Genomic DNA, 56,438 nt, shown 5'->3' with positions numbered 1-56,438 from the left:
CTCGCGGTGATGGCGGTGCCGGGGGTGGCCCTGCTGATCCCCAAGTTCCTGGTGCTGAACACCTTCGGGCTGTTCGACACCTACACCGGGATGATCGTTCCGTTGCTGGTGGACGCGGCGGGCATCTTCATCATGAAGCAGTTCTTCGAGTCGGTCCCCCGGGAGGTGGAGGAGGCCGCGCGGGTGGACGGGGCCGGAGTGTTCCGGACGTTCTGGTCGGTGGTGCTGCCCATGGCCCGCCCCGCGCTGATCACCTTGACCATCCTGTCGTTCCAGGGCTCGTGGAACGAGTTCACGCACTTCCTGGTGGCCACCCAGTCCGGGCAGTACGAGACGCTGACGACCGGGCTCGCGCGGTTCGTCTCGGGCGGACTGGGCGGCGGCACGCAGTATCCGCTGAAGCTGGCGGCGGCCCTGCTGGCGACGCTGCCGGTGGCGGCGCTGTTCTTCTGCTTCCAGCGCTACTTCGTACAGGGGGCCAACGCGGGGGCGGTCAAGGAGTAGGGCCAGCCCGCCGACCGTCCCCCCGACCGTCCCCCCGGCCGTCCGCGCGAACGGCCGGGGGGACGGTCGGTTCGGCTATGGCGCGTCTTGACTCTTGCCGACTGAAAAAGTTCGGAAGACACTCCGGAATGTTTCACCACTGTCGCCGGAAGTCCCGGAAGTCCCGGAAGTCCCGGAAGTCCCGGGAGTCCCGGAAGTCGAGAGGTGGCGGCATCGTGGTCCCCCCACCAAGGAAGGCGATCATGACAAGGTTACGACGCCTGGTCACCGGCTCCATCGCTCTGGTGTCCCTGCTCTTCGCGCTGGTCACCACCACCGGCACCGCCCAGGCCGCGCCCGCCGAGCGCGCCGCCGGGGTGCGGATCATGCCGCTCGGCGACTCGATCACCGACGGTTACAACGTACCGGGCGGCTACCGCGTCGACCTGTGGCAGAAGTTCGTGGCGGGCGGCCGCGCCGTCGACTTCGTCGGCTCCCAGTCCAACGGGCCGAGCAGTCTCGGCGACCGCGACCACGAGGGCCACTCCGGGTGGACGATCGGCCAGATCGACAACAACGTCGTGAACTGGCTCCGCACCTACACCCCGCGCACCGTGCTCCTGCACATCGGCACCAACGACATGTACGGGAGCGACCCCGCCGGAGCACCGGCCCGGCTCTCCACCCTGCTCGACCACATCACCGCCACGTCCCCCGACACGGAGGTCTTCGTGGCCACGATCATCCCCATATCCTTCGCCGACTCGACCGTCCGTACCTTCAACGCGGCGATCCCCGGCATCGTCCGTAGCAAGGTGAACGCCGGCAAGCGCGTCCATCTGGTCGACATGTACCGGGCGCTCACCACCGCCGACCTGGCGGACGGAGTGCACCCGAACGCGGGCGGCTACAGCAAGATGGCCAACGTCTGGTACAGCGCGCTCCTCTCGGTGCCCGGCAGCATGGGCGCCAGGGGCCCGGCCGGGGCGGACGGCGCCCTGGTCACCCAGGGAGCCGGTACACCGACACATGGGAGCGCGATTCGGCGGTGAACTCGGCGCCCCGCCAGTCCGCGTGCCGGGACTCCAGCTCGAACCCGGCCAACTGGGCCATCAGATCCAGCTCCGCCGGCCAGATGTAGCGGTGCGGACTGCGGAACACCCGGGCGTCCCTGCCCTCGCCGAACCGGAAGTGGTGCGAGACGACCCGCTGGCGCAGCACGTCATAGGTGTCCAGGCCGATGTAGCCGGCCTCGGACCGCCAGACCACCGCCTGCTGGCCGGGCGGAAGCTTCCGCACCTCCGGGACCCACAGCTCGATGACGAACCGGCCACCCGGGCCGAGGTGGCGGGCGGCGTTGCGGAAGCACGCCACCTGCTCGGCCTGGGTGAGCAGGTTGGAGATCGTGTTGTAGACGAGATAGACGAGCCGGAACGGGCCCGGGGCCTCGGCGGTCGCCATGTCGCCGAGGACGACCGGGATCGTCGCCTCATCCGCCTTCGTCCGCAGCCGGTCGAGCATCGGCCGCGACGACTCGATGCCGGTGACCGGCACGCCGCGCCCCGCGAGCGGGACGGCCACCCGGCCGGTTCCGATGGCGAACTCCAACGCCCGCCCGCCGTCGGCGAGTGCGGCGAGGCGGTCGACCGTGGGCTCCAGCACCTCCGGCGCGAACATGCCGGTGCCGGGCGTGTCATACCCCTGGGCGGCCTCCGCGTCCCAGATCTCGTCCTGTCGCATGCGGGCCACGATTCCGCGCGCGACCGTCGGCGTCCACCGAATTTGCCACCGCATGTGCCCCGCCCCTCCTGGCCGGTCACGGAGGCGGCGATGAGTTTTCCCCGCCCGGGGAGTCCCATCACCGTCAACCACCGCACAGGAGGAACACATGGCTCAGCTTCTGAGAGTCCAGAACTTCAACGTCTCGAGCGACGGCATCGGCGCCGGGGAGGACCAGAGCCTCGAAAATCCCTTCGGCCATGTCGATCCCGGGCGGCTGTTCGCCTGGGCCGGCGCCACGGCGAGCTGGCCCATGCGCACCGACCCCGGCGGCAGCCGGGGGCTCGACGACTACTTCACCCGGGACTTCGCGCACAACATCGGCGCCGAGATCATGGGCCGCAACAAGTTCGGGCCCCAGCGCGGCCCCTGGCAGGACCACCAGTGGCGCGGCTGGTGGGGCGACGAGCCCCCCTTCCACACCCCGGTGTTCGTCCTGACCCACCACGAGCGGCCTTCGTTCACGCTCTCCGACACCACGTTCCACTTCGTGTCCGGCGACCCGGCCACCGTCCTGGAACAGGCGCGGAAGGCGGCGGGGGGCAAGGACGTCCGCCTCGGCGGCGGGGTCAGCACCATTCGGGAGTTCCTCGACGCCGACCTCGTCGACACCCTGCACGTGGCGGTCTCGCCGGTGAAGCTCGGGACCGGCCTCAGGCTCTGGGAGTCCCCCGATGAGCTGCTCGACCGCTTCCACCTCGACGTCGTGCCCAGCCCGAGCGGTGTGACGCACCACCTGTTCTGGCGGAAGTGACGCCGAGGCGCGCTGCCGCCGGGTCCCCCCGGCGGCATCCCGCGACCGCCCGGACCCCGGCCGGCCCGTCACCCCGGCCGGCCCGTCACTCCGTCCGGGGGCCTTCGGCCTCTCGGGCGGCGTCCGCGAGCAGTTCCAGGGCCAGCCGCCGCAGCTCCGGGCCGGTCTTCTCCGGGCTGCCGGTGTCGAAGGGCGGGTCGGGGTCGTACTCCACGGCGAGCTGCATCGCCTGGGCGACCCGCTCGTTCGACAGCCGGGCGGCGAGGTGCAGCCCCATGTCGATGCCCGCGGAGACCCCGGCCACGGTGATGATCTTCCCGGCCTCGACGAACCGCCCGGGGGCGCAGAGCGCGCCGGCGTCCGCCAGATGGGGCCGGGAGGCCCAGTAGGTGGTGGCGGGCAGGCCGCGCAGCAGCCCGGCGGCGCCCAGGATCAACGAGCCCGTACACACCGAGGTTTCCGTGTCCGCTCTACGACGTCGAGGAGGCGGTCCAGACCGTCCCGCGCGCCTCGTACTCCAGCATGTTCTCCACACCGGTGGCGGCGTCCGCCCCCAGCTCACGGGCGACCAGCCACAGGCCCAGCTCCAGCCCCGAGGTGATGCCTCCGGCGGTGACGAGGTCCCCGTCGTCGACCACGCGGGCGTTTTTGACGACGCCGCCCCGCGCTTCGAGTTCCGCCTTCGCGCCGTGGTGGGTGGTGCAGGGGCGGCCCTTGGTCAGCCCGGCCGCGGCCAGCAGCAGCGACCCGGTGCACAGCGAACTGATCGTCAGCCCGGCACGGGGCGCGGCGGCGAGCGCCCGTGGCAGGACGCCGCTGTCGATCTCCGCCCAGACGCCGGGCCCGTCGCGGCGGGTGTATCCGCCACCGGGCACCACGATCACATCCGCATCGCCGGGAGCCCAGCGGTGCTTCACCTCGAACCCCGTCCCGTACGCCCCGCGGATCAGCCGGGGGCGTCCGGTGGTGACGAACCGCACCCGCACCCCCTGCGGGCTGTGCATGGCCGAGGCCGAGAACACCTCGTACGGAGCGACGCAGTTCAACTCCTCGACGCCGTCGAACATCACGATGTCGACGCGCAGGGGGCCGGACCGCCGTGGCGCGGCGGTGGCGCTCCCGGTGTTCAGCGACGTGGCCGTCAGCGTGCCGGCCGCCAGGGTCGCGGCGCCGGCGGCTGTGGTCCGGCGAAGGAAGTGTCTGCGTTCCAAAGGTGGCCTCCTGGGTCCGCCCGGCCTCTGTCCCCGGGGTCCGGGGCCGTGCCGCCGCGCGGGTGCGCGGGTGCTGCGCGGCCGGCCCGGTTCAGTAGTCGGACGGAGGGCGGAGGGAGTTCCGGGAGGAGTGGAAAGAGCTGTCAGGCCGGGTACGCGTGGGTCTGGGCCGCCTTGACCGTGGCCCAGACCGTGGCTCCGGGGTGGAGGCCGAGTTCGGCGGCGGCGACCGTGGTCAGATCGGCGGCCAGGGGCAGCTCGCCGGTGAGGTCGGCGCGGATCCGGTCGCCGTGGGTCTCCAGGCCGGCCACCTCGCAGCGCCAGAGGTTGCGGGCGCTGGAGCCGGTCGGGCGGTCCCGGTGCAGGGTCACGGCGCTCGGCGGGAACGCGACGAACACCGGGCCGGTGAGGTCCTCGACGGTCGTGATCCCGGCCCCGCCGTCGACATGGACCGTGTGTCCCAGGGCCTGCCCCCGGTAGAGGTTGAGGCCGACCAGGTGGGCGATGTAGTCGGTGCGCGGGTGGCGGGCGATGTCGGAGGGCGCGCCTTCCTGGACGATGCGGCCGTCCTCGACGACGACGAGGCGGTCGGCCAGGACCATGGCGTCCAGCGGATCGTGGGTGACCAGCACGGCGACCGCTTCGAAGTCGGCCAGGTGGCGCCGGAGCTGGGCGCGGACATCGAGGCGGGTGCGGGCGTCGAGGGCGGCGAGCGGCTCGTCGAGGAGCAGCAGCCGGGGGTGGGTGGCCAGGGCGCGGGCGAGGGCGACGCGCTGGGCCTGGCCGCCGGAGAGGCGGCGGGGCTTGACGGAGGCGTGTCCGGCCAGGCCCATGCGGTCCAGCCAGCCGGCGGCCTGGGCGCGCGCCTCCGCCTTGGACGCGCCGTGACAGCGCGGTCCGAACGCCACGTTGTCGAGCGCGGTGAGGTGGGGGAAGAGCAGATAGTCCTGGAAGACCACGCCGACCGGGCGGGACTCGGGCGGCGTACGGTCCAGCTCGGCGCCGTCCAGCCGCAGATGGCCGTCGGCGAGCGGGAGGAGTCCGGCGAGGGCGCGCAGGGCGGTGGTCTTGCCGGCGCCGTTCGGGCCCAGGAGGGCGACCACGTCCCCGGGCGCGGCCGTCAGCGCCACGTCGAGGCGGAAGGCGCCGCGCTCGACCACCAGCCGGGCGTCCAGCCCCTCGCCGGCCGGGCCGGGGGAGCCGGCGGCCTGCCGCGCGGACTTGTGGGTGTCGGTCACGAGGCGGCCATCCAGCGGTCCCGCAGCCCCGCCAGGACCGCGATCGACATGGCCAGCAGGACCAGGCTGAGCGCGATCGCCGCCTCCGGGTCGTTCTGGAGGGCGAGATACACGGCCAGCGGCATGGTCTGCGTACGGCTGGGGAAGTTGCCGGCGAAGGTGATCGTCGCGCCGAACTCGCCGAGCGCCCGCGCCCAGGCCAGCACGGCGCCCGCCGCGATGCCCGGGGCGATGAGCGGCAGGGTGACCCGGCGGAACGCGGTGAAGCGGGAGGCGCCGAGCGTGGTGGCCGCCTCCTCGTAGCGGGGGTCGGCGGCCCGTAGCGTGCCCTCCACGCTGATGACCAGGAACGGCATCGCCACGAACGCCTCCGCGACCACGACCCCGGCGGTGGTGAACGGCAGGGTGATCCCGAACCAGTCGTCCAGCCAGTGCCCCACCACGCCGTTGCGGCCGAGCGCCATGAGCAGGGCCACCCCGCCCACCACCGGGGGCAGCACGAGCGGCAGCGTCACCAGGGCGCGCACGAGGCCGCGCCCGGGGAACTCCACCCGCGCCAGCAGCCAGGCCAGCGGCACCCCGATCACCAGGCTCACCGCGGTCGCCGCCGTGGCGCAGACCAGGGACAGCTGGAGCGCCTGCCACACCTCGGCGCTGGTCAGCAGGTCGGGCATGCTCCGCCAGGGGGCCCTGACCAGCAGCGCGAGCAGCGGAAGGGTCAGGAACGCCAGGCCGATCAGCGCGGGCAGCAGAAGGGGCGGCGGGGCGCCCCCGCGGGCGCGGCGGCGCCGCCGGCCGCCCGTGCGGGGGCCGGCCGCGGCGCCGGTCTCGTCGAGCGGGGTCACGGCTCGAGGAACCCGGCCCCGCCCAGGACCTTCTGGCCCTCGGCGGACCGCACCAGCGCGATGAACGCCTTGGCGACCTCGGCGTTCCGCGCGTTCTTGAGCAGGGCGATCGGATAGTCGTTGATGGCCTTGGCCGACTCGGGGAACTCCACGCCCTCCACCTTGTCCCCGGCCGCCCTCACATCGGTCTTGTAGACGACCGCGGCGTCGGCCTCCTTCAGCACCACCTTGGTGAGGGCCGACTTCACGTCCTGTTCGTAGGAGACGGGGGTCAGCTTCAGGCCGCCGGCGTCCAGCGCCTTCTGCGCGGCGGCACCGCACGGCACCGTCCGGTCGCACAGCACGACCTTCAGGCCGGACCTGGTGAGGTCCTTCAGGGAGGAGACCTTGTCGGGGTTGCCCGGCAGGGTGGCGATCTCCAGCTGGTTGCGCACGAAGGTGGCCGGGGTGCCGACCGCGTCGCCCTTGTCCGTCACGATCTTCATGGTCTTGGGGCTGGCGGCGGCGAACACATCGGCCGGGGCGCCGCCGGTGATGCTCGCCGCGAGGCTGTCGCTGCCGCCGAAGCTGAACGTGACCTTCGTGTCCGGGTGCTCCTTCTCGAACCGCTCGCCGAGCGTCGTGAAGCTCTCCTTCAGCGAGGCGGCGGCGAACACCGTCACCTCGCCGGACAGCTCGTCCGAGGCGGCGGAGCCCCGGGTGGAGGAGTCCTTCGAGGAGTCGTCCGAGTCGGACGACGAGCAGGCGCTCACGGCCAGCAGGACGGCGGCACCCGCGCCGGTCATCCGGAGCATCCGGCGGGTCCGGCGTGCTGAACGGGTCATCAGATCCACTCCCTCAAGGTCCTACGGACTCGGCTACGGCTTCTCGACGACCACGTTGGTCGACTTGATCACGGCAACCGCCGGAACCCCGGGCTCCAGCGCCAGCTCATCGGCCGACTCGCGGCTGACCATCGCCACCACCCGGAACGGCCCGGCCTGGATCTCGACCTGCGCCGACACGTCCCCGAGGACCACGTCCGTGACGATCCCGGAGAACCGGTTGCGGGCCGAGGAGCCGGTGGACTCCCGCTCGGCCCGGTGCGTCTGCCGGGCGTACGCCGCGAGGGCCGGCCCCGGGATGATCCGGCGTCCCAGCTCGTCGCGCTCGGCGATCAGCTTCTCGCTGTCGACCAGACGCCTGACGGTGTCGACGCTGACACCGAGCAGGGCGGCCGCGTCCCCGATCCGGTAGGTGTGCATGCGCCGATCATACGTCCGCAGTTGCGAGGGGGAGGCCCCCGGCTGCGTTGCGTGAGCCCAAACCATCTCGCTGTCGGCCTGGCAGGTGCGTTTCGGGGGTCGGATGCGGCGACGTTAGGGACCGGCGCCACCGGGTACCGGTGACGCCCCGCGCCCCGGGCGGCGCCGGGGTCGTTGGAGGCAGACATGGACGCTTCGGTGGACCGGATAGCGCAGCCCTGGGGCGGCCGCACCCCATACGACCGGCACGGGGAATGGCCCACCCGGGTCGACACCTTCCTGGCGGAGGGGGTCGAGCCGGAGGCGGTGCGGCGGTGGGTGCAAACCGCGTCCCTCCTGCACTCCGACGGGGACGCGATGGACATCGCGGTGGCGGACCCGGCCTCGAAACAACCGCTGTTCAAGACGGCCGCGGCCGCGCTCCGCCGGGTGGAGCGCGGCGACGGCCACAGCGCACCGGCGCCCACCACCACCGCGTCCGCCCCCGCCCGCGCCGACGCCGCCCCGGCCACCGCCGGGGGCCCCACGGCGCTCGCCACCCAGCGGGCCGACGCCTCGCGGGACCACAGCTCCCCGGACCACCGCTTCCCGGAGCACCGTGCCCGGGACCGACACGCCCCGGGCCACCACTCCCGGAACCATCACTCCGGGGGCGAGCGCGGGGAGGGTGCCCGATGAACGGCATGAACGGCATCCAGCTCGTCCTCCGCGCCCTCCACCACGGCGAGAGCCACCTGGCCGGGGAACTCACCACCGCGGCCGAGCGCCACCGCGCCGACCACGAGGTCCACCACGTCGCCACCGACCTCGCCCAGTGGTCCCGCGAACACCTCAGGCGCCTCGCCGACACCGGCCGCGACCACGGCCTGAGCCTCGCCGGCCCCCCGCGGGACACCGCCCGGATCCCGGCCCCGGCCCCGGGCCCGCTGTCGGCGATCGAGGAGAAAGCGGCCGAGACGCTCGGCCACCAGCCAGAGCCCGGCCTGCTGCTCCTGCGCGACCTGCGGGATCTCCACCTCGGCGCCGCGCGGAACTCCCTCCACTGGGAGATGCTCGCGCAGGCCGCGCAGGCCGCCAGGGACGGCGACCTCCTCGCCCTGGCCTCCGCATGTCACCCTCGGGCACTGCGGCAGATGCGCTGGACCAACACCCTGATCAAAACCCTCTCGCCACAGATCCTGACCAGCGTCGGCCGGGTCCGCGCCCGGGAAGGTGGGCTGCCGGCTGAGTGAGCTTCCGCCGCCCCCCCCGCGCCGTACGAGGCCCTGGGGGCTTCGACGAGCACCAGCCGGGTACCCGGGGCGCCGGAACGACGAAAAGACCTCCTTGCCGCGCGGCGCGGGGAGCAGCGCACACCACCGGACGCGGCAGGTCACGTCGCAGGAGGTGGGCCCGATGGCAGCCACGCCCCGTGTGGTCACGGTTACCTCCCCCAAGCGCGCGGCGGCTGTACCGGCCGGACTCGCCGCCGGCACCGCGGCACGGCGGAGCCGGAGGGCCGACCGGTGACACGGCCCCCGGCCACGGTGCCGGCGGTGTCCCGGAGGTGGGCGGCCGGAAGACGCCTCTTCCTGACCTCGGCGGCGCTGCTGGCCGCCATGGGCGCGATCGGCCAGGGCGCCGGCTGGATCATGCTGACCACCACGCTCGGCCCCACGGCGTACGTGCTGCTGGCCCACCCGGAGAGCGAGGCGGCCCGGCTGCGCAACTCCTCGCTGGGCCACGCGGCGGCGACCGCCTGCGGCCTGGCGTGCCTGGCCGTCTTCGGCCTCTGGCAGCACCCCTCCGTGGTCGAGCAGAAGCACGACACCTGGCCGCAGATCGGCGCTCAGGCGCTCGCCGTGGGCCTGACCCTGCTCCTGCTCGAGCTGCTCGAGGCCCAGCACCCGCCCGCGGCCGCCACAGCACTGCTGATCACCTCGGGCATCGCCCGCCCGGGACCGCCCCTGTACGGCATGCTCACCGGACTCGCCCTGCTGATCGCGGGCGCCGCGCTGATCGCATGGGTCGGCCGGCGGCCGGACACGGCCGCCGGCCCGGAGGAAGGAGGAGGATGAACCACCCAGCCCCCACCGCGCACGCGTCCCCGCCGTGGACCCTCCGCGAGTACGCCTTCCTCGGAGACGGGGAACGCGGCGCCCTGGTGGGACCGCGTGGCGAGACGGTGTGGCTGTGCGCGCCCCGCTGGGACAGCGACGCGGTGTTCTCCTCCCTGATCGGCGGCCCGGGGGAGTACGTCCTCGGCCCCGAGGACGACTGGAATGTCTGGGGCGGCTACTACGAGGAAGGCACCCTCATCCACGTCGGCCGCTGGATCACCGGTGACGGCGTCATCGAGTGCCGCGAGGCGCTCGCCGTGCCCGCCGACCGGGGCCGGCTGCTCCTGCTGCGCCGCATCCGGGCGGTGCACGGTGACGCCCGCGTACGGCTGCGGCTCGACGTCCGCCCCGGCTTCGGCGCCCACCCGATGACCGGACTGCGCCAGGAGCGCGGCACCTGGTCGGCCCACGGCGGCGGGCTGCACCTGCGCCTCACCGGCGCCGCCGACGCCACGCCCGGCCGGTCGGGCCTGCTGGAGGCGCGCCTCACGGTGACCTCCGGCGAAACGCGCGACCTCGTCCTGGAAATCGGCGCCCGGGCGGAGACCGGCGAACTGGACCCGGACCGGCTGTGGAAGGCCACCGAACGCCACTGGGCCGATGTCGTACCGGACTGCTCCGCGCTGGCCGCCCCGCGCGACGCCCGCCACGCCTACACCATCCTGCACGGGCTGACCAGCAGCTCCGGCGCCATGGTGGCCGCCGCCACCACCTCGCTCCCGGAGCGGGCCGAGGGCGAACGCAACTACGACTACCGGTTCGCGTGGATCCGGGACCAGTGCTACGCCGGTCTCGCGGTGGCGGCGCACGGCGCCCATCCCCTCCTGGACGCGGCCGTCCGCTTCGTGACCGAACACCTCCTGGCGGACGGGTGCCGCCTGCGCCCCGCCTACACCGTCACCGGGGACACGGTGGCGGACGAGCGCTCTCTGCCCCTCCAGGGCTATCCGGGCGGCACCGACCGGGTGGGCAACCGCGCCGGCCGGCAGTTCCAGCTCGACGCCTTCGGCGAGATCCTGCAGCTGTACGCGGCCGCCGCCCGGCTCGACCGGCTCGACGCGGACGCGCGCCGCGCCCTCGATGTGGCCGTGGACGCCGTCGAGCGCAACTGGCTGCGCCCGGAGGCGGGGCTGTGGGAGCTGGAGAACCGCTGGTGGGCCCACTCACGGCTCTGTGCGGTGGCCGGTCTGCGCGCCGCGGCCCGCGCGGTGCGGGGCCGGGCCGGGCACGACTGGGAGGGCCTCGCCGACACGATCCTGCGCGAGACCCGCCGTCGCTGCCTGAGCCCGCGGGGCCACTGGTCGCGGGCCGAGGACGACGAGGGTCCGGACGCCGCGCTGCTGCTGCCTCTCGCCCGCGGCTGCCTCCCCCCGGACGACCCCAGTGGCCTGCGCACGCGCCGGTTCGTCGAGGAGCGGCTGTCCGAGGACGGCTATCTCTACCGCTTCGACCACGGCGACCGGCCCCTGGGGGAGGCCGAGGGAGCCTTTCTGCTGTGCGGCTTCATGATGGCCCTCGCCGCCCGCTACCAGGGGGACACCGTCGGCGCCTTCCGCTGGTTCGAACGCACCAGGGCCGCCTGTGGCCCGCCGGGGCTGTTCGCCGAGGAGTACGACGTCCGGCAGCGTCAGCTGAGGGGCAATCTGCCCCAGGCGTTCGTCCACGCGCAGCTCCTCGAGACGTCCGTACGGCTGGCCGGCGACGGCTGAGCCGATGCCGAAGAAGGAGCCGTGGCACAGGGCCGCCACCACCCGGCCGAATCTCCTCCGGAATTTCGGGTCTAGACAGGACTGGACATGTACGACTAGCTTCCAGTCATGCCTAAACAGGTCCTCAAGCATCAGCGCATCGCCCGCGTTCTGGCCCGTGAGATCCACAGCGGCGTCCTGGAGCCGGGCAGCAAGCTGCCCGGCGAACACGCGCTCACCCGGCGCTTCGAGGTCAGCCGCACCACGGTCCGCCAAGCGCTGGACGAGCTCAGCAGACAAGGGCTGATCTCCACCCACGCGGGCGTCGGCTCCTTCGTCGCCTTCGACGGCAGCTTGCTGGACAACAGCCTGGGCTGGACCAGGGCCCTGGCCGACCAGGGCGCCCGGATCACCACGGAGGTGCTCCGCCTCGAAGCGGTGCGCGATGCCCGGCTGGCGGAGGAACTCGAACTGGACAGCGCCGAGTTCATGGCGCTCGACCGGTTGCGCGTGCTGCCGGAGGGCACCCCCGTCTCGCTGGAGCGCAGCAGGGTGCCGCTGGTCCCGGCGCTGGCCGATGTCCCGGTCGGCGGGCTCCTCGACGGCTCGCTGACCAAGACGCTGGCCGCGGCCGGGCTGCGGGCCACCCACGGCGACGAGTGGGCGTCCGTGCGGCCGCTGGCCGCCGAGGAGGCGACCCTGCTCCGCCGCCCGGAGGGAGAGGCCTGGCTCAGCACCCGCCGGGTCGGCCGCGGCGCGGACGGCCGGGTCGTCGAGCAGGTGACCAGCCTGCTGGACCCCGCCCGCTTCCAACTGCACCTCGGCTTCGGCGAGCCGCCCCAGTGAGCCCGTCCAGTGAGCCCGTCCAGCGCCCGACCTACCCCCCACACCGACAGGAAGCCCGGATGAACCACCAGCACGACCGCGCGCTCGGCGCCCTGTACGGCCTGGCCATGGGGGACGCCCTGGGCATGCCCACCCAGATCATGTCCCGGCGGGCGATCACCGCCCGGTTCGGCACCGTCACCGACTTCGAACCCGGCCCGCCGGACAACCCGGTGAGCGCCGGAATGCCCGCCGGCTCGGTCACGGACGACACCGATCAGGCCCTCATCGTCGGCCGGCTGCTGATCGAGTCCGGCGGGCGCGTCGACCCGCTGCGGCTCGCGGACGAACTCCTGGAGTGGGAGCGTGCCATGAAGGCCAAGGGCTCCTTCGACCTGCTCGGCCCCTCCACCAAGGCCGCCCTGGAGGCCGTGTCCCGCGGCGTACCGCCCCAGGAGGCGGGCAGGTCCGGGTCCACCAACGGCGCGGCCATGCGCATCACCCCGGTCGGAGTGGCCTTCCCCGCCACCCCGCTGGAGCCCTTCGTCGACCGGGTGGCGGCGGCCTGCCAGGTCACCCACGACACCGGCATCGGCATCGCCTCGGCGGCCGCCGTGGCCGCCGCCGTGAGCCGGGGCATCGACGGCGGCGACCTGGAGGACGCCTTCGCCGCGGCCGTCACGGCGGCCGAGGCCGGCGCCGAGCGCGGCCACTGGGTCGCCGGCGCCGACATCGCCGCCCGCATCGGCTGGGCCGTGGACCTGGTCCGCGGCCTGCCGGAGGACCAGGCCCTGGACCGCCTCTGCGACCTGGTCGGCACCAGCGTCGCCAGCCAGGAGTCCGTCCCCGCCGCCTTCGCCGTCCTGGCCCTCGCCGAGGGCGCCCCCTGGCGGGCCTGTCTGCTGGCGGCCAACCTCGGCGGCGACTGCGACACCATCGGGGCCATCGCGGGCGCCGTCGCCGGGGCCGTCAGCGGGGCCTCGGGGCTGCCCGCCGAGGCCCTCGCCACCCTGCGCTCGGTCAACGGCCTCGACCTGGAACCGCTGGCCACCGCCCTGCTCGCGCTGCGCGCCGACGCGGCCCGATGACCCCACGCCCGGCCGGCCACCCGCACCGGAGCGCCCCCCGTAAAGAAAGACAGGTACCACCATGGCGGCTTCAGAGAACGACCGCGTGGGCTCCGTGGAGACCCGTGGCATCGAGCCGGTCCCGGACACCGAGCGCCACGGCCACGCCGGGCAGATGTTCTGGACCTGGTTCGCCGCGAACATCAGCATCCTCGGCCTGCCGCTGGGCGCGGCCCTGGTCAGCTTCCGCGGCCTGAACATCTGGCAGGCGGCCGTCGTGGCCGTGCTCGGGTCCTTCGGCTCCTTCGCCCTGGTGGGCGCGCTCAGCATCGCCGGCAAGCGGGGCGGGGCGCCCGCCCTCACGCTGTCCCGGGCGGTGTTCGGGGTCCGCGGCAACGCGGGCCCCACGCTGGTCACCTGGATGAGCCGGCTCGGCTGGGAGACCATCAACACCACCACGGCCGCCTTCGCCCTGCTGGCGTTGCTCGACGTCGCCTTCGGCATCCGGCGCAACACCGTGCTCACCGTGGTCTGTCTGCTGGTCTTCATCGGCTGCACCCTGCTGATCAGCGGCCTCGGACACGCCACCATCATGTGGATCAACAGGTGGGCCAGCTATGTCTTCGGCCTGCTCAACGTGGTCGTCATCGGCTTCCTCGCGGCCACCGTGGACTGGGGCAAGGTGTTCCACGCCCCGCTCGGATCGGTGAGCGCGATGGTCGTGGGCGTCGGCATGATCGCCGCCGGCACCGGGATCGGCTGGGCCAACACCGGCGCCGACTACGCCCGTTACCTGCCCCGGCGGATCCCCGGCGGGCGGCTCGTGGCCGCCTCCGCGTTCGGCGCCGGCATTCCGCTCGTCGTGCTGATCTCGCTGGGCTCCCTGCTCGCCGCGGGTGAGCCGGAGCTGGCCTCCGCCTCCGACCCGGTCTCGGCCATCAACGCGATGCTGCCCAGCTGGATGTCCATCCCGTACCTCATCGCCGCCTTCGGCGGGCTGCTGCTCTCCAACCACCTGTCCGTCTACTCGGCCGGACTCACCATGATCACCCTGGGCATACGGGTCCGGCGCACCCTCGCCGTCGGCCTGGACGTCGTCGTCACCTTCGCGGGCGGCATCTACTTCATCCTCATCGCCAAGGACTTCTACGGCCCGTTCATCACCTTCCTCACCCTGCTCGCCGTGCCGATCAACGCCTGGGTGGGTGTCTTCGCCGTCGATCTCCTCACCCGCCGGTCGTACGACGGCGCGGCCCTGATGGACGTCGGGCGCTCCAGCCGCTACTGGTTCCGGGGCGGTGTCGCCTGGTCCGCGATGACCGCCTGGGCGGTGGCCATCGTGGTGGGCCTGCTGTTCACCGAGGCGAGCACCGGCCCGGCCGACGTGTGGTTCTCCGGGCCGCTCGCGCACAGCTGGATCGGCGCCAACGGGCTGGGCTGGGTGGTGACGCTGACCCTCGCGGCCGCCGTCTACGCGATTCTGCGCAGGGTGGACGGCAGCGTCCGCCAGGAGGCCGCCGACCAGCGGCCCCAGCAGCAGGTCCGGCCCGCCCCGGCCACCCGGGAGATCTCATGAGCGAGCCCACGGACGGCCGGCTGGTCCTGGCCGGCAACGCCATCGTCGACCTGGTGATGCGCGTGCCCGCCCTGCCCGAACGCGGCGGCGACACCGTCTCCCGGGACACCGCCTTCACCACGGGCGGCGGATTCAACGTCCTCACCGCCGCCCGCCGCCTGGGCCTGCCGGCCCTGTACGCGGGCGCCCACGGCACCGGGCCGTTCGGCGACCGGGTGCGGGCGGACCTCGCCCGGGAGGGCATCGGACTGGTGCTGGATCAGATCCCCGGGGTGGACACCGGATTCTGCGTCGCCCTCGTCGACGACGGCGGCGAGCGCACCTTCGCCACCAGCCTCGGCGCGGAGGCCCGGCTCACAGAGGCCGACGCCACCGCCGTGCTCGCCGCGCTGCGCCCCGGCGACATGGTGCAGATCTCCGGATACGGGCTCGCCTACCCGGTCAACGGCCCGGTCCTGGCCTCGCTCGTCGCCCGGCTGCCGGAGCACACCCGGGTCTTCCTCGACCCGGGCCCCCTGGTCGACCAGATAGCCGAGGAGGTCCTGGCCCCCGTCCTGGCGCGCTGCGACTGGGTGAGCTGCAACCAGCGCGAGGCGAGGCTGCTGACCGGTCTGCCCGACGCCCACGAGGCCGCGGCAGCGCTCGCCACCCGGCTCGGCCCCCGCACCGGGGTGATCCTGCGGGCCGACGCGGCCGGCTGTCGGCTGGTCCCGCCCGGCGGTGAGCCCCTGCACCTCCCCGGCCGCCGCGTGACCGCCGTGGACAGCAACGGCGCGGGCGACGCCCACGCGGGAGCCTTCCTGGCCCTCCTCGGCCACGGGCTCGACCCGGTCACCGCCGCCGAGGGCGCCAACGCCGCGGCCGCCTTCGCGGTCACCCGCCCCGGCCCCGCCACCGGGCCGACCCTCGAGGAGCTGCTCGGCTTCCTGGACGGCGACCCGCTCGCCGCACGGCTGTCCTCGGCGCTCGGTCGGTAGCAGGCCGTCCGCAACCCCCGGAGCACGGGCCCCGGATAGCACGGGCCCCGGATACCGGTCAGGAATCGAGAAGCGCGCGCCACGGGGCGTCAATAGCCTGATCCCCATTGGCTCGTGGACATCCATGAAGGGAGTTCCCCATGTGTCACCCCTCCTGGGGGCAGGCGCTCGCCGAGGCGCAGCGCCGGCGGCAGCAAGGCGTGTCACCCCATCCGCCGAAGGCCGGTGAGCGGCGCGACGATCAGGTGGCAGAGGAACAGAAAGAACACGCCGGCCGGGGGGAGGCCACGCTCCCTCAGACCTGCGCCGCCCCCGCCCCGGCGTCCGTCTGAAGGGCGGCCCGCTCACCGCTCATCCGGTGCAGGCTCTCGTCCTGCACGGTGGCCGCCGGGTCACGGGTCACCCGGTACGGGGCGAGTTCCGCGCTGGGCCGGCCCTCGCTCAGCTCGCCCGCCACCAACCGTCCCAGCAGCGGGGCCAGATTGACGCCGCTGTGGGTCACCACGCTGTACAGCCCGGGGGCCGCCGGGCTGGTGCCGACCAGGGGCAGGCCGTCGGTGGGGACGGGACGGACTCCGATCCGTGCCCCGGCCAGCCGGGCCGAGCGCAGCGCGGGGATCAGGCGCTGCCCCTGGCGGTGCAGCCGCTCCTGGGGCGTGAGCCCGTCGCCCGGGGCGGGCTCGTGCGGCAGCAGCGCGTCGATGGGCCAGGAGATCGAGCAGACGCGGTCGCCCGGCGCGGGCCGCAGATCCACCTCGGGCGTGGTGAGGATCGCCTCCAGGCGGGCCTCGGGCACCGGGGTCGTCTCGCCGACCAGGCCCGGCACGCGCTCCATCGGGAGGCGTACGCCCGCGAAACCGGCGATCCGGTCCGCGTCCGGGCCCGCGCAGTTCACCACCCAGTCGGCCTCCCACCGGCGCGACCCGGTCCGCACGCCCCGCACCCGGCCGCCGTCGAGTGTCAGGGCGGTGGCCCGCAGGCCGTAGTGGATGTCCGCCCCGAGCAGGGCGGCCCGGTCGAGCAGCGAGCGCACGAACAGGGGAGCGTCGTACCAGGCGGTCGCCTCGTGGACGACGATCTCCTCCGCCGGGCAGGCGCTCGGGTCCACGGCGGGCGCCAGCTCGCGCAGCTCCGCCGGGTCCGCGAACCGGCACGGGTGGCCCCAGGAGCGCAGCCGGGTGGCCCGTTCCCGGAGCGACCGCTGTTCGGCCGCGGTGTTCGCCCACTGCACCGTGGGCGCGGCGTGGCGCCAGGAGTCGCCGCCCAGTTCCGCGGCCAGTTCGGCGTGGAGGGCGGCGCTGCGGCGGTTGAACTCGTAGTAGCTGACGGGGGTCTTGAGATGGGTGACGTCCATGGCGAAGGTCGCGCTGGACGTGCCCGCGGCCGGGCCGCCCGCTTCGATCACGGTGACGTCGGCGCCGGCCAGCGCCAGATGGTAGGCGACGGAAGCGCCGATCACACCGGCACCGAGGACGATGACACGGGACACGTGGGTTCCTTACGGGTCGATCAGAAAGAGGCGATCAGGCCGATCGGAAACGGCTGACCGGAAAGGGCAGGTCTCAGCGGACCTTGCGCACGAACGCCTGGGTGCGCTCGTGCCGGGGCGAGCCGATGACGGCCTCGGGCGGGCCGGACTCCACCACGACCCCGCCGTCCATGAAGGCCAGTGAGTCGCACACCTCGCGCGCGAAGCCCATCTCATGCGTGACGACGATCATGGTCATGCCGTCCCGGGCGAGGGCCCGCATCACATCGAGGACCTCGCCCACGAGTTCGGGATCGAGGGCGGAGGTGGGCTCGTCGAAGAGCATCAGCTCGGGTTCCATGGCCAGCGCCCGGGCGATGGCCACCCGCTGCTGCTGGCCCCCGGACAGCTGGGAGGGGTAGCTGTCGCACTTGTCCGCCAGGCCGACCCGGGTGAGGAGCCCCAGCGCCCGCCTCCTGGCCACCTCCTTGCGCTCCCCGGCGACCCGCACCGGCGCCTCCATGACGTTCTGGAGCGCCGTCATGTGGGGGAAGAGGTTGAACCGCTGGAAGACCATCCCGATGCCACGCCGCTGCTGCGCCACCGCCTTGTCGGAGAGCTCGTGGATCCTCCCGCCGCGCTCCTCGTACCCGACCAGCCTGTCGCGCACGTACAGCCGGCCCGCGTCCACCCGCTCCAGATGGTTGACACAGCGCAGGAAGGTGGACTTGCCCGACCCGGAGGGGCCGATCAGACAGAGCACCTCGCCCTGGGCCACCCGCAGATCGATGCCCCGCAACACCTCCACGTCCCCGAAGTTCTTGCGGACGCCCTCGGCCCTGACCACCGTCGCCGTCATGACGAACTCTCCTTCCGGAAGGCGCGTTCGAGATAGCGCTGGGCCAGTGTGAGCACGGTGGTGGCGACGAGATACCAGACGCAGGCCACCGTGAGCAGCGGGATCTGGGCGAAGTTGCGGGAGTAGATGCCCTGGACGGAGGTCAGCAGTTCGGGTACGGCGATGGCGAACACCAAAGAGGTGGTCTTGAGCATCGACACCGCCTGGTTGCCGGTGGGCGGGATGATCACCCGCATCGCCTGCGGCAGGACGATCCGCCGCATCGTCTGGCGTCGGGTCATCCCGAGGGCGTGTGCCGCCTCGGTCTGCCCGTCGTCCACCGAGGCGATGCCCGCCCGTACGATCTCGGCCATGTACGCGGCCTCGTGCAGCCCCAGGCCGAGCACGGCCGCCGTCATCTGGGTGATGAGCTGGTTGGTGTCGGCCTCGACGAAGGTCGGGCCCCAGGGGATGCCGAGCCCCACCGTGGGCACGACGGCGGACAGGAAGTACCAGAACAGCAGTTGGACCAGGAGCGGGGTGCCGCGGAAGACCCAGATGTAGAAGCCGCTGAGCGCCGCCAGCAGCGGATTGGACGACATCCGCAGGATCGCCAGGACGACGCCGCCCACCACCCCGATGGCCATCGCGAGCACCGTCAGCAGGGCGGTGGTGCGCAGCCCGTCGAGCACCGCGGGGGCGAAGAGGTACTCCGCCACCACGCCCCACTGCATGCGCGGATTGGTCGCCCAGCCCTGGACCAGGAACACCACCAGGAAGACGAGCACGGCGGAGGCGCACCACCGGCCGGGGTGACGCAGGGGCACGGCCTGGATCGGCACGCCCCGGTCGGCCGGCTGCTCCGGCCCCGCGCCGTCCTGTTTCCGCACCTCGGTGACGTACCGCGGGGAGTGTCCGCTCATGCGGCACCACCGTTGACCGTGGCGCGGTCGAGGGCCCCGGAGGACAGCTTCCAGGTCCCCAGGATCTTCCGGTAGCTGCCGTTGCGCATCAGCTCGCTCAGCGCGCCCTGGACGGCCTTGACCAGCGCGGTGTCCTGCTTGTCGACCAGGATTCCGTACGGCAGGTAGCGGTAGGGCTTGCCCACCTCCTTCAGCTTCCCGCCGGACTGCCCGGCGTGGTAGACGACGGTGGGGGTGCCGCCGACGAAGGCGTCGGCCCGCGAGGTGGACAGGGCCTGGATACAGCCGACCGTGTCGGGGAAGACCAGGGTCTTCACCGCCGGCTTGCCCGCCTTGCGGCAGGTGTCGGACTGGGCCTTGGCGTCGTCGACCTGGGCGGTGCCCTGCTCCACGGCCACGGACTTGCCGCACAGATCGCCGAGCGAGCCGATCTCCGTGGCGTCCTGCGCGTGCACCAGGACGGAGCTGCTGGTCTTGAAGTAGTCGACGAAGGTGATGTGCTCGCGCCGCTCCGGCTTGTCCAGCATGGCCTGGATGGCGAGGTCGTAGCGGTGGGCGTGGACGCCCGCGATCAGGCTGTCGAAGCTGGTCTGGGAGAACTCGACCTTGACACCCAGCACCTCGCCGATGGCCTTCATCAGGTCCGGCTCCATGCCGATGACCGTCTTGTTGTCGCTGTCGAGGAAGACCAGCGGCGGATAGTTGTTGCCCTGCGCGACGGCCAGCCTGCCGGACTTCTTGATCTTCGCGGGCAGCAGGTCGTGCAGCCGCTGGTCCACCTTCTGCTTCGGGGCGGCGGACTTCGACTCGCCGCCCGACGGGCCGCACGCCGTCGTGGTCACGAGCCCTGCCAGGACGAGAGACATCAGCGCACGTCGAACGGCCATGGGGACCCCTCTCCCATCGGGTTGGCTGGATTTGGTTCCCCACAATGTGCGGGACGCCCACCCTCGGCGCAAGGTCGTTCAGGATGAGCATTGGCGGCCCTGTTGTTCAGCTGAACTGATGCTCGGCGCTCCCGGTCGGGGGGCCGCCCGCCACGTCAGGCGGGCCGGCGGCGGGTCCGCCGGAAAAGCCGGGGGTGACGAGCCATGGTGTTCCTGGAGCCCCAGGCGTTAAGTTCGGGCGATGCTGACCCCGACGCAGCTCCTGGCCCTCCGTGAGGTGGTGGCCACCGGCTCCCTCCGGACGGCCGCCAGAAAGCTGGGTTTCACGCCATCGGCCGTGTCCCAGCAGATCTCGTCCATCGAGCGGGCCGTGGGCGTCAAGCTGTTCGAGCGCACGCCGCGCAGTGTGCGGCCCACCCCGGCGGGCATCCAGCTGGCGCGCCGCGCCACCCGGCTGCTCGCGGATCTGGAGGCGGCGGAGGACGAGATGCGCTCGTTCGCCTCGGCCCAGCGCGGCCGGCTCCACCTGGGCAGCTTCTGGTCGGCCGGTTTCAAGCTGGTCCCCGCGCTGCTCGCCGCCTTCCTGCGCGACCGCCCGGACGTGGACATCCGCTACCAGGAAGGCGATCCCCCGGTCACGGTGCCCGCCGTCCTCGACGGACGGCTGGACCTCGCCGTCGTCTTCGAATACGGCACGGTGCCGCACAGCAGCTGGCAGAGCGATCTGGATCTGACGCTGCTCCTGGAGGAGCCGCTGTATCTGCTGCTGCCCACCGGCCACCGGCTGGCGCACCGCAAGCGGGTGCAGATCAGCGAGCTGGCCGATGAGCGCTGGATCTGCTTCCTGGAGGACACGGACGCGGCCCGCTCGCTGTTCCGGATCTGCGCGGCCTCCGGCTTCCACCCGGATGTGCTCTTCCGCACCAACGACTACAACCTGCCGTTCGAACTCGTCCGCAAGGGCCTGGGCATCGCGATCGTCCCGGAGCTGGCCATGATCGAGTCCTCGGACGTCCATGTGATCCGGCTCGCCGACCCCTCCCATGTGCGAAGGGTCTCCGCGGTCCGCCGCGCCGCGGACCCGAACCCGCTGCTGGACCAGGCCATAGCCATGCTGCGCACGGCGGCCGACGGTGTCGATCAGCGGTGGCTCAGGGCGGAGCTTCCGGTGGCCCTCTGAGGCCCCGGCCCGACCCGGCGCGCCGGGGGGTTCGGCGTACCCGCCTCCGGGTGGGGCGACACCAGGCTCCGCAGCGTCCGGGAGGGCTCCAGACCCAGCTCGTCGAGCAGGACGCGACGGCATTGCTCGTACTGCAACATCGCCGCGCCCCTGTTGCCGGCGGCCAGATGCGCGTTCATCAGGACGCGATGAGCGCTTTCCCGCAGGGGTTCCGCGCGTACGGCGGCGAGCCCGGCGGCGACGGCCTCGCCGTGGCGGCCCATCGCCGTCAGCCGTTCGGTCATCGCCTCCAGGGCGTACAGCCGCAGTTCGTGGTACTGCTCCCGCTCGATCAGCACCCACTCGTTCTCCGACCACTCCGGTAACAGGTCGGCCGAGAGGTCGGCCCGCGTCTGCGCGGAGAGGATGTCGTCGCACGGGCATGACATGTCGAGCAACCGGTGCGCGCGCTGGGCCGCCGTGTGCAGGTCCACGTCGATGTGCTTGGAGATCGCCAGTTCCTGGGTGGACGCCTCGATGATGTGGTGGCCCGTTCTCGTCGCGCGCCACAGGGACGACCTGAGGTTGGCGTTGGCGCGGGAGGCCGTGACGTCCGGCCACAGCGTGCCGGCCACATAGGTCCGGGTCCGTGGCATGTCCTGGAGGGCCAGGAACGCGAGGAGGCGCTGGGCGCTGGAAGAGAGCGGAACGCGCTTGTGATCGACCGACAGCGCGAAGCCCTTCAGCAGTCTCAAGGTGATGACATGGCCTTCTGCGCTCATCGGCCCCCCGGGGCGATCGTGGCTTCAGCGACCCATCCCATGCCGGCGAAGCGATCGGGATGCCCGGGAGCCATGTTACGAGCAAGTCATGATCGTGTATCCGGCCTTTCGGATAAACGACGTTAAATGGCTGGGCATCACCGGAGCGTCGCGGGAACGTCACCCGTCCGGTTCGAGTATCTGATCGAGCCACGCCCGCACGGCACTGAGCACATCGTCGACCGCACTCACCGCGGTGGGGGGCGCCTGCCGCGGGCCGCCCGTCGGCACGATGCGTGCCCGGAAGCCGTCCGGCCCGTCACCTTCCACCCACACCCGGAGGATCAGCACGCCGGTCCGGTCTGAGGGGATCTCCATAAAGGGAAAATATGCCCTGCCCCGTGTCACCTCGGCGTTGTCGGCGCGTGTCCGGCTACGTCAACGCGGGCCGGCCCCGGAACGCGCCGGTGACGTTCGCGTGATGCGCCCATCGCGGTCCGGCCACGCCGGGCCCGGCATGCTCCCCGTGCCCGCTTTCGGGGCGCGGAGCCGGGGAGGAGGACGCGCATGGGTGACTTCGGCGTCATCGCCGACGTCTCGACGGTCGTCGTGGAGACCCTGACCCAGGCCCTGCGCGGGCTCAGCCAGGTGGAACCGCCGATCGCGGAGCTGAACGACCTCTCCGAGACGGTCCAGACACCGCCGCCGAAACTCACGGTGTTCCTCTACGAGATCGCCGAGGACCCGACCTCGCGCAACCGGCCGCCGGTGCGCTCCCAGCCGCCGGACCCACCGACCACCCGCAAGCCGCCGATGGCTCTGCTGCTGCGGTACCTGATCACCCCCTGGGGCGGAGACCAGGAGACCCAGCACCGGATGCTCGGACGGGCCATGCAGACCTTCTACGACGACGCGATCCTGGACGGCACGCGGCTGTCCGGCAGCCTGGCGGCGAGCACCGACTCGCTGCACCTGAGCCTGACCCCGCTCACCCTGGACCAGAAGTCCTGGGTCTGGTACGCGATCCAGAAGCCGTACCGGCTGTCGCTGAACTACGAGGTCCGCGTGGTCAACCTGGACTCCGCGGTCGAAACGGCGGTCCGCCCGGTGCACAGCCGGGTCATCGGCGGGACGGCGATGCCATGAGCCGCTTCCTGCCGCTGACCCGTTCGACGCTGCACAGTCCCGCCTGGTTCATCCCGTTCGACGACCACGCCGGGCGGGTGCGCGGCGCCGGGGTGACGGTCCACCTGGACCGGTTCGACGACGGCGCCTGGGTGCCGCTGGACGAGGTGGCCGTGCGCACCCCCAGCGCCGCCTTCGCCTACCCGGGACTCGGCAGGTGCGCCGAGCCGTGGGCGGCCCGGCCGCGGCGCCACCGGGCTCGCTTCGCGGCCGCCGGCTACCAGCCGCTGTACCCGGCCGACGGGGAGCCGTTCTCGGCCGGTCTGGTGGGCGTCGAGTTCCTGGTCCACCCGCATGACGACGCCCACCCGCCGGCGGTGGCGACCCAGCCGCGTCTGGTGCGGCTGCTGCCCAGCGTCTCCTACCCCTACCCGCCGGGGCTGCGCACGGTGCACGGCGCAGTGGTCGACGCGGCCACGGGGGCGCCGATCGCGAACGCGCTGGTCGAGGCCCGGGGCCGAACCAGCCGGGACCTGACGCCGTGGCACGAGCGCACCCTGTCCGACGCCGCGGGCGCCTTCCGGCTGGCCCTGCGGTGGGAGGGCGAGAAGGCCGACGAGCACGCCGTCGAGGAGACGTTCCGCCTGCTGGCCCTCGATCGGCCGGGCCGGTCCGGATCCCTGGTCGTGCGGCTGCCCCAGGACACCGAGCGCCGGCACGTCATAGAGATCCGCGAGCAGTGAGGAGCCGTCCATGGCGGAGTATCTGAGCCCCGGGGTCTACATCGAGGAGATCGATGCGGGCCCACGGCCGATCGCGGGGGTGAGCACCAGTACGGCCGGCATGGCCGGGGTCACCGTACGCGGTCCGTACACCGGCAAGCCCAAGCTGGTCACCAACTTCCTGGAGTTCCAGAACACGTTCGGCGGGTTCCTCCCCGAGCCGGACGCCCTGGTCCGGGACACCTGGGCGAACGACCCCAGGGAAGGCGGCCGCTGGTGGCTGTTCCCGCTGGCGGTCAAGGGCTTCTTCGACAACGGCGGTCAGCGGCTGTACGTCAAGCGGGTCGCCAGCAGGCAGGCGACGCCGGCCTCCGAAGTGATGGGCCACGGCCTGGTGAGCCCGGTCGCCGGCGACGCCGCCAAGGGCGCGACCCGCCTGGAACTGGGCCACCTGATCGGGTTCTCCGGCGTCGGGCAGCAGATCCAGATCTTCCGGGGCGACGACCAGCAGGTGATCCACACCGCCGGTGTCGCCGCCTACGACGCGACCGCCCACCGGGTGGAACTGGACGCCGCGCTGACCGCGGAGGTCAGGACGGGCCGCGGCGACTACGTACAGGTGGGGGAGCGCAGCGCGGAAGAGACACTGGAGTTCACCGCCGTCAGCCCCGGCTCATGGGGCGGCGGGGTCCAGGTGCGGATCCAGCCGATGGCCTCGGCCGCGCTGCCGGTGCTGCCGGACCCGCAGGAGGGCGGGCTGTTCGTCACGCGGCTGACCGCGGACGCCACCGCGGACAGCGAGATGGTCGAGGTCGCCGCGGTGGCCGGGCTCGACCCCGACGACCTGCCGGGCGACCTGTGGGTGCAGATCGGCTCCGGCCGGTTCAAGGTCCAGGCGGGCCAACCCGCCGACGGGAAGGTCGCGCTGACCCTGCCGTCCGGCACGGCCCACGAGGCGTGGCGCAATGGGCTGGTGGTGCGCCGGGTGCGCCGGGGCAACACCTCGGCCGGGCCGACGCTGCGGATCGGCGGCGCGAGCCGGCTGTACGAGGGCGCCGTCGTCCAGCTCGACGACGGCACCGCCCTCACCATCCGCTCCGTCCGCTCGATCGCCGCGGACGTGGTCACACTCGACGCGAACGTGCCCGGGACGCTGTTCGAAACCGACCGGCTGCACCTGGTCGAGGCCCAGGTGGACGCCCGGTTCACCGAGCCGTCGGGGACCGTGGTGACGGAGACCCACCGCAACCTCCGGCTCACCGGCGAGGCCCCGGCGAACCTGGTGACCACCCTGGCCGACCGCTCACGGCTGGTGCGGGCGACGGCCCTGGCCGCGCTGTCCACCGACCCGGCGAAGTTCCCCGTGCCCGCGGTCGGATCCTGGCTGACGCTGGCGGACGGGGACGACGCCTACGGCAGCCTGAGCGTCGCCGACTTCGTCGGCGAGGACGGCGGCAGCGGCAAGCGCACCGGCATCGCCGCGCTGGAGGACATCGACGAGGTGGCCGTCTGCGCGGTGCCGGGCATGTGGTCCGGGACGGTCGAATCGGCCCTGGTGACCCACTGCGAACTGCTCAGGGACCGGTTCGCGATCCTCGACCCGCAGGACGGCCTGGACATCGAGGGCGTCCAGGCGTTCCGTGAGCCGTTCGACACCAAGTACGCGGCGCTCTACCACCCGTGGCTGGTCGCCCGCGACCCCTCGACGGGCCGCGACGTCGAGCTGCCGCCCTCCGGCCACATGGCCGGGATCTACGCGCGCGTGGACGTGGAGCGGGGGGTGCACAAGGCACCGGCCAACGCCGTCATCCGGGGCATCCGGCTCACCGACGGCATCGCCCAGGACATCACCAAGCGGCATCAGGACCTGCTCAACCCCAAGGGCATCAACGCGCTGCGGTTCTTCCCCGGGATGGGCCACCGGGTCTGGGGCGCCCGCACCCTCTCCTCGGACAGCTCGTGGAAGTACGTCAACGTCCGGCGGCTGTTCCTCTACCTGGAGGAGTCGATCGACGAGGGCACCCAGTGGGTGGTGTTCGAACCGAACGACGAGGCGTTGTGGGCCCTGGTCCGCCAGACGGTCACCAACTTCCTCACCACCGTCTGGCGCAGCGGCGCGCTCGCCGGCACCACCCCCGAGGAGGCGTTCTTCGTCGCCTGCGACCGCACCACGATGACCGAGGACGACCTGGCGAACGGTCGGCTGATCTGCGCCATCGGTGTCGCTCCGGTCTTCCCGGCGGAGTTCGTGATCTTCCGGATCCAGCAGAAGACCCGCGAGACCCAGCTCGCCTGAGCGCCCGACGAAGGACCGAGGAGAGGCCACCATGCCGCCCGTGACCAGGGACGATCCCTACGCGTCATACAACTTCCAGATCATCGTGACCAACGTCAGCGACGACGGCGTCGCGGTGAGCGGGTCCTTCACCGAGGTGAGCGGCCTGGAGCTGGAGATCCCGCCGATCGAGTACCGCACCGGGAGCGAGGACATCACCGTCCGCAAGATCCCGGGGCTGAAGAAGTTCACCAACCTCACCTTCAAGCGCGGCATCACCGGCCACGTCGGTTTCTGGAACTGGGTGGTCGAAGCGCTCAACGGCAAGGTCCGGCGCACCTCCGGCTCGATCGTGCTGCTGGACGAGAACCGAAACGAAACCATGCGCTGGAACTTCGACCGCGGCTGGCCGACCAAGTACACCGGCCCGACGCTGAGCGCCACCAAGAACGAGATCGCCATGGAGACACTCGTCCTGGCGGTCGAGAAGCTGGAGATCGACGTCTGACATGGCCGCAGAAGCGCTCCCCGGGGTGTCCCTGACACATCGGCCACGCGGCCTGGACGCGGAGCCGATGCGCACGGACGTGGCGGCGTTCCTGGGCCGGCTCCGCCGGGGCCCGCTCTCCACTCCGGTGCGCGTGGAGAGCTGGAACGAGGTCGTGGGCGCCTTCGGACCGCCGGACGGCGCCTTCGCCACCCCGTACGCGCTGCGCGGCTTCTTCGAGAACGGCGGCCGCACCGCCTGGGTGCTCCGCGTGTCCGGGCCGGCCACCACGGCCCGGACACGGTGGACCGCCGGTCCGCTGAGCGGCCTGGCCGCCACCGGCTACCAGGTGGTCGCCACCAGCCCCGGAGCCTGGGCCAACGGCGGGCGGGTCGCGATCCGTTACCAGGCCAGCACCGTCGCCGGGCCGGCCGGCGTGGGCGTGCGGGTCATGATGCCCGGCGAGGCGCCCGAGACCTTCTCCGGGCTGCCGCCCGCCGATCTGGCCGACCGGCTGACCGCCTCCCGCTACATCCGGCTGGTCCCGGACGGGCCGCCACCGCCACCGGGACGGCCCGGCCCGATCTCGATGTCCTGGGACCTGACGCTCGACGGCGGCACCGACGCGGCGCCCGGCCGCGGCGAGTACACGGACGCCGTGGCGCTCCAGGCCGAACTCCCGGAACCGGCGCTGGTGGCGCTGCCGGACCTCGGCGCGGACCTGACCGGCGACACCCACACCGAGGTGGTGCTCGAACTGCTGCGGAGCGTCGCGCCCCTGCACGACCGCCTGGCGGTCCTGGACGTACCGCCCGGGCAGGTCTCCGTGGACGAGGCGGTCGGCTGGGTGGGCTCCCTGGCGGCCACGGGCGACACCCGGCTGCTGGGCTGCGCCGCCGTCTACCACCCGCCGCTGCGCACCCCCGACGGGCATGCCCTGCGGACCGTCCCGGCGTCCGGACACGTCCTGGGCGTGATCGCCCGCCTCGACGGCGAGCGCGGGGCCCACCACACCCCCGCGGGCGCCGTGATCCTGGAGGCGGTCGACCTCGCGGCCGAGTACCCCGAGCCGCAGCAGGTCCGGCTGTTCGACGCGGGGATCGACCTGATCCGGTGCACCCGCGGGCGGGGGCTGATGGTGTGGGGCGGGCGCACCCTGTCCCCGGACCCGGGCACCCGCTACATCGCGCACCGCCGGCTGGTGCACCTGCTGGTGCGCGCGATCCGGCGGGTGGCGAGCCCCCTGGTGTTCGACGTCAACTCACCCGAGCTGCGGCTGACCCTGGTGCGGGCGCTGACCTCCGTGCTCCTGTCGGCCTTCCGGGGCGGGGCGCTCGCCGGCGACCGGCCCGAGCAGGCGTTCCGGGTCGTGTGCGACGACACCAACAACCCGCCCGAGCAGGACCCGGGGCAGCTGGTCTGCGAGATCGAGGTCGCCCCGGCCGTCCCCATGGAGTTCATCCGGCTGCGTCTCGTCCTCGGCCAGGACCGAGGTCTGGAGGTGATCGAGGCATGACCCTGGATCCACTGCCCAAATACCGCTTCCTGGTCACCCTCGACCCCGGCGACGCGTATCTGCCGCCCGCGCAGGCGCTGCTGCTCCCGCTGGCCGCGTCCGGCGCCTTCCAGGAGATCACCGGGCTCGGCGCGCAGCTGGAGGTGACCAGCTACCCGGAGGGTGGCCGCAACGACTCGGTCCACCAACTGCCGCTGCGCCACTCGTGGAACCGGATCACCCTCAAGCGCGGGGTGGTGCGCGACCCGGGGCTGTGGGCCTGGTACCAGGCGGGGCTCGCCGACTCGCTGGGCGCCCGCCGCGACGGCGCGGTGATCGTGCTCGGCCCGGACGGGGTGCCCGGCGCGGCATGGGCCTTCCACGGCGGGCTCGCCGCCAAGTGGAGCGGTCCCGACCTGCACGCGGAGCAGAACGCGATCGCCGTCGAGTCGCTGGAGATCGCGCACGAGGGACTGACGAAGGTCTTGCAGGACGCCGCGGCGAACGCCTTGCCGCGCTTGGGCGAGGGGAGGTGACCGACGTGCCGAAGGTGACCATTCACCAGCTGGAGGTCCGGTTCCAGGTGGACGGCGACGACGGGGCCGTGTTCACGAAGCTGTTCAACAAGCACATCCAGGCCTGGGCGAAGCTGTACGAGGACCAGTGCGCACGCGCCGAGCACACCAGGGCCGAACGCGGCTTCGGCGACGGGGAGGGGCCTCTGTGAGCGTCGCACGCGCGGCCGCCGGGCTGCAGACGGTGACGAAAGCCGCACCTCTGCGCCGCGCGGGCGACGGTGACATGAGCCGCTGCCGCGGAGAAGCGAACCAGGAGGCACTATGAGCGTGACGCCGGTGTCCTTCGCCCGTCAGGGCGCCGCCCGGGCGCGGCTGGAGATCGTCCGGCCGGTGATCGCCGACGAGCGGCAGCGGCGGATCCCGCTGCGGTTCAACCCCACCGACTACAAGCTGAGCAAGAGCAACACCTTCGCCGAGATCACCATCCCCGGCCTGGAGACACCGCCCCTCCAGTACGTCCGCGGCGGCACGGAGACCCTGACGGTCCAGGCGCTGGTGGACACCTCCGACACCCTGGAGAACGTACGGAAGGCGTACGTGGACGCGGTGCGGAACCTGCTGCGGCCCGACAGCCGCGAACACGCGCCGCCGGTGGTCCGGTTCGTCTGGGACGAGGAGGTCTTCACCGGCGTGGTGGAGAAGCTGGACGTCAACTACCAGCTGTTCCGGCCGGACGGCGTGCCGCTGCGGGCCATGCTGGACCTCTCGCTCAAGGAGTTCCGCCCGGCCGCCGCGCAGGTCGCCGAGACACCGCGCTCGTCGCCCACGGTGGAGAAGAGCTATGTGGTGCGCCGCGGCGACACGCTCAGCTCCATCTCCGCCGCGCTGTACCGGCGGCCCGACGCCTGGCGGGAGCTGGCGCGCGCCAACGGCATCAGCGATCCGCGGGACCTGCGGCCGGGGCGGGTGCTGACCGTGCCCCGGCTGGCGTGAGGAGCGCGCGATGAGCACCCCCACGCCCGAAGTGGCGTCGCCCGACCGGTACGCGCCCGAGTTCGACGTGCGCGTCGAGGGCCTGGAGATGGACCCGTCCACCAAGAACGACATCATCGACATCAAGGTGAACCGGGACCTCGACGAGATGTCCGGCTTCGACCTGACCCTGAACAACTGGGACGACGTGGGCCTGCGGTTCAAGCACAGCGATTCGCCGCGCTTCAGGCTCGGCGGCCGGGTGTCGGTCCGGCTGGGCTACGCCGACAGGCTGCTCACCGTGGCCACCGGGACCATCTCCACGCTCAGCCCGAAGTTCACCGACGGGGCGTCGCCCACCGTCCAGATCAGCGGTGTGGACGGGCTGCTGCGGCTCAAGGACCGCAAGCCCACCGAGAACGAGACCAAGATCTACCGCCATCTGCCCGACTGGCGCATCGCCGAGCAGATCGCCCAGCGCAACCACCTGCGCATCGAGGTCACCAGGGAGGGCCCCACGCACGACCTGGTGGTGCAGAAGAACCAGGACGACGCCACGTTCCTGCTGGAGCGGGCCAAGCGGCTCGACTTCGACTGCTACATCCTGCCGGACCCGAAGGACGGCGAGGACACGCTGTACTTCGTCCGGCCGACCGACGGCCGCGACGGCCGCCCGATCCGGGTGTACCGGCTGGCGTACGCACCCGGACTGAGCACCGGCCCCACCGACCAGCCCCGGGGACTGATCCCCACCCTGATCGAGTTCACCCCGACGCTGACGGTGTCCCAGCAGGTCAGCAAGGTCACCGTGCGGGGCTGGGACCCCCGTACCAAGCAGGCGATCGCGTTCACCGCGACCGCCGAGAACCTGCCGGCGGGGCAGAACACGGCCGACGGGCAGAGCGGACCGCAGGTCGCCGAGTCCACCCTCCAGGGCCGTCAGGAGGTCGTGGTCGACGCCCCGGTCGGCAGCGATCAGGAGGCCCGGGAACTGGCGATCAGCCTGCTGCGCGAGCGGGCCTACGAGTTCATCACCGCTACGGGCAAGGTGGCGGGCCTGCCCGAGCTGCGACCCGGCGACAACCTGGAGATCTACGGCCTCGGCCGCCGCTTCTCGGGCACGTACTTCGTCAAACGGGTCGAGCACACCCTCAACACCAGTGGTTTCTTCACCCAGTTCACCGCACGGCGGATCCATCAGGGGGACCAGTGACCATGAGGGGCACGCCACGCGCCCGCTCCGCCGACAAGCGCTACTACGGCGTCGTCGAAGCGCTCGTCGTGGAGAACGAGGGCAATGACGAAGGCCAGGTCAAGCTGAGGTTCCCGTGGTTCGACGACACCACCGTCACCGACTGGGTCCGGGTCAGCCAGCCGTACGCGGGAGGCGGCTACGGCTCGGTGTTCGTCCCCGAGAAGGGCGACGAGGTGCTCGTCGCCTTCGTCCACGGGGACATGCGGTACCCGATCGTCCTGGGCGGCCTCTACAACGGCGAGGACAAGCCGCCGACCGCCCGCACCGAAGGCCGCGACCAGAAGACCATCCGGACCCGGCACGGCCATGAAGTGGTCCTCGACGACACCCCGTCCAAGGCCGCCGTACGGATCACCTCCGCCGCCGGACACGTGGTGGAGCTGGACGACGAGGGCAAGGCGATCCGGATCACCGCGGCCGAGGGCGGCGGCGTCACCGTGACCGCGCAGGGCGAGATCACCCTCAAGGCGCCGAAGGTGACGGTCGACTCGCCCGCCATCGACCTCGGCGGCGGCGCCACCGAACCGCTCGTGCTCGGCAACGCGCTGCTCCAGGCGTTCAACGCGCACACCCACCCCTCCGCCGCCGGGCCGACCGGCCCGCCGGCCCCGCCGCTCACCCCGGCCGTGCTGGCCAAGAAGGCGAGGACGGCATGAGCGAGGAGTTCCTCGGGACCGGCTGGCGGTTCCCGATCCTGCCCGACGCGTCCGGACGGCTCGGCTACGCGGTCGGCGAGGAGAGCATCGAGCACTGCCTGCGGGCGCTGCTGCTCACCGGTGTCGGGGAGCGGGTCATGCGGCCGGAACTGGGCACCCGCGCCCAGGAACTGGTGTTCGCGCCCGGCAGTGTGCAGAACCTGCGCGACCTGGAGCACTCCATCGCCGTGGCCGTCCGCGACCACGAGCCGCGGGTGGAACTGGAGGAGGTCCGCGCGGAGGCCGCCCCGGCCGACGAGTCGCGGATCACCGTCTCGGTCGTCTACCGCGTCCGGCGCAGCAACACCAAGGCCAACCTGGTGTTCCCGTTCTACACCGGGCTCACCGGGCTCACCGGCCTCCCCGGGGGCACCTCATGACCCTGCCCGCGCCCAAGCTGGACGACCTCACCTGGGCCGACATGATGGCGGCCATCCGCCGGCGGATCCCCGCCGAGTCGGACGGCACCTGGACGCTGCACGCCCCCGTCGACCCTGGCGTCACGCTCCTGGAACTCCTCGCCCACCTCCTCGAACAGCGGCTGTACTGGCTGGACCAGGTGCCGGACGCGCTCGTGGTCGCCGTCCTGCGGCTGCTCGGCCTGGAGCCGCCGCGCCCCGCCCGCCCCGCCGCCACCGTGCTGGGCGTGGCCGCCCGGGAGGCGGGCACCGCCGTCCCGGTCGTGCCCGCCGGGACGGCGCTGACCCGGGACCCCACGGGAGAGACCGTCTTCACCCTCGACGACGAGGTGGCCGTCCTCCCGCTCGCCGAGGGCGGTGAGGTCGGCGTGTGGACCGACCGCGACCGCACGGCGGACCTGCGGGCCCGCCGCGGCGTGCCGCTGCTGGCGGGCCGCGGCGCCCCCGCCGAGGTCCGGTTCACCCTGCCGCTCGCCGGGGAGCACCCCGCGCCCGGCCCGATCGGCCTGCTCGTCGAACTGGACGCGCCCGCCGCGTCCGTGCCGTCGTGGCTGCCCGGAGCGGTCGCCGACGTGCCGCCCCCCGCCGAGCTGACCTGGTCCTGGTTCCGGCCGGGCACGGACGTCTCCGGCCGGGCCGGGACATTCGAGAAAGTGGAGGACGGCACGGCCGGGCTCAGACGGTCCGGTGTCGTCCGGCTGTACCCCCCGGACGGCTGGACCACACGGGACAGCGGGCTCCTGGTGTCCACCCCGGCCGCCACCTACCCGGCCCCGCCCCGCCTCCTCCAGCTCGCCGTCAACGTCTCCGCCGCGCACCACCGCCGGCGCCGCACCGCGCGCGGCGCCGACCTCCGGGACCAGCTCGACGCGTGGCTGAGGCTGCCCGGCCAGCACCTCGTCCTGCCGGACGCCGCCGATCGCCTGCTGGAGGCGACCGTGCGTCTGGCGGATCAGGAGTGGCGGCAGGTCCCGGACTTCACCTTCGGCGGCCCGGCCGACCGGATCTTCGTGCTCGACCGGACCGAGGGCGCGGTGGTGTTCGGCGACGGACTCACCGGACGCGTCCCCCACCCGGACCCGGACCTGAGCGTCGAGTACACGACCGGCGGCGGCCGGGACGGCAACGGCGGCATGACCGGCAACTGGTCCGCGGCCACGGACGTCCCGGCCGCGTCGGGCGCGATCTCGGCCGCCAACCTGGTACGGGCCGAAGGCGGCGCGGACCCGGAGACCATCACCGAGGCCCGTCGGCGCGCGGCCGCGTCCCTGGGGGAGGTGACCCGCGCCGTCACCGCCGACGACTTCGCCACCCTGGCCCGTACGACCCCGGGCGTCGCCGTCGCCCGCGCCCACCCGTCCCTCGGCGAGCACCCCGGCTTCCGCTGCGCCACCGTGCCCGGCGCGGTGACCGTCCACATCGTCCCGGCGGCGCCCCGGGACGACCTCGACCGCGAGGACTTCGCGGCCGCGCCGCTGCCCGACCCGGGCATGCTGTGCGCGGTCGCCGCCCGCCTGGAACAGGCCCGGCTGCTCACCTCCGAGGTGTTCGTCCGCCCGCCGCGCTACCGCGAGGTGGCGCTGGGCGTCGCCCTGTCGGGCGACCCGGCCGACCGCGCCCGCGTGTCCGCCCAGGTCACCGCGGCACTGCGGCGCTTCCTCGACCCGCTCGTGGGCGGTGAGGACCAGGACGGGTGGCCGTTCGGACAGCCGCTGCGGCCCTCGGCCCTGCTGCGGGCCGCCCAGCGGGCGCTGGGGGACCTCGCGGACGTGGCCGCGGTGGCGATCGGCCTGGACGGGGCGGAGGCGGACGAGGAGTGCGACGAGGTGCCGCTGGGCGCGGGGGCGCTTCCCGTCCTGCGGACGGTCCGCACCCGGATCGTGCCCGCCGTCGAACCGGGGGAGGGGCTGGCATGACCGGCGGCGTGTGGTGGGAGAAGGACGCGGGGGAACGGGAGCGGGCGGACGGACGGACCGTGCCCGGCCCCGGACCGACCGGTGTCCAGCCCGAACTGGTCGACGCGACCCGGGAGGCGGTCCGGGCCGGCGTACGGGGCCGCATCGCGGGCCACACCCCGGACTGGACCGACCCCGACCGCCAGGACGCCGGCGTCGCGCTGGTCCGCCTCTTCGGCATCCAGGCCGAACCCGTGCTCGGCCGCGTCAACCGGCTGCCGGAGAAGGTGCTGGCCGAGCACCTGGCGATCGCGGGCGTGCGGCGGCGCCCGGCCGGCGCGGCCGCGGCGCTCCTGGAGTTCACCGTGAACCCGCCGGACGGCTCCTCCGTGCTCGTCCCGGCCGGGTTCCAGAGCGCGGCCTCCACGCCGGCGGGGCAGGTCGTCTACGAGACCGACCAGGACCTGTACGCCACCCCGGCCACCCTCGGCGACCTCGCCGTCCAGGAGGCCGGAACGCTGGAGCCGCTGCCGCTGGGCCCGTCCGGGCCCAGCCGTCCCTTCGCGCCCTTCGGCCGGGACCCCGAGCCCGGCAACGGGCTGTGGATCGGGCTCGCCGGGCCGGCCGCCCCCTACCCGCGGCTGTCGCTCGGCTTCGTGGTCGTCGCCGCTCCCCCCGCGCCCGCGGCCTCCGGCGGGACGGCGCCGCCGCCGCTGCCGCCCGGGCCGCTGCTGCGCTGGGACGTGCTGGACGGCACCCGGCTCGTCCCCGCCGAGCTGCTGCGGGACTCCACGGCCGGGCTCAGCGCCGGCGGGACCGTCGAGCTGAGGGTCCCGCGCTCCTGGGAGCCGGGCAGCCCGTCCGCCACCCGCCCCCGGCTGCGCTGGCTGCGGGTGCGGATCGCACACGGCGCCTTCGCCGGACCGGCGCCGGTGCTGTCCGGACTGCGGCTGAACGTGGTCGCCGCCACCGCCGCGCGCACCATCCGCGACGAGCCGCTCCAGCCCGTCCAGGACCCCGCGGCGAGCGGGCGGCGCCGCATGAAGCTCAGCCAGGTGCCCATCCTCGCCGGCTCGGTGGTCATCGAGGTCGACGACGACGCGGGCGGCGACGTGTTCGGCACCACGGCCGGCACCACGTCCCGGTGGCGCGAGGTGGAGAGCCTGGCCGGGTACGGCGCCGACGACCGGGTGTTCACCGTGGACCACGACAGCGGTGAGGTGACCTTCGGGGACGGCGTCAACGGCGCGGCCGTCCCCCCGGGCTTCCGCAACGTCCGGGCCGTGCGCTACCGCGTGGGCGGCGGCAGCGCCGGCGCCGTACGGGCGGGCGCGGTGGGCGGGGTGGTGACCGCGCTGCCGTTCGTCACCGGTGTCAACAACCCCTTCCCGGCCTCCGGCGGAACCGACGCCGAGCCCGACGCCGGCGCCATGCGCCGCGGTGCCGGCGAACTGCGGGCGCGCGGCCGGGCCGTGGCCCCGGCCGACTACGGCCTGCTCGCCACCCGGGCGCCCGGCGCGTCGGTGGCCCGCGCCCGGGGCGTGGCCGGCCTGCACCCCGACTTCCCCGGGGTGCCGATCCCCGGCGTCGTCGGAGTGCTCGTGGTGCCGTCGGCGCCGCCCGTACCGCCGGGCGGCGACCTCGGCGAACCGCCGGTCCCCACCGCCGCGACCCTGCGGGCCGTCGCCGACTTCCTGTCCCGCCGGGCAGCGCCCGCCGGGGTCACGGTGGTCGCCGCCCCCGCGCCGTACCGCCGCGTCGGAGTGGAGTCCTGGGTCACCCTCGACCCGGACCTCGACCGGGCGGCGGTCCTGGCCCGGGCCGGCGACGCGGTGCGCGGCTACCTGGATCCGCTGCGCGGCGGCGAGGACGGCGCGGGCTGGCCGTTCGGTGGCGCGCTGCGCCACACGGCGCTGGTGCGACGGCTCCTGGCCGTCGACGGGGTGCTGGCCGTGACCCGGCTCTCGCTCACCGTCGACGGAGTGCGCCACCCGCCCTGCACCGACCACGCCCTCCCGCCCCACACCCTGGTCTGGCCGGAGCGCCCGCTGCTGATCCCGGTAGGTGAGCAACCATGACCTGCGCACCGCACCCCGCGACCTTCCGCCTCCTCGACGCCTACGTCGGCTGGGACCGGCAGGAGGCGCACGGCCTCGTCGGCTTCGACGACCCGGCCGGCCTCCGGCTCGCCTACCGCGGCACGGCCCCGGAAGGCCCCACCAGGGACCAACTCCTGCCCTGGTTCCCCGACCCGCGGCTGGCCCCCGGGTGCGGGCCGTGCGCCTGGTACCTGCTCGTCCCGGACCAGCGGCGGCTGCTGCGCCGCGACGTGTGCGGTGACGCCTTCACACCCCTCCGGCCGCCCGGCTGCGACCCCGCCCCGCCGCGCGAGACCGTCTCGGTGGCCGCGCGCGGCCACCGGCTGGCCGTGGTCGAGTCCGACCGGGTGCTGGTGTGGCGCCGCGAGGGCGAGCAACTCGCCGGGGTGATCCGGGTCGAGCGGCCGCGGTGGGCCGCGCCGGGCCCGGACGACGAGGTCCTGGTGGCCTGCCAGGGCAGCACGCTCCTGCGGCGGTTCGACTCGACGGGCGGCTTCCGCGGCGTGTTGCGCACCGGCGCGCGCGGCGAGGTCATCGGCCTGCGCACCGGACCGGGGCGGACCGTGTGGCTGCTCACCGACGACGGCGGACGGCTCAGGATCCACCGGGGCGGTCGCCGCCGCCCCTTTCGCACCGCCACCGTGGACGAACTCGCCGCGGCCCTGCCCCCGTCCGCGCTCACCTCGGCGGACGAGGACGGGTTCTGCCTGCGCGAGAAGGGCCCGGACGGCCCCCGGACCACCTGCTTCACCTGGCGGGGACTGCCCCGGGACGTCGCGCCGCCGGCCGCCGACGCGTATGTGACCAGCGGGTCGTACGTCACCACCCTCATCGACAGCGGCCTCTCGCGGTGCCGCTGGCACCGCGTACGCGTGGACGCCGACGTGCCCGCCGGGACGGCGGTCGCGGTCGGGATCGTGGTGAGCGAGGACGACCGGTACGACGAGAGCGACTGGCAGGCATCGGCCCCGGGCGTCACGGACTTCCTCGTCGACCAGCCGCCCGGCCGCTTCCTGCGGCTGCGGCTGCGGTTGTCGGGCGACGGCGGCGCGACCCCCGTCGTCCGCCGGATCCGGCTGGACTTCCCCAGGGTCACCAGCGCCGACCTGCTGCCGCCCGCCTTCCGGCAGGACCCCGCGGCCGACGACTTCACCGAACGCTTCCTGTCGCTGTTCGACGCCACCCTCGCCGAGGTCGACCGGGTGATCGAGCGGTACCCGGCGCTGCTGGACCCGGCGGGCGTCCCGGACCGGCTGCTGCCGTGGCTGGCCGGGCTGCTCGGCCTGTCGTTCGAGGCGGGCTGGGACCCCGCCACCCGGCGCGCGCTGCTGGCCGCGGCCCCGGAGCTGTACCGGCGCCGGGGCACGCCGGGGGCGCTGCGGGAGGCGGTGCGCATCGTGTTCGGAGTGGCGCCGGTCATCGACGAGTCGGCGACGGACCGCCGCTGGGCGCAGCTGCGCGAGGCCGTGGGCGGCACCCCGGCGGGGTCGGGCCAGGCTCGAGGGCTGGGATCCGTCCGGCTGTTCGGCCGGTCGGCGAGCCGGTTCCGGCTCGGCGGCTCGGCGCTCGGCTCGGCGCCGCTGCGCGCGTTCGGCACGCCGGACAGCGATCCGTACACCGCGCACGCGCACCGGTTCCGGGTGCTCCTGCCCGCCGGCTCGGCGGACGGGGCGGCGCTGCGGCGGCTGGTGGAGCGGCAGGCGCCCGCGCACACGGTGGGGTCGGTGCGCACCGGGGGTGCGGGGTTCGTGGTGGGCGCGCGGTCTACGGTCGGCGTGGACACGGCGTTCGTCCCGCTGCCCGCGCCCGTGCTGGGGGGCGAGCGCCCGGTGCGGCTGAACCGCGACGGGGTGCTGAGGCCGGGGCCGAGGGGGCCGCGCCGAGGAGTGGGCGTCGGAGTCGTCTCCGCCGTCGGTGTGCACACACAGGTGTCGTGAGAGGACGTGGCGATGACGGAGACAGAGACATCGAGGTCATGCACGGAGGAGTTCGACGCGCCACCGCTGCGCCGGCTGCGGTACTTCCACGGCCAGATGCTGGGCGCGCGGGACTTCCAGCGTGAACAGGCCTACCACCGCGAGAAGCTGAAGCTGCGCATGCGCTGTCTGCTCGGCTACGGCGTGGTGTGCGGCCTGTACGTGGAACCGACACCGGGCGACGAGGACGAGTGCCCGTCGGCCACCGGCGAGGAAACGCCACCCGCCGAGCGCAGCGAGAGCGATGCCGAACAGCGGCGCACCCGGCGCAGGGCCAAGGTGACGATCAGCCCCGGCCTGGCCGTGGACTGCGAGGGCAACGAGGTTGTGGTGCGCGGCGGCTGCGCGATCGACCTGTGGAAGGCGCTGCCACCGCACGAACGGGACACCGACACCGTCTGGGTCGGCATCGAGTACGCCGAACGGCCCGTCGAGCCCGCCCGCGCCGTCTACAACGACGCCTGCGCGGACACTTCCGACTGCGAGTTCGGCTGGACGGAGGAGTGCTACACGGTACGGGTCACCGGGTGCGAGCCGCCGGCGGACGAGCGCTGCGAGACCTGCTGCTCGGCATGTGAGCACAAGGTGCTGTGGCTGGCCAGGATCGACTGCGTGGACTGGTACGAGCCGGTGCGCCGCCACCAGATCCACATGAACGTACGCCGCCCCTTCGGCCGCCACGTGCCCACCGTGATCACCGGCATCAACTGGATCCACGGACACACCTACACCATCGACGAGGCCAAGGCCCTCCTCGGCACCCAGGACGAGGACGGCGGGCTCGTGGTGCGGTTCTCCTCCGGCGTACGGACCGACACGCTGCGGCCCGGTGTGGTGGAACTCCAAGTGATCGAGGGCGGCAGCGGACGCAACGCCTCCACCTGGTACATGGGCGGCAGGTTCGCCGAACCCGACATCGGACCGGATCCCGAAACAGACGGCGAATGCGACGAGTTCACCGAGCAGTTCCGCTACCGCCAGACCACCCGCGAGACGCTGCAGGACGGCGACCGCCTGCTGATCACCGTCCGCGCCGCGTTCCTCCTCGACCGCTGCTGCCGCCCGGTCGACGGCACCCATGTCGGCGGACGCGTACCGACCATCGACGACCACAACACCCGGTCCGACGCCGCGCACGGCGGCTGCGACCTCCCACCCTCGGGCATCGGCCCCTGGACGTCCGGCACCGGTGCGGGCGGGGACGTCTTCGAGAGCTGGTTCTTTGTGAAGGAGCGCTGATCATGCGAACAGACTGCGGATGCGGCTGCGGTGGCGACGCCACCCGGACCTCCGCCTTCGTACGTCCTCGCTTCTTCGCAGGGCAACTGCTGACCGAGGACGACCTCAGCCTGCTGGTCGAGTACACGACGGCGAAGCGCAGACTCCACAACCGCTCCCTGTACGGGCCGGGCGTCATCTGCGGCCTCGGCGTCACCTGCGAGCCGTGCGGCGGCGGAACCGTGGCCGTCCACCCCGGGCACGCCCTCGACTGCGCCGGGAACGACATCGTCGTCGCCTGCACCGAACGCGTCGACGTCACCGCCCTGGTGCAGGAGCGGCGCGTGCAAGCCCTCGGCGTGGACTGCGGGGAGAACTGCGACGACGAGGGCGGCCGCCGCTACGGGCTCTACGTGCAGTACCAGGAGCTTCCCGTCGAACCGGTGGCGCCGTACGCCACGGAGGAGCCCTGCCCCTCACCGGGATGCGTGCCCTCCAGGGTCCAGGAGGGGTACCGCTTCGTCGTCAAGTGCGACGACTTCGAGGACCACCGCCACAACCCCGGCACCCGGCTCCTCGCGAGCCTCGGCGACCTCCCACGGGCCGACCGGGCCCGCACCCGCGACCGGCGGCTGGGGATGTACACCGACGCCCTCCTCGCCGCCTCGCTCGGCACCGGCCGGACCTTCCGCTTCGACGCCGCCGACGCGCGGCGGTACGCCACCGCCCTCGCGTGGCTGCGCGAGAACGCGGGCGGCGAGGGGGCGCCGCCCCCGCCGACGGCCCATGAGATGACCGAACACGTGCGCGCGCTGGCCGCCGCCGTCGCCCGGTTCGACACCTACGACCCGGCCGGGCAGGAGCAGCTCGGGAGGGACTACCCGGACCTCGCCACCGTGCGGGAGGCCCGCGCCGTCCTGGGCACGGCCTGCGAACGCCTCAGGGGCGCCGACACGGAGGCGGCGTGGCCGGACCCGCTGCGCCGCACGATCGCCCGCGCCGTCGTCACCGAGACCGCGGCCCGCGTCGTACCGGCGCAGGGCGACCCGGACGCGCCGCTGGAAGTGCGGATGCTCGCCCAGGGCACGCCGCTCGGACACGCGTTGCGGGTGGAGTTCCGCGCGGACATCGCCCTGATCCGGGAGTGGCTCCTGGGCCGTCTCGACCAGGCCGCCGACCTCGCCGACTGCGCGCTGCGCGCGGACGTCGCCACCGTCGACGTACCGCCGCTGCTGCCGCCCCCGCCGCCGGACAGCACCGAGAAGGCGACCGTCGCCGAGGCGCAGCAGATCGCGGAGGCGGCCGCGGCGCTGGGCACCGCGCTGCGCCGGTTCCTGACCGACGCCGCGTGCGCCACCCTGAACCCGCCGTGCGGCGACAGCGCCGACACCGACGTCCTGCTCGCGCACGTGGAGCTGGACGGCTGCGATGTGGTGCGGGTCTGCTCCGCCACCCGGGAACAGGTGCTGCCGGGCGGATCGGCGTACGGCGAGTGGCTGCCCAAGCTCTACCGGCTGCGGGAACTCGCCGAGCGCGTGTGCTGCGGCCCCCTCCCGTCGTGCCGTAAGCCTGCGCTCCCGTCGGAGGGCCCGGTGGCGCGCCCGTACGCCGAGGGACTGCTCGGTGACTGGCCGCGCAGCGGCGACCTGGAGGAGATGCTGTCCCTGCTGCTGACTCCCGCGCCCGGCGAGACGCCGCCCAAGGCACTGCACGAACAGGTCTACACGACCCCCAGCGAAGTCACCGACAGCATGCGGGAACTGGCCGGGCTCAGGACGCAGGTCGCGGACCTCACCGCCGCCCTGGAGGGGCTGCGCGCCCAGATGAGCAGCGCGGAGACGCAGGTGACCCACCTGGCGGAGCGGCTGCCGGAACGGCTCGGGCCGCGCCTCGCGCAGCTCGAAGGAACCCCGGACCAGGCAACCGGCGAGGCCCCGGAACAGGGCTCGGGCTCGGACCAGGGCTCGGGCTCCAACCAGGGCTCGGATCAGGGCCCGGATCAGGCCGACGGGCCCGCCAAGCCGCCGGCCAAGCGCGCCCGGGCGCCCCGTACCCGGAAGTCCGGTGAGACGCCATGACGGGACCCCTGCGCCCCGCCTTCCACGAAGGCCAGGTGCTGGCCGCCGCGGACCTGACGGCCACGGTGGAGTACGCGCGCGGCCGGGCCGCCCGGTACGCGCGGCACCTGCACGAGTGGGGCATCGTCGAAGGGCTCGGCCTCACCACCGAGCCCCGCACCGACCCGCTGACGGGCGTCCGCCATGTCGAGGTGAGCGTCGCCGCGGGGATGGCCGTGGACGGGACGGGCCGTGAAGTGGTCCTCACCGAGCCGGTCGTGCTGCGCGAGAGCGACTTCGAAGAGGTCAACGGCGCCGACCAGCCCACCGACGAGCCGTACCCGGTCTTCCTCACCGCCGCCGACCGGGAACCGGCCCGGGCCCCCGGACCCGTCTCCTGCTCCGGGAGCGCCGCCTCGACCCGCGTGGAGGAGTCGTACCAGATCCTCTTCGGGCGCCGGGGCGACGAGCGGCTGGCCGAGGAGCAGCGGCCGCCCGCCATCGGCGAGCCGCCGGCCGATCCGCCCGCCCGCTGGCTCGTGCTGCTGGGCTACGTCCGATGGGCGGACGGCCACTTCAGCGGCGTCCAGACCGGCGCGCGGGGCGTCGCGGTGCGCTTCGCGGGCGTGCGCGCGGACACCGTCGCGGCCCGGTCCGGCACGCTAACCCTGCGGACCGACCCGGCGGCCCAGGAGGGCAGGCCCGCGCTCGTGCTGTCCGGCGGTGACCAGCCCAGCCTGGTCTTCGGCCTCTACCAGGGCGGCGGCGCGGTCTCCCCACTGATGACCGTGGCCGCCAACGGCAACCTGGCGATCGAAGGCAGCTTCAGCGGCCGGATGGCGGCCGGCAGCACACTGGTGGCCTCCGGAACCGCCACCGACGGGATGCTGCTGCCGCTGCCCTCCGGCATCCTCCCGGAGCAGGTCGCCGACGGCCGCGTGGTCCTCCATGTCCATCTGACCCCGCGCACCCCGCCCTTGCCCGACGGAACGCTGTGCGGCCCGGTCGAGGCCACCGTGGACGGCGACCGGCGCGTCCGCTGCCGGGTGCGCCTGTACGACCCCCTGGCGACCCCGGCGAAGGTCGTCGAACAGCCCGGGGCGGTCGACTTCCTCGTCCTGGCGACGGTCGCGGCGACGAACGGCGGTGGCTGACGATGGCTCTTTCCGTGGTGTACGCGGCCGACACCGGCCACGTCGTGGGCGCGCTGGCCCTGACCGGCGTAGGCGCCCCGGCCGATGTGGCCGCCCTCGTGGGGCGCGCCCTGCCGCTGCGCGTCTCCCTGGGACAAGGCCGGACCGCGACCCTTCCGCTGAACGCCCGGGACCTCGCCCTGGCGGCCGTGGACGACGAACCGGCCGCCCTCACCGACCCGTTGTCCTTCGGCGTCGAGGTGACGGGGGAGGGCAGACCCAAACCGGCGCTGGTGCGTCTCCCGTCGTGGACCGACGGCATCGCGCTGGCCAAGGACGGGCTCACCGTCACCGTGCAGGTGGCCGTGGCCCGCCCCACCCCCGTCGTCGCCCTGGTCTCCGACGAACAGGACACCCATGTGCTGGCCGGCGAGATCCCCGCCCAGCAGACCCAGGTGAAACTGCCGGTGACCCTCACCGCGGGCAGCGTGCACGGGGTGCTGGTGCTCCCGGCCGGCTGGGCGGGCCACCTGGAGAAGGCGGCGGTGACATGAGCGCGCCCACCGGGCCGGCCGTCGGCGGGACCGGCGACATCACGGTGCGCCGGTGCACCGTGACGGTGGTCCGGCGCGGTGGGTGGAGCTGGGGGCCCGACCCCCGCGGCCTGATCCGCCAGGTGGTCGACGCCCTGCCGGAGCTGCTGGCCGACCACTTCGCCGAGCGGCTGGCGGGAGACGGACCGGACGTGGAGATCACCGAGCCGCTGACCGTCACCGTCCGGCAGGGCCGGCCGGGAGGGCCCGGCCGGCCGCCGGGCGGCGACCCGCCCGTCGAGGTCCACTTCGCGCCGGTGCCGGTGGTGGAGGTCCCGGCCGAGCCGCCCGCCGCCGACGCCGCGTCCCTCCAGGATGCCTTCGCGGAGTCCTTCGCGGCGGAGCCGGAACCCCGGACCGTCCCGGGCGCCGCCGCGCTCTTCGCCGAACTCGCCGAGCGCGGGGAACTGGACGCGCTGCTCGCGCTGTTGCCGGACGAGACGCTGCGGACCTACCTCCTCGCCCTGCTCGGCGCCGACGACCCGGCGGCCGCGCGCCTGCTCGCCGAACTCGTCGGCCGCGCCCTCGCGGCGGGCCCCGCGCCCGCCGAGGCGCTGCCCGAGCGGCTGCGCGCCGCGGCCGCGGGCCTCGACGCGGCGGACCTGCCCCGGGTGCTCGCCAGCTTCCTGGCATCGGCCGACCGCGAGGAGGCGGTACGGCTCGCGCGGCCCCCGGCGGGCCCGCGAGACCGGCCCGACCGGGCTGACCGGACCGACCGGGCCGCCGGGGCCGCCGGGGAGCGGCCCAGGGCGGCGGAGGACACCCGTGGGGCGCGGGCCACGGGGGAGGTACGGGTGCGGTCCGCGCTGCCCTTCCTGCTCGCCGGGCCCCTGGCGCGCATCGGCTACCTCGACGCGATCGGACCCGCCCTGGCGGGTATCGAACTGGCCGAGGAGACACCGCTGTTCGCGGCGGCACTGGCGTACAAGGTGCTGGGCGTGACTGCGCGGGGCTGGCGCCGCGCCGACGGGGACGCCGAAGCCGCGGCCGCCTTCGCCGGGCTCGGGCCACCCGTCGCCGACGAACGGCTGGCCGACTTCGCCCGCCGGGTCCGCCCCGCGCTCCCGGTCCTCGACGGCGTCCTGGCGCTGTCGGTGGGCCGCGGCCACGACCCCGCCGATCCGCTCCTGATCACGGGCACCACCCATGTCGACGGCGGGCTGTTCCTCGTCGACGCCCAGGGCATGTTCCCGGTCGCCTGGGCGGCGGAGGCCGCCGGGCTGCTGCCGCACTGGCAGACGTGCGGACGGCCCCCCGTGCTGCTCTGCGACGGCCCCCTGCCCCCCGGCACTCTGCGCGAACTCGCGGCGGCGGGCGTCCCGTTCCTCACCGGCGTACGGCCGCTGCGCGGCGACCCGGTGGTGCGGCTGCCCTGGCGCACACCGCTGTGGGCCGGCGCGGGCACGGCGCCGGACACGCGCCTCGCCGCGGAGCTGCCCGACCACGCCGAACGGCTCGCGGACCTGGTCACCGCCCTGGTCACCGAGCGCCGGGCGGTGCCGCTCGCGCGGGACGGCGGCCTGGAGCGCACCGTCACCCTGGCCGCGGGGCTCGGCCTGGCCACGATCGCCTGGACGCTCTGGCGCGACCGCGAGACGCCCGATCCGACGGCCGCCCTCGTCCGCTTCGCCGACCTGGAGGCCACGGTGCGGTACGAGCCCGGGGCCGTCCGGGTGCGGGTGCCGAGGGGACGGCGCCACGCGGACCTCCTGGCCGGCGGCCTGCTCGCCGATGTGCCCGACGTGGCCTGGCTGGGCGGCCGGACCCTGACCTTCTCGGCCGGGTGACGGACATGGGCGAACCAGCGGTGGAGCACCTGCGGATCCGTCTCGCCGGCCTGCACCGGGCGCTCGGGGCCGCCGTCGAGCGCCAGGCCCGGCTCGCCGCCCGCCTCACCAGACCCGACCTCACGCCGTACTGCGTGACCGACGAGCAGGTCGAGGTGCTGCTCGGCGAGGTGCACACCTTCACCGACACCATGGCCGAGCCGTACGCCCCCCGCCGGGCGGAGCCGGACGCCGAACGGGACCTGAGACGGCGCGCGTCCGCCCAGGGCACGACCCTGCCGCTGGACGCGCTCGCCACCCGCTTCGGCCTGACCCGTGCGGAGCAGGACGCGCTGCTCCTGGCCGCGGCGGTGGAACTGGACCGGGGGTACGAGCGGATCTACGCGTACATCGTGGACAACCTCAACCGCCGCCTGCCGAGCGTCGAACTGCTGGTGACGGTGGGCTCACTCACCCACGAAGAGGCCGAGGAAGACGCGGGTGGCGCACCAGCCCGCCTCGCCCTGCGCCGCGCCCTCGGCCCGGCCGCACCGCTGCGCCGCTACGGCCTGCTGCGCCCGCACGGGGAGGCCGCCGTCGAACTGGCCCAGGAACTGGTCGTCGGCCCCGGGGTGCTGGACTTCCTGCTGGGCTGGGGCGGCGACGTCGGACTGCTCGGCCACGACCCCGGCGAGGTCGCGCCGCCGGAGCCGCGCGTCCTGTCCCCGTACCTCTCGTCGGACGAACTCACCCGGCTGGGCCGCGCCCTCGGCTCCGGCGACATCGACCTGGCCGGGCTGTGGGGCTGCCCGCCCGACGGCCAGCTCGACGCCGCACAGGCGCTGGCCCGGGCCGCGGGGGCACCGCTGCGTACTCTGACCGACGACCCCGAGGCCGACCTGCGGACGGCCGCCGCGCTGGGCGCGGTGCTGTGGATCCCCGCCGACGACCTGCACGGCGAGTCGCGGCGGCACCACGCCGACGCGGTGTCCGCCGCGCTGCCGCGCTCACGCGTACCGGTGTGCCTGACCGGCCTGAAACCATGGCGCCCGCCCGGCCTGCTCGCCGCGCGCGCCTACGCCGAACTCACCGTGCCCGTCCCCGGCCTCACCGACCGCCGCGCCATGTGGTCGGCCGCCCTCCCGGACCTGAACGGCACCCTCCTGGAAGACCTCGCCGTCCGCTACCGGATGAACGGCGGCGAACTGCGCGCCGTCGCCTCGGTCGCGACCGCCGGGGCACGCCTGGCCGGCAACGGCCACCCGCGGCTGCTCGCCGACCACGTCGAACCCGCCATCGCCACCGTCACCCGCGGCCGCGGCGGCAGCGCCGTCCACTCGATCGTTCCCCGTCGCACCGTCGACGACCTGGTCCTGCCCGACGTCCAGTTCCGCCAGATCCAGGAGATCGCCTCGGCCTTCCGCGCCTGGCCCCGCATCGCCGAGAGCTGGGGCTTCGCCCGCCGCTCGGGTCATGGTGGGGTCAAGGCGCTCTTCACCGGGGAGCCCGGAACCGGCAAGACCATGTCCGCCGAGATCGTCACCGGCATGCTCGGCCTGGAACTGCTCAAGGTGGACCTCGCCCAGGTGGTCTCCAAATGGGTGGGGGAGACGGAGAAGAACATGGAGACCGCGTTCCGGCAGGCCGAGGAGAGCCACGCGGTGCTGCTCTTCGACGAGGCCGACGCGTTGTTCGGCAAGCGCGGCGAGGTCAAACACGGCACCGACCGGTACGCCAACCTCGAGGTCGGCTATCTGCTGCAGCGCCTGGAGGCCAGCGACGGTCTGGTGATCCTCACCAGCAACCTCAAGGACAACATCGACCCGGCCTTCACCCGGCGCTTCCACTTCGTCGTCCACTTCCCCCGCCCGTCCGCCGCCGAGCGCCGCCGCCTGTGGCGCATCGCCTTCCCCGAGGAAGCCCCCCTCGCCCCCGACGTGGACCTGGACGCCCTGGCCCGTCTCGACATGACGGGCGCCGCCATCACCGCGGCGGCCCGCACCGCCGCCCTTGCCGCCGCCGACGCCGGCAGTACCGTTATCGGTATGCGCCATGTGGTGCGCGGCGTAGCCCGCCAGTTCCAGCGCGAGGCGCGCCTGCTCCGCCCGACCGAACTCGGCCCGTACGCCGACCTGCTCGGCGACACGTCCAAGGGGTGACGCCGATGCTGCCCACCGAACCCCCGCTCTCCCTCCACCGGCTGGTGGCTCCCGTCCCACCGGCGCGCACCCAGGACGCGGCCACGGCCGCCCGCCAGGTGCCGACTCCGGCACCGGTGAGCAATGCGTCGGTGGCCCACAACTCTCAGACACCGCAACTGGTGCACTGGGGAACCATGACCGGGGCCGCTCAGGACCAGACGGGCAACGCAGCGGTAGCCAAAGCGGCCATGCACGCGACCCCAATCGTACTGGCGCCTATCAGGACGGCCCATGGGCCATGTGCGTGTCACGGAGGCCGCAGAGTCACACCAGCAGGTGAGACCTGAGCGACTTGAGTGAACCTTTTTCATCCTGTGCTGGAGGATGAAATGAGCTGGTCAGTGGCTGTGGTGACAAGGCAGGGCCCCTCGTCGTTGGCGTGGTGATTCCAGTCATCACACCGGCGATCGGAGGGGCCCTCTTGCTTCCGCACCCTGCCACGCTCGACGTCCCGCATGAGTTCGTCGAACATGTTTCCTGGCTGCTGTACGAACATCGCTTGGCCCGCAACACTCGCTGGCGCAAGCTCGGCTGCTTCCAGCAGGCGCTGCTGACCCTCGTCCACCTACGCAAGAACGAGACGTTCTCCCAGCTCGGAGCGGGTTTCGGGATATTCCAGGCCACTGCCTGGCGCTACGTCGTGGACGAAACTTTGGACGTCCTGGTCTCCTGGGCGCCCGGCCTCCACGAAGCCCTTACCGGCCTCGGTGAGGGCGACCACGTCATCGTTGACGGCACCCTGATCCCCATCGACCGGATCCACGCCGACGAGCCTTACTACTCGCAAAAGCACCGCAAGCATGGCATGAACGTGCAGGTCGTCACTCGTCCTGATGGCACACCGCTGTGGTTCTCCCGCGCGACACCCGGTCGCACTCACGACCTGACCGCAGCCCGCGCCCATGGCATCGTCCAGGCCTGCCTGACCCGGCAGATCCTCGTCCTCGCGGACCGCGCTTACCAGGGCGCCGGCGCCACCTTCCGCACCCCGTACTACCGTCACCGCGAACAGCCGCAGCAATACCAGCAGTTCAACCGCGACCACGCCCGGCTGAGAGCGCCCGGCGAACGCGCCTTCGCCCAGTTGAAATCCTGGCGGCTGCTTCGGCGAGCCAGATGCTCCACCCGCCGCATCGGCACCATCGTTCAGGCTGTCCATACGCTGCTGACCTGCGGCTATTCAGGATGAAGGAGGCCGAAGGAATCAGACCGACCTCCTCCCCCTATGCCTTCACGTCGAGACGCACGAGCGCGCCGATCTCCACGAGCTGGTCCGGTAGCGCCAAGTCGGAAACGCCCATGACCGTGCTGGCGGGCCGGTGCTCCCCGAAGTACTCCGCGTGGAGGCGTGCTGTCGTGTCGAAGTTCTCACGCAGGTTCCTCACCAGAACCGTGGTCTCCACTATCTGGCCACGCTCGGCCCCGAACTGCCTCAGCACCAGGTCCAGGTTCTCCAGCGTGGTGCGGACCTGCAGTTCGAAGTCACCGGCGCCCACGAAGTCGCCGTGACGGTCATGAGAGAGCTGCCCCGACACATAGACCGTTTCACCGACCTGGGTGGCCTGGCTGTAGCCGTACAACGACTCCCACGGCATGCCGAACCCGAACGTCTTGACCTGAGAACCCATGGTTCACTCCCTCGATGCGGTGCGCGGGGCCGTCGGTCACAGGCAGGCCCCTTGCACGTAGAAGTTACGGGTTCGTACGCACGATGCTTGTCTGGTAGCGCCCTCCCAGTGTTCTCTGTGCGCACAAAATTGGCTGCAGTGGGCTCTTCAAGGCGCCGGTGTGATGAGTGGATCACTACGCCGACCATGAGGGACCCCGCCTCCTCGCTGCGCCCGTCGGCCAGCCGGCTTCACCCGCCAGGAGAGGATGAAAGAAGCTCAGTGATGCTTCTACAAAGGCAGCCCTCATATCAACGCTCTACGGCACAGTGGCTCCCACATCGCCCCCTGTCTCCACGGTCAGGCTTGCTAGGGTGAGCCGGACCAGCAATCGGCTAAGGAGCCCGAGATGGTCACGCACGCGGAACTCGTGTCGGCATTCGGCTCCAGGTGGGTCCAGACCATGCCGCCGGAAGTCGCTGAGCAACACTTCGATAATTCGGAGGACCGGCAGGTCCTGACCGAGGTGGGCCTGCCCAGTGCACTCATGGATCTTCTGGTCATTGGCGACATTGGGACCATGCAGCCTCGAACCATCGCCCAGGCCCTGAACATCGGAGAGCCAGGTACCACTCCGCCGGACATCAAGGACGACATCGTGATCGCCAGCGGTATGGGCGGCCTGGCTTGTCTGTCTCGCGCGGAACGCCGCGTTTACTGGTACAGACCGGGAGACACGAAGCGCAACCGCGCACTTATTAACAGTTCCCTGCAGCTGTTTGTCGAGACCCTGTGTCAGGTTTGGCTGCGGTTGGAGAACCTCGGTCTAGAATATGGCCCCGAAGACGAGGAATCGCAGGGAGAGATCGGTGAGGAGCTTCGTCGGCTGGTGGCAGAACTCCGTGACATCGACCCACCCTCCTTCGAGAGCCCGGTCATGTACTGGCAGCACATACTGCTCTTCGCTCTGGAATCCATCGCGGGGGATTAGGCTGGTCAGCCGCCGACGTATCCGTGGTCTTCCACCCACTTGTCGTCCTTATTGGGCTTCCCAGAGGAATCTGCCGGGCCCTTCTCAAGTCTCTGATCCACGGCGATGACCTCCTGGATGAGCTTCTCGCCCTTGATGTTGAGGTCATTGAGGTAGTTTTTGCGGGCCTCTTTTTCTTCGGTCGTCATCGCTGTCGCCTCGGCAGGAGTCAGCGGGCGGTCGGACTCGCTCGTCGGATCGGGGTGACCCAGGCCCAGAGCGGCGCCTCCCAGGGACGTGACCTCGATGCCGTGTGCCCGCAGGATTGCCAGGCCCAATGTGCCGTGAACTGGCCCTGCACTGATGTGGAACCACTCGTGCCGGACATCGTTGTTGACCGGAATCTTCCCCCACTCGATGGCTCGGCGTTGATCTTCCGCTGCTCTTCCCTTTACCGTCCCTGGGTATCCGGCGAACCTTTTCTTTTTTTCGGGTAGTAGCTTCGTCTTATTCTTCCCGTTCTCCGCCTTCTCTTGGCCAATTTTCTGCTGCAAGGCCTCTTGGACCTCCTGCAGGAGTCGCACTTTGTTGGGGGGAGCGAACGTCTCGAAGATCTTGCGGTATCGATGCATGATCTCTCCGGTGAAGACCGTGGAGCCCGCGTAGAGCTGGGCGGCCGACACCACCGCGTTCACCTTGGATAGTGTCTTCGCCTTCAGGTCTCGGGTGACAAAGTCGGCGATGAAGTTCGCGCAGTTGATACAAGGACTGCGGCTGACCTCGTAGCGCACCGACACGTTCGAGACCAATTGTGGATTGGCGGGGAATTTTGGCAGATCCGCCTGCCGGAAGTGGAGCGTCACTTGTTCTTCTGCGTGCGCCCCCCGTGCGTTGTGGACGTCTTTGTGATCTTTTAGTCGCGCTCCGCTGGCTGCCCGGCGTGTTTCGACACCTTCCTGCCCGTTGGCTGCGAACGTCAGCACGCCTCGGGCCCAGGTCGTATCATCTCTTGGCTTCGATTTCGGCTTTTCGGCCTCCGCGTTGAGGTGATTCTGCAATTTCGTTTCGGTCTCGTTGCTGATCTCCTTCGCCGATTCCTGCGCCTTCTGCCAAATTCCCTCCAGGCGCTCGCCCAGGAGGAGTGCGTTCTTGTCGCCACTGACGTGCTCGAGTGCCTTGTCCTTCGCCTGTAGATAAATATCTGCACTACCACTTGCAGGGCTTCCCTTGGCAACCACCCGGAATCGGTGCTCTCCGGTGCGTTCCATGCGCAGGGACGTGAGGCCCCGAGGTGCGTACTTGCGGTGGACCTGCTGGAGAATGCTGTGCATCTGACCGGTCGTCGCGCCTGCGACGAGCCGGCGGCGCGCCTCGGCCGATGCAGCCCTCAGAGTCTTCGCCTTCTGCTGGGGGGTCGGCGGCTGCCTCCTATTGCTGCGCCTGTTCTTGCCCTTTGACTTCTTGCCGGACGGCCTTCGCCCGTCCCTGCGCTGATCTTTGGCGCGTGATGGCTTCCGGCGTGTCTTGGGCTTCTTCTCGAACTTGACCTTGATCTTGGCCCAGAGCTTCTTCACCAGGCCGACGATCTTGTCGATCACCCAGTCCACCGCCCGGTTCACGGGCTTGGTCATCGCCTGGACGATCTGCTTGACCTTGGCGGCGATGCCGCCCACGCCCAGGATCGCGGCGAGGACGCCCAGCAGGACCGGGATAGAGCGGGCGAGGGCGCGTTCGATGAGGCCGGGGACGCCGCCGCTGCCGCCTCTCGCGATCGCGATGACCGCGTCGAGCACCGCGTTCACGAACTCGAAGATCTGGCGCGCCTGGGTGACGATGAAGCGCACGATGTCGATGATCAGCTTCACGGCCCGGACGAACGCCGACGCGGGGTTGAGCAGCGAGATGATCCACGTGATCCCGGCGACGACGATGGTCGGCGTGACGTAGGCGATGACCTTGTCGAGGAGGTCCTTCTTGAGGTCGCCCACGCGGGTCTTGAGGTCGTCCCACATCCCCGCGACGCCGCGCTTGCGGACCTCCGCGACCAGCGGCACCGCGGTCTCCGCCGCCGCGACCGCCGGTTCCATCTTGGGGACCTTGCGGACGATCCGGGAGCGGATGTTCTGCCAGGTCAGTCCGAGCAGGGAGGCGAGCATCCTCAGGACGCCCTGGGCGTCGAACTTCGAGGGCAGCTCGATGCCCGCCTCGGCCGTCTTGCCCAGGAGCCACGAGAGGATGCCCTGTTGCAGATGGCGGCCGATGTTCGCCAGGAACTGCCGCAGGCCGGCGCCGACGGCTGAGACCAGGTTGCGCAGGAAGCCGATGGGGTCCTTGAGGATCAGCATGACCGCCGACGCGGCCTTGGCGAGGACCGACAGCAGCAGCCGCTTGAGCTCCAGGATGGTGTTGATGACGGACTTGATCGCGTCCACGGCCTTGGCGACGAGGCCCTTGTTCTTCTCCTTCTCCGCGGCGATCTCGTCGTCGACGGACTTGAGCGCGTCGGTGTACTTGGTGGCGAGGGTGTCGACGAGCTGGGTGCCCTTGTCGTCCACGGACTGCGTGAGTTCGTCGAACTTGTCGGTGAACTCGGCGGCCGCCTGCTGCCCGATGGACCGCAGGTCGGCCGGGAGCTTGCGCACCGCGTCCTGCATCTCGGCGCGGCCCTGGGCGATGCGGCGCTTCGCCCGGTTCAGTTCGCCGCCGATGGTGTCGGCGACGTCGGAGATGACCTGCCGCATCCGGCGGACGTAGTTGTCGCGGGCCTCCTCGAAGATCTTGTCGGCCTCGGCGGGCAGCCCGGCGAACAGGTCCCGGAGCCAGCGCGCCTTGCCGGTCCAGCCCGAGTACCGCCGGTCCTTGTACTCCTCCATCTTCCGCTTGTGCTCGGCGGTGAACGCGTCCCGCGCCGCCTTCTCTTCCCTGCCGAACTGGTCGTCGACGAGCTTGTCGAGGCCGTCGAGGATCGCCTCGACGTCCTTCTTCATGGTGTCGAAGACTCCCTGAAGGATGGTCGTGACCTGGGCCCGCTTCTCCTCGTCCCGGCCCTTGGCACCGGTCTTGCCCGCACCGACCTGCTGCCCGGTCTTCACCCGCTGGGCGCCGATCGCGCCCATGGCGACGGCGCCGAGCCGCTGGGCCTGGGCGGTGGCGGCGCGCAGTTCCTTCTTCTCGTGCCCGCGCATCCGGCCGGGGGCCACCTCGGAGTGCCGTTCGGCGGCCTTCTTCTCACCCAGCGCGTTCTTGAACGTGGGCTCGTTGGACTTCTTCAACTGCGTCTCGGTGACCTGTGCGTCCGCCATCTGCCGGTCCACCCGCGCGGGGCCGGCGGACAAGTCGGTGGCCGAGGGCGGCAGCTTGTCGGGTACGGCGTTCGCCGGATTCGGCGTGCCCGGGGTCCCGGGGGGCCGGTCCGGGGTCATCGGTACGACCTTCTTGGGCACGGCCGCCGAGGTGTCCGGGGGAGCGGCGGTCGTCGTGGCGATCTGCGCGGCCGAGTCCGTCTTGCCCTCGCCGACCTTGCCGTGCACCTCGGCCCGCACCTCGTCGGCCTTGCCGGAGTCGGCGAACTTGTCGGCCTCGTCGAGGTTCTTGGGCGCCTTCTCGGCGATCGCCTTCTCGACCGCCCTGATGAACGCGTCCTTGTCGAACTCCTTCGGCTTCGCCTCGTTCATCTTCTCGGCGTTGGCGGTCTTGCCCTGCGCCTCTTCGTCGTCCTTGGGCGGCCGGGCCGCGTCCTGCGCGGCACCCGCCTCCGCCCTGGGGGGCGGGTGCGAGCTGGCCACCGAGCGCTTCTTGCGCCGCACGTCCTTCTTCAGCGTCGCGAACTTCGGATCCGCGTCAGGGCCAGGGCGTGCTTTCGCGTCAGGTGTCTTCGCCTCCGGCGTGTCCACCGCCGGCGGTTCGGCCGCGGGCGACCGCTGAGGGGCGGGCTCGGCACGGCGCGCCGCCGCGATCGCGCCATTGCCGACCATGTCCTGCCCTGCGGGCGGCGCGGGTCTGGGCCCGCCGGCCAGGGCGGCGGCCGCCGCCGCGTTGGAGGGAGCGAAGGGGGGCCTGGCGGGGCTGTGTACCTCCAGCCGTTCCTGGGTGGGGGCGGGGACCGACTTCGCCATCCTCGGCCGCTGAGCGAGAGCCTTCGGCGGTGGCATCGGACGGAACCCCTCCCACGGCATGTCGGTGCCGACAGGAACGCGGTGTCCTTTCGACACCCCCGAGGAAGGGTGGCAGCACGGGCGTGACCGGACCGTCACCCCCGTGTTCCCGGACCGTCTCCGCCGCCGGGCGGCCTCGCGAAGTCAGGTGGTCGCGGACCGCCCCCCGCCAGGCCGCTGCTCTCAGCCGAGGACGAGCGGGAGTTTCCCGCCCAACTCGCCTAGCTCCGCCCGCTCCGCGTCGGTGGGGGCGCGCCGCCCGGTGCCGACCAGCAGCGCGTCCGTGTCGGAGAACGACGCGGGGAACGCGGTCCCGGCGATCTTCTCCAGCATCTCGCGGGACCGGGCGAGCCCCTCGGCGGGCGGCTGTGCCGCGTTCGGGAGGTGGGCGATGAGGTCGAGGTGGTGCAGCGTCCACTCCATGACGTACGCGCCGAGGTAGTCGCGCGCGGTGAGGACCACGTCCCGGGTGCCGACCCGGAGGTCCGGGTCGGCGAGTTCGGCGGCGCGGCCGGCGGCGGAGCCGACGTCGTCCAGGTGGAAGGTGAGCAGCCCGGGCTCCTGGTACGCGGCGGCGAGGCGCACGGTCAGCGCGTCCAGCGGGTCGTCGCCGGCCGGCGGCGCCTGGGCGACCTCCCAGTAGGTCACCGCGTCGCGGGTCGGCTCCGTGTCGGCCGGGGTCGCCAGGGTGATCAGGACGTCCTGGGCGTCGATGACCAGATGGCACACCAGGTCCCGTACGAGCCAGCCGGTGCAGCCGGAGGGCCGCGCGAAGTCCTCGTCCTGGAGGTCGGCGACCGCCGCGCGCAACGCCGCCCACGAGCGTGAGAAGAGGTCCACCCCGGCACGGTAGTGGGGTGCCGCGACGGCGGACAACCGCATAAGGGCGGGCGGCTCGCGGTGTGCCCCCTTCGGTGACAGGCCCTACGGCGCCACGTCCTCCAGCTGCCGTCCGCTCGTCTCCTCCGCGGCCACGCCCGCCGTGAGCGAGCCGACGAGGGCGACCGCGGCGAGCGTCACGAAGACGGTGCCGAGCGCGCCGTCCGCGTACACGGCGCCGACGACGATCGGGCCGAGGATGACCCCGAGGCGGTTCATGGCGCCGCCGACGCTCGTGCCGAGGGCGCGGACGCGGGTCGGGAAGAGTTCGGGGGTGTACAGGTACAGACAGATGTTGGCGCCGAAGAAGAAGACTGCCGCCAGCGAGGTCCAGATCAGCACGCCGCCCGCCGAGCCGCCGGCGAAGAGACCGAGGAGCAGCAGGCACAGGGCGGCGGCGCCCAGGGACCAGGCGAGGGTGTGGCGGCGGCCGACGCGGTCGACGGTCAGGGCGACGGCGAGGCAGCCGACGAAGCCGGCGCAGGACGTGACCGTCGAGTACAGGAGCGCGTCGGAGAGGTCCAGGTGGAAGCGGGCGCCGTAGATCGTGGGGAGCCAGGTCGAGATGCCGTAGTTGACGAAGTAGCCGGTGAACCACAGCACGCTGACGACCAGGGTGCGCCTGCGGTAGCGGCCGGAGAGCAGCTCGCGCAGGCCGCCCCGGCCGGCGGACTGTCGTGCGGCCTCGGACTGTCGTGTGGTCTGTCGCGATGCGGACGGGACGGACGCGGCGGGCGCGCCAAGCGGTGCGGACGGGACGGGCTCGGCGGCCGGGGTGGAGGGGGCGGCCGGGGCTGACGCGGGCCGCGGCAGCGGCTCGCCGGTGATCTTCTCGACCTTCGCCTCGATCGAGGCCATCGTGGTGAGCGCCGCCTCGTGGCGGCCGTGGTCGGCCAGCCAGCGCGGCGACTCGGGCACGTACCGGGCGACGAGCAGGCACAGCACGCCGGGGACGGCGGCGAGGCCGAACATCCAGCGCCAGCCGAGCAGCGGCATCAGCCACCAGGCGAGCAGGGCGCAGGCGGTCAGGCCGGCCGGGAAGACCAGCTCGTACAGCAGGACGAAGCGGCCCCGCCGGTGGGCGCGGGTGATCTCGGCGATGAAGGTGGCCGCGACCGGCACCTCGCCGCCGATGGCCAGGCCCTGCACGAAGCGGAGCGCCATGAATGGCCCCGGTGAGGTGCAGAGGGTGAGCAGCAGGTTGAAGACGCTGGACAGGGCGATGCAGGCGGCGATGACCTTGACCCGGCCGACGCGGTCGGCCAGCCGGCCGGAGAGCAGCGCGCCGACGAGCATGCCCAGGGACCCGACCGTGATCAGGGACGTGGTCTGCCCGGTGGACAGCTGCCACTCGGCGCGCAGCTCGGGCAGGGCGTAGGCGATGAGCAACTGGTCGAAGGCCTCGAAGAAGGTCACCGCGCCGATGATGAGCCGGACGGTGACGTGCCAGCGGCACAGGGGGAGGCGTTCGAAGCGGGCGCCGATGGCGGCGGTGAGCGCCGCGGTGTCCGCGGGGCGGCCTGCGGTGGCATGGGGAGTGTCGGTCGTCATGGAGCTGTCCTCCGGCCCCGCGCACGGGTGCCGCGGGAGGCACAGGATACGCACGGGACGGTTCGGGCCGGTGGGGCGGTGGCTGGGCAGCCGTACGCCCGCGCGGCGGTGAGGCGGCGGTGAACCGGGGGTGCCGGCGGTGCTCACCGCCGGGCCGTATGACTAAGCACTAAGTCTCTCAGTGCTCAAGTTTTATCCCCCCTGTGACCTGTGGCGTCAAGGGTTCGGCGTGACGTCGGGGAAAAAACTTCGCCGGGTCCTCTTGCGGTCGAGATAGTTAAGACCTTAGATATTGAGCACTTCGAGATCGCTGCCGAGGCCCCGAGCCGGCCGCCCTCGAAGGTCCCCTCCCACCCCCTTCGAAAGGCCCTGCCATGGCACGCGTCCCAGTCGACGAGATCCTCATCGCGGGGCGCTGGAGGCGCGGTGGGGGAGCGCCGATCGAGACCGTGAATCCGGCCGACGGGACCCCGATCACCACCGTCCACGCCGCCTCGCCCGCCGATGTCGACGAGGCCGCCCGCGCCGCCGCCGAGGCCGCGGCGGCGCCCGCG

At 72.7% G+C, this 56,438-nt stretch carries 52 protein-coding genes (2 of these 52 running past the window's edge); 35 read left to right on the top strand and 17 right to left on the bottom strand.

Annotated elements, in window-relative coordinates:
* On the top strand, positions 1-504 hold the 3' portion of the coding sequence (locus BBH68_RS35250; protein ID WP_174589129.1) for a carbohydrate ABC transporter permease. It extends 402 nt beyond the left edge of the window; 504 of the gene's 906 nt are visible here — the last part of the coding sequence; its start codon lies beyond the left edge, outside the window; it ends in the stop codon at positions 502-504.
* 242 nt (positions 505-746) lie between these two features.
* A complete protein-coding gene (locus BBH68_RS35245; protein WP_065967846.1) occupies positions 747-1,535 on the top strand; it encodes an SGNH/GDSL hydrolase family protein in 789 nt (262 codons plus the stop codon).
* Here the strand turns inward: BBH68_RS35245 and BBH68_RS35240 are convergent.
* The gene (locus BBH68_RS35240) at positions 1,486-2,223 is read right to left on the bottom strand and encodes a class I SAM-dependent methyltransferase (RefSeq protein WP_065967845.1); all 738 of its coding nucleotides are present in this window, start codon (positions 2,221-2,223) and stop codon (positions 1,486-1,488) included. The genes BBH68_RS35245 and BBH68_RS35240 overlap by 50 nt on opposite strands.
* A gap of 148 nt (positions 2,224-2,371) precedes the next feature.
* On the opposite strand from BBH68_RS35240, the gene BBH68_RS35235 reads away from it, so the two are divergent.
* Positions 2,372-3,016, top strand: a complete 645-nt coding sequence (locus BBH68_RS35235; protein WP_065967844.1) for a dihydrofolate reductase family protein — start codon at positions 2,372-2,374, stop codon at positions 3,014-3,016.
* 85 nt (positions 3,017-3,101) lie between these two features.
* Here BBH68_RS35235 and BBH68_RS35230 read toward each other — a convergent pair whose 3' ends face one another.
* The 6 genes from BBH68_RS35230 to BBH68_RS35205 all read right to left on the bottom strand — a co-directional run bounded on the left by BBH68_RS35230 (position 3,102) and on the right by BBH68_RS35205 (position 7,554).
* Positions 3,102-3,467 (bottom strand): DJ-1/PfpI family protein, encoded by a 366-nt coding sequence (locus BBH68_RS35230; protein ID WP_245738458.1) that lies wholly within the window; start codon positions 3,465-3,467, stop codon positions 3,102-3,104.
* A 19-nt stretch (positions 3,468-3,486) separates the two neighbouring features.
* Positions 3,487-4,227, bottom strand: a complete 741-nt coding sequence (locus tag BBH68_RS35225) for a DJ-1/PfpI family protein (RefSeq protein ID WP_065967843.1) — start codon at positions 4,225-4,227, stop codon at positions 3,487-3,489.
* 143 nt (positions 4,228-4,370) lie between these two features.
* Positions 4,371-5,465: an ABC transporter ATP-binding protein gene (locus BBH68_RS35220; protein WP_065967842.1), complete on the bottom strand. Its 1,095-nt coding sequence runs from the start codon at positions 5,463-5,465 to the stop codon at positions 4,371-4,373.
* Positions 5,462-6,310, bottom strand: coding sequence for a molybdate ABC transporter permease subunit (gene modB / locus BBH68_RS35215; RefSeq protein WP_065967841.1), 849 nt, complete (start codon positions 6,308-6,310; stop codon positions 5,462-5,464). Before modB ends, BBH68_RS35220 begins: the two co-directional genes overlap by 4 nt.
* A complete protein-coding gene (modA, locus tag BBH68_RS35210) occupies positions 6,307-7,134 on the bottom strand; it encodes a molybdate ABC transporter substrate-binding protein (protein WP_065967840.1) in 828 nt (275 codons plus the stop codon). The genes modB and modA overlap by 4 nt, the downstream gene beginning before the upstream one ends.
* Positions 7,135-7,167: 33 nt before the next feature.
* Positions 7,168-7,554, bottom strand: a complete 387-nt coding sequence (locus tag BBH68_RS35205; protein ID WP_174589128.1) for a TOBE domain-containing protein — start codon at positions 7,552-7,554, stop codon at positions 7,168-7,170.
* A 186-nt stretch (positions 7,555-7,740) separates the two neighbouring features.
* On the opposite strand from BBH68_RS35205, the gene BBH68_RS44665 reads away from it, so the two are divergent.
* The 8 genes from BBH68_RS44665 (at position 7,741) to BBH68_RS35165 (ending at position 15,786) form a co-directional block, all read left to right on the top strand.
* Positions 7,741-8,232, top strand: a complete 492-nt coding sequence (locus BBH68_RS44665; protein WP_425428887.1) for a hypothetical protein — start codon at positions 7,741-7,743, stop codon at positions 8,230-8,232.
* 5 nt (positions 8,233-8,237) lie between these two features.
* A complete protein-coding gene (locus BBH68_RS35195; protein WP_065967868.1) occupies positions 8,238-8,786 on the top strand; it encodes a hypothetical protein in 549 nt (182 codons plus the stop codon).
* A 303-nt stretch (positions 8,787-9,089) separates the two neighbouring features.
* Positions 9,090-9,611: an HPP family protein gene (locus BBH68_RS35190; RefSeq protein WP_245738457.1), complete on the top strand. Its 522-nt coding sequence runs from the start codon at positions 9,090-9,092 to the stop codon at positions 9,609-9,611.
* Complete coding sequence (locus tag BBH68_RS35185) at positions 9,608-11,362, top strand: glycoside hydrolase family 15 protein (protein WP_065967838.1); 1,755 nt, start codon at positions 9,608-9,610, stop codon at positions 11,360-11,362. The genes BBH68_RS35190 and BBH68_RS35185 overlap by 4 nt, the downstream gene beginning before the upstream one ends.
* Before the next feature lie 108 nt (positions 11,363-11,470).
* Positions 11,471-12,187: a GntR family transcriptional regulator gene (locus BBH68_RS35180; RefSeq protein WP_065967837.1), complete on the top strand. Its 717-nt coding sequence runs from the start codon at positions 11,471-11,473 to the stop codon at positions 12,185-12,187.
* A gap of 59 nt (positions 12,188-12,246) precedes the next feature.
* Positions 12,247-13,254, top strand: coding sequence for an ADP-ribosylglycohydrolase family protein (locus BBH68_RS35175; protein ID WP_065967836.1), 1,008 nt, complete (start codon positions 12,247-12,249; stop codon positions 13,252-13,254).
* 61 nt (positions 13,255-13,315) lie between these two features.
* Positions 13,316-14,809 (top strand): purine-cytosine permease family protein, encoded by a 1,494-nt coding sequence (locus tag BBH68_RS35170; protein ID WP_065967835.1) that lies wholly within the window; start codon positions 13,316-13,318, stop codon positions 14,807-14,809.
* Positions 14,806-15,786: a PfkB family carbohydrate kinase gene (locus BBH68_RS35165; protein WP_065967834.1), complete on the top strand. Its 981-nt coding sequence runs from the start codon at positions 14,806-14,808 to the stop codon at positions 15,784-15,786. The genes BBH68_RS35170 and BBH68_RS35165 overlap by 4 nt, the downstream gene beginning before the upstream one ends.
* A 295-nt stretch (positions 15,787-16,081) precedes the next feature.
* Here BBH68_RS35165 and BBH68_RS35160 read toward each other — a convergent pair whose 3' ends face one another.
* The 4 genes from BBH68_RS35160 to BBH68_RS35145 all read right to left on the bottom strand — a co-directional run bounded on the left by BBH68_RS35160 (position 16,082) and on the right by BBH68_RS35145 (position 19,902).
* Positions 16,082-17,275, bottom strand: a complete 1,194-nt coding sequence (locus tag BBH68_RS35160; RefSeq protein ID WP_065967833.1) for an NAD(P)/FAD-dependent oxidoreductase — start codon at positions 17,273-17,275, stop codon at positions 16,082-16,084.
* 73 nt (positions 17,276-17,348) lie between these two features.
* Positions 17,349-18,113: an amino acid ABC transporter ATP-binding protein gene (locus BBH68_RS35155; protein ID WP_065967832.1), complete on the bottom strand. Its 765-nt coding sequence runs from the start codon at positions 18,111-18,113 to the stop codon at positions 17,349-17,351.
* Complete coding sequence (locus tag BBH68_RS35150; protein ID WP_079151407.1) at positions 18,110-19,015, bottom strand: amino acid ABC transporter permease; 906 nt, start codon at positions 19,013-19,015, stop codon at positions 18,110-18,112. Before BBH68_RS35150 ends, BBH68_RS35155 begins: the two co-directional genes overlap by 4 nt.
* Complete coding sequence (locus BBH68_RS35145) at positions 19,012-19,902, bottom strand: ABC transporter substrate-binding protein (RefSeq protein ID WP_079151406.1); 891 nt, start codon at positions 19,900-19,902, stop codon at positions 19,012-19,014. The genes BBH68_RS35150 and BBH68_RS35145 overlap by 4 nt, the downstream gene beginning before the upstream one ends.
* Before the next feature lie 241 nt (positions 19,903-20,143).
* On the opposite strand from BBH68_RS35145, the gene BBH68_RS35140 reads away from it, so the two are divergent.
* A complete protein-coding gene (locus BBH68_RS35140; RefSeq protein ID WP_065967831.1) occupies positions 20,144-21,082 on the top strand; it encodes a LysR family transcriptional regulator in 939 nt (312 codons plus the stop codon).
* On the opposite strand, the gene BBH68_RS35135 is transcribed toward BBH68_RS35140, so the two are convergent.
* The gene (locus tag BBH68_RS35135) at positions 21,043-21,843 is read right to left on the bottom strand and encodes an AfsR/SARP family transcriptional regulator (RefSeq protein WP_245738456.1); all 801 of its coding nucleotides are present in this window, start codon (positions 21,841-21,843) and stop codon (positions 21,043-21,045) included. The two genes, BBH68_RS35140 and BBH68_RS35135, sit on opposite strands and share 40 nt — an antisense overlap.
* Positions 21,844-22,002: 159 nt before the next feature.
* On the bottom strand, positions 22,003-22,200 hold the full coding sequence (locus tag BBH68_RS35130; RefSeq protein ID WP_065967830.1) for a hypothetical protein: 198 nt from the start codon (positions 22,198-22,200) through the stop codon (positions 22,003-22,005).
* Positions 22,201-22,389: 189 nt separating this feature from the next.
* Between BBH68_RS35130 and BBH68_RS35125 the strand changes: the two genes are divergently transcribed.
* The 21 genes from BBH68_RS35125 (at position 22,390) to BBH68_RS35025 (ending at position 47,912) form a co-directional block, all read left to right on the top strand.
* A complete protein-coding gene (locus BBH68_RS35125) occupies positions 22,390-22,968 on the top strand; it encodes a Pvc16 family protein (protein WP_065967829.1) in 579 nt (192 codons plus the stop codon).
* Positions 22,965-23,690: a carboxypeptidase-like regulatory domain-containing protein gene (locus BBH68_RS35120; protein ID WP_065967828.1), complete on the top strand. Its 726-nt coding sequence runs from the start codon at positions 22,965-22,967 to the stop codon at positions 23,688-23,690. Before BBH68_RS35125 ends, BBH68_RS35120 begins: the two co-directional genes overlap by 4 nt.
* Positions 23,691-23,700: 10 nt before the next feature.
* Complete coding sequence (locus BBH68_RS35115; RefSeq protein WP_065967827.1) at positions 23,701-25,965, top strand: phage tail sheath C-terminal domain-containing protein; 2,265 nt, start codon at positions 23,701-23,703, stop codon at positions 25,963-25,965.
* Positions 25,966-25,996: 31 nt separating this feature from the next.
* The gene (locus BBH68_RS35110) at positions 25,997-26,452 is read left to right on the top strand and encodes a phage tail protein (RefSeq protein ID WP_065967826.1); all 456 of its coding nucleotides are present in this window, start codon (positions 25,997-25,999) and stop codon (positions 26,450-26,452) included.
* Positions 26,453-26,477: 25 nt separating this feature from the next.
* A complete protein-coding gene (locus tag BBH68_RS35105) occupies positions 26,478-27,947 on the top strand; it encodes a phage tail sheath family protein (RefSeq protein WP_245738455.1) in 1,470 nt (489 codons plus the stop codon).
* A complete protein-coding gene (locus BBH68_RS35100) occupies positions 27,944-28,462 on the top strand; it encodes a phage tail protein (RefSeq protein ID WP_065967824.1) in 519 nt (172 codons plus the stop codon). Before BBH68_RS35105 ends, BBH68_RS35100 begins: the two co-directional genes overlap by 4 nt.
* A gap of 5 nt (positions 28,463-28,467) precedes the next feature.
* On the top strand, positions 28,468-28,653 hold the full coding sequence (locus BBH68_RS35095) for a putative phage tail protein (protein WP_245738454.1): 186 nt from the start codon (positions 28,468-28,470) through the stop codon (positions 28,651-28,653).
* Between the two features lie 112 nt (positions 28,654-28,765).
* Complete coding sequence (locus BBH68_RS35090; RefSeq protein ID WP_065967822.1) at positions 28,766-29,437, top strand: CIS tube protein; 672 nt, start codon at positions 28,766-28,768, stop codon at positions 29,435-29,437.
* Between the two features lie 10 nt (positions 29,438-29,447).
* On the top strand, positions 29,448-30,629 hold the full coding sequence (locus tag BBH68_RS35085; RefSeq protein ID WP_065967821.1) for a phage late control D family protein: 1,182 nt from the start codon (positions 29,448-29,450) through the stop codon (positions 30,627-30,629).
* Positions 30,630-30,631: 2 nt separating this feature from the next.
* Positions 30,632-31,327 (top strand): phage baseplate assembly protein V, encoded by a 696-nt coding sequence (locus tag BBH68_RS35080; RefSeq protein WP_245738453.1) that lies wholly within the window; start codon positions 30,632-30,634, stop codon positions 31,325-31,327.
* A complete protein-coding gene (locus BBH68_RS35075; RefSeq protein ID WP_065967819.1) occupies positions 31,324-31,746 on the top strand; it encodes a GPW/gp25 family protein in 423 nt (140 codons plus the stop codon). The genes BBH68_RS35080 and BBH68_RS35075 overlap by 4 nt, the downstream gene beginning before the upstream one ends.
* Positions 31,743-33,701: a baseplate J/gp47 family protein gene (locus BBH68_RS35070; RefSeq protein ID WP_065967818.1), complete on the top strand. Its 1,959-nt coding sequence runs from the start codon at positions 31,743-31,745 to the stop codon at positions 33,699-33,701. The genes BBH68_RS35075 and BBH68_RS35070 overlap by 4 nt, the downstream gene beginning before the upstream one ends.
* Positions 33,698-35,758, top strand: coding sequence for a putative baseplate assembly protein (locus BBH68_RS35065; protein WP_065967817.1), 2,061 nt, complete (start codon positions 33,698-33,700; stop codon positions 35,756-35,758). The genes BBH68_RS35070 and BBH68_RS35065 overlap by 4 nt, the downstream gene beginning before the upstream one ends.
* Positions 35,755-37,716, top strand: coding sequence for a phage tail protein I (locus BBH68_RS35060; RefSeq protein ID WP_065967816.1), 1,962 nt, complete (start codon positions 35,755-35,757; stop codon positions 37,714-37,716). Before BBH68_RS35065 ends, BBH68_RS35060 begins: the two co-directional genes overlap by 4 nt.
* Before the next feature lie 12 nt (positions 37,717-37,728).
* Positions 37,729-38,994, top strand: coding sequence for a hypothetical protein (locus BBH68_RS35055; RefSeq protein WP_065967815.1), 1,266 nt, complete (start codon positions 37,729-37,731; stop codon positions 38,992-38,994).
* Positions 38,995-38,996: 2 nt separating this feature from the next.
* Positions 38,997-41,051 carry a hypothetical protein gene (locus BBH68_RS35050; RefSeq protein ID WP_065967814.1) on the top strand — a complete coding sequence of 685 codons (2,055 nt, stop codon included), beginning with the start codon at positions 38,997-38,999 and terminating at the stop codon, positions 41,049-41,051.
* A complete protein-coding gene (locus BBH68_RS35045; protein WP_065967813.1) occupies positions 41,048-42,184 on the top strand; it encodes a hypothetical protein in 1,137 nt (378 codons plus the stop codon). The genes BBH68_RS35050 and BBH68_RS35045 overlap by 4 nt, the downstream gene beginning before the upstream one ends.
* Positions 42,185-42,186: 2 nt before the next feature.
* A complete protein-coding gene (locus BBH68_RS35040; protein WP_079151405.1) occupies positions 42,187-42,717 on the top strand; it encodes a hypothetical protein in 531 nt (176 codons plus the stop codon).
* Positions 42,714-44,543: a hypothetical protein gene (locus tag BBH68_RS35035; protein ID WP_065967812.1), complete on the top strand. Its 1,830-nt coding sequence runs from the start codon at positions 42,714-42,716 to the stop codon at positions 44,541-44,543. Before BBH68_RS35040 ends, BBH68_RS35035 begins: the two co-directional genes overlap by 4 nt.
* Positions 44,544-44,548: 5 nt before the next feature.
* A complete protein-coding gene (locus tag BBH68_RS35030) occupies positions 44,549-46,681 on the top strand; it encodes an ATP-binding protein (protein ID WP_065967811.1) in 2,133 nt (710 codons plus the stop codon).
* 421 nt (positions 46,682-47,102) lie between these two features.
* Positions 47,103-47,912 (top strand): IS5/IS1182 family transposase, encoded by an 810-nt coding sequence (locus tag BBH68_RS35025; protein WP_065967810.1) that lies wholly within the window; start codon positions 47,103-47,105, stop codon positions 47,910-47,912.
* Between the two features lie 34 nt (positions 47,913-47,946).
* Here the strand turns inward: BBH68_RS35025 and BBH68_RS35020 are convergent, their stop codons facing one another.
* Positions 47,947-48,351, bottom strand: a complete 405-nt coding sequence (locus tag BBH68_RS35020) for a RidA family protein (protein WP_030326835.1) — start codon at positions 48,349-48,351, stop codon at positions 47,947-47,949.
* A 388-nt stretch (positions 48,352-48,739) separates the two neighbouring features.
* Between BBH68_RS35020 and BBH68_RS35015 the strand changes: the two genes are divergently transcribed.
* Entirely contained in the window at positions 48,740-49,321 is a 582-nt protein-coding gene (locus BBH68_RS35015; RefSeq protein WP_065967809.1) for an SUKH-4 family immunity protein, read from the top strand.
* Positions 49,322-49,326: 5 nt separating this feature from the next.
* Here the strand turns inward: BBH68_RS35015 and BBH68_RS35010 are convergent, their stop codons facing one another.
* The 3 genes from BBH68_RS35010 to BBH68_RS35000 form a co-directional block, all read right to left on the bottom strand.
* The gene (locus BBH68_RS35010) at positions 49,327-53,415 is read right to left on the bottom strand and encodes a hypothetical protein (protein WP_245738452.1); all 4,089 of its coding nucleotides are present in this window, start codon (positions 53,413-53,415) and stop codon (positions 49,327-49,329) included.
* A gap of 222 nt (positions 53,416-53,637) precedes the next feature.
* Positions 53,638-54,294 carry a maleylpyruvate isomerase N-terminal domain-containing protein gene (locus tag BBH68_RS35005; RefSeq protein ID WP_065967863.1) on the bottom strand — a complete coding sequence of 219 codons (657 nt, stop codon included), beginning with the start codon at positions 54,292-54,294 and terminating at the stop codon, positions 53,638-53,640.
* 84 nt (positions 54,295-54,378) lie between these two features.
* Positions 54,379-55,884: an MFS transporter gene (locus BBH68_RS35000; RefSeq protein ID WP_065967808.1), complete on the bottom strand. Its 1,506-nt coding sequence runs from the start codon at positions 55,882-55,884 to the stop codon at positions 54,379-54,381.
* A gap of 374 nt (positions 55,885-56,258) precedes the next feature.
* On the opposite strand from BBH68_RS35000, the gene BBH68_RS34995 reads away from it, so the two are divergent.
* Positions 56,259-56,438, top strand: partial view of an aldehyde dehydrogenase family protein gene (locus tag BBH68_RS34995; protein WP_065967807.1) — the 5' portion only. Its footprint extends 1,308 nt past the window's final position; 180 of the gene's 1,488 nt are visible here — the first part of the coding sequence; it begins with the start codon at positions 56,259-56,261; its stop codon lies off the right edge, out of view.

Origin of the sequence: Streptomyces sparsogenes, assembly GCF_001704635.1 — a bacterium.
Lineage (GTDB): Bacteria > Actinomycetota > Actinomycetes > Streptomycetales > Streptomycetaceae > Streptomyces > Streptomyces sparsogenes.
This window is presented reverse-complemented; position numbering and strand designations above follow the sequence as displayed.

Excerpts from the sequence above, each read along its gene's own strand:
- BBH68_RS35245 (WP_065967846.1), top strand. The coding sequence starts at position 747 with ATGACAAGGTTACGACGCCTGGTCACCGGCTCCATCGCTCTGGTGTCC.
- BBH68_RS35240 (WP_065967845.1), bottom strand. The coding sequence starts at position 2,223 with ATGCGACAGGACGAGATCTGGGACGCGGAGGCCGCCCAGGGGTATGAC.
- BBH68_RS35235 (WP_065967844.1), top strand. The coding sequence starts at position 2,372 with ATGGCTCAGCTTCTGAGAGTCCAGAACTTCAACGTCTCGAGCGACGGC.
- modA (WP_065967840.1), bottom strand. The coding sequence starts at position 7,134 with ATGACCCGTTCAGCACGCCGGACCCGCCGGATGCTCCGGATGACCGGC.
- BBH68_RS35205 (WP_174589128.1), bottom strand. The coding sequence starts at position 7,554 with ATGCACACCTACCGGATCGGGGACGCGGCCGCCCTGCTCGGTGTCAGC.
- BBH68_RS44665 (WP_425428887.1), top strand. The coding sequence starts at position 7,741 with ATGGACGCTTCGGTGGACCGGATAGCGCAGCCCTGGGGCGGCCGCACC.
- BBH68_RS35195 (WP_065967868.1), top strand. The coding sequence starts at position 8,238 with ATGAACGGCATCCAGCTCGTCCTCCGCGCCCTCCACCACGGCGAGAGC.
- BBH68_RS35185 (WP_065967838.1), top strand. The coding sequence starts at position 9,608 with ATGAACCACCCAGCCCCCACCGCGCACGCGTCCCCGCCGTGGACCCTC.
- BBH68_RS35180 (WP_065967837.1), top strand. The coding sequence starts at position 11,471 with ATGCCTAAACAGGTCCTCAAGCATCAGCGCATCGCCCGCGTTCTGGCC.
- BBH68_RS35175 (WP_065967836.1), top strand. The coding sequence starts at position 12,247 with ATGAACCACCAGCACGACCGCGCGCTCGGCGCCCTGTACGGCCTGGCC.
- BBH68_RS35170 (WP_065967835.1), top strand. The coding sequence starts at position 13,316 with ATGGCGGCTTCAGAGAACGACCGCGTGGGCTCCGTGGAGACCCGTGGC.
- BBH68_RS35165 (WP_065967834.1), top strand. The coding sequence starts at position 14,806 with ATGAGCGAGCCCACGGACGGCCGGCTGGTCCTGGCCGGCAACGCCATC.
- BBH68_RS35155 (WP_065967832.1), bottom strand. The coding sequence starts at position 18,113 with ATGACGGCGACGGTGGTCAGGGCCGAGGGCGTCCGCAAGAACTTCGGG.
- BBH68_RS35150 (WP_079151407.1), bottom strand. The coding sequence starts at position 19,015 with ATGAGCGGACACTCCCCGCGGTACGTCACCGAGGTGCGGAAACAGGAC.
- BBH68_RS35145 (WP_079151406.1), bottom strand. The coding sequence starts at position 19,902 with ATGGCCGTTCGACGTGCGCTGATGTCTCTCGTCCTGGCAGGGCTCGTG.
- BBH68_RS35140 (WP_065967831.1), top strand. The coding sequence starts at position 20,144 with ATGCTGACCCCGACGCAGCTCCTGGCCCTCCGTGAGGTGGTGGCCACC.
- BBH68_RS35135 (WP_245738456.1), bottom strand. The coding sequence starts at position 21,843 with ATGAGCGCAGAAGGCCATGTCATCACCTTGAGACTGCTGAAGGGCTTC.
- BBH68_RS35130 (WP_065967830.1), bottom strand. The coding sequence starts at position 22,200 with ATGGAGATCCCCTCAGACCGGACCGGCGTGCTGATCCTCCGGGTGTGG.
- BBH68_RS35125 (WP_065967829.1), top strand. The coding sequence starts at position 22,390 with ATGGGTGACTTCGGCGTCATCGCCGACGTCTCGACGGTCGTCGTGGAG.
- BBH68_RS35120 (WP_065967828.1), top strand. The coding sequence starts at position 22,965 with ATGAGCCGCTTCCTGCCGCTGACCCGTTCGACGCTGCACAGTCCCGCC.
- BBH68_RS35115 (WP_065967827.1), top strand. The coding sequence starts at position 23,701 with ATGGCGGAGTATCTGAGCCCCGGGGTCTACATCGAGGAGATCGATGCG.
- BBH68_RS35110 (WP_065967826.1), top strand. The coding sequence starts at position 25,997 with ATGCCGCCCGTGACCAGGGACGATCCCTACGCGTCATACAACTTCCAG.
- BBH68_RS35100 (WP_065967824.1), top strand. The coding sequence starts at position 27,944 with ATGACCCTGGATCCACTGCCCAAATACCGCTTCCTGGTCACCCTCGAC.
- BBH68_RS35090 (WP_065967822.1), top strand. The coding sequence starts at position 28,766 with ATGAGCGTGACGCCGGTGTCCTTCGCCCGTCAGGGCGCCGCCCGGGCG.
- BBH68_RS35085 (WP_065967821.1), top strand. The coding sequence starts at position 29,448 with ATGAGCACCCCCACGCCCGAAGTGGCGTCGCCCGACCGGTACGCGCCC.
- BBH68_RS35080 (WP_245738453.1), top strand. The coding sequence starts at position 30,632 with ATGAGGGGCACGCCACGCGCCCGCTCCGCCGACAAGCGCTACTACGGC.
- BBH68_RS35075 (WP_065967819.1), top strand. The coding sequence starts at position 31,324 with ATGAGCGAGGAGTTCCTCGGGACCGGCTGGCGGTTCCCGATCCTGCCC.
- BBH68_RS35070 (WP_065967818.1), top strand. The coding sequence starts at position 31,743 with ATGACCCTGCCCGCGCCCAAGCTGGACGACCTCACCTGGGCCGACATG.
- BBH68_RS35065 (WP_065967817.1), top strand. The coding sequence starts at position 33,698 with ATGACCGGCGGCGTGTGGTGGGAGAAGGACGCGGGGGAACGGGAGCGG.
- BBH68_RS35060 (WP_065967816.1), top strand. The coding sequence starts at position 35,755 with ATGACCTGCGCACCGCACCCCGCGACCTTCCGCCTCCTCGACGCCTAC.
- BBH68_RS35055 (WP_065967815.1), top strand. The coding sequence starts at position 37,729 with ATGACGGAGACAGAGACATCGAGGTCATGCACGGAGGAGTTCGACGCG.
- BBH68_RS35050 (WP_065967814.1), top strand. The coding sequence starts at position 38,997 with ATGCGAACAGACTGCGGATGCGGCTGCGGTGGCGACGCCACCCGGACC.
- BBH68_RS35045 (WP_065967813.1), top strand. The coding sequence starts at position 41,048 with ATGACGGGACCCCTGCGCCCCGCCTTCCACGAAGGCCAGGTGCTGGCC.
- BBH68_RS35040 (WP_079151405.1), top strand. The coding sequence starts at position 42,187 with ATGGCTCTTTCCGTGGTGTACGCGGCCGACACCGGCCACGTCGTGGGC.
- BBH68_RS35035 (WP_065967812.1), top strand. The coding sequence starts at position 42,714 with ATGAGCGCGCCCACCGGGCCGGCCGTCGGCGGGACCGGCGACATCACG.
- BBH68_RS35030 (WP_065967811.1), top strand. The coding sequence starts at position 44,549 with ATGGGCGAACCAGCGGTGGAGCACCTGCGGATCCGTCTCGCCGGCCTG.
- BBH68_RS35020 (WP_030326835.1), bottom strand. The coding sequence starts at position 48,351 with ATGGGTTCTCAGGTCAAGACGTTCGGGTTCGGCATGCCGTGGGAGTCG.
- BBH68_RS35015 (WP_065967809.1), top strand. The coding sequence starts at position 48,740 with ATGGTCACGCACGCGGAACTCGTGTCGGCATTCGGCTCCAGGTGGGTC.
- BBH68_RS35010 (WP_245738452.1), bottom strand. The coding sequence starts at position 53,415 with ATGGCGAAGTCGGTCCCCGCCCCCACCCAGGAACGGCTGGAGGTACAC.
- BBH68_RS35000 (WP_065967808.1), bottom strand. The coding sequence starts at position 55,884 with ATGACGACCGACACTCCCCATGCCACCGCAGGCCGCCCCGCGGACACC.